The sequence below is a fragment of the Shewanella sp. Koi 1 genome (assembly GCF_052907445.1).
Window position 1 is genome coordinate 3,282,287 of record NZ_JBREJM010000001.1, and the last position, 57,671, is coordinate 3,339,957.

Genomic DNA, 57,671 nt, shown 5'->3' on the forward strand with positions numbered 1-57,671 from the left:
CCGCATAATGCTCAGGGTTCACCACAATCACATCCGCATTGGGAACTTCGGCCATCATGCGTCGCTGCGCTAACTCACGCTGCATTTGGCGTACTCGCCCTTTGACCTCAGGTTTACCTTCGGTGTCTTTATACTCGTCTTTCACTTCCTGCTTAGTCATTTTCAGCTGTTTGTTGTGGTTCCAGATCTGAAACGGCACATCGATCACCACGATGACTAAGACGGAGGAGCAAAGCAGAATAAACATCCACACTAACAAATCCAGCGCATGATGGACGTTACCGGGGAGATGATCGGCTGACAGGAGTAGAATGTCGTTAAAATAATGACTGAGTAGTAAATAAGCCGCGATGGCTACCACAGAAAACTTAGCAATCCCTTTGGTTAATTCAACCAAGGCCTGCACACCAAACATCCGCTTAAAGCCCGCAATCGGGCTCATTTTACTGGCTTTAGGCATCATGGCTTGGGTCGAGAAATTCATCCCGCCAAGGGATACGTTACCGATAAATGCTACCACGACAATCAGTAACATAATCTTGAGTAACGGCCAGCCAATCTCGCTTCCCACGACGCCCCATACATTAAACATCTGGTTCGTATCGAAAATCGCAGCGCGATCCATGGTAAAGACGCGTTCAAACACATTGGACAGCGCCTTCGCAATCCCAGGCCCGAGCATATACAAACCTGTCGCAGCCGAGAGCAACACGGTCGCAGTACCTAACTCTTTTGAGCGGGCTACCTGCCCTTTTTCTCGCGCCTGTTCGAGGCGCCTCCCGGTGGGTTCCTCGCTGCGTTCGCCGCTACTTTCTTCAGCCATTACGCGTTCCTATCCGGTTAAAGTATGCCGTCGGCTTGACACTGAAGCCCTAAAATATCACAAAGCAAAAGCTGTGCCGACGCCCAAACCTCTTCGAAATGGGCCATTACGGGGGTCAAGGTTAACCACAAAATGAGCAGTCCACCAATCATAGTTATGGGGAAACCTATCGAGAAAATGTTCAGCTGCGGCGCGGCGCGAGTCATAACCCCAAAGGATAAGTTAACCAGCAGCAAGGCAATAATCGCCGAGAGCGACATGGTCAATGCTGCGCCAAACATATAGGAACCCCATTCCGCTAGCGCGCGATAACTCGTCAAACTTAACCCTTGATTCGAAATCGGTAAGGTCTCAAAACTGGCGACTAACATTCGGATCATCAACAGATGTCCATCGACGGCGAGAAAAATCAACGTCGCCAGTAACAAAAAGAAGTTGCCTATCACAGGCGTTTGTTGGCCTGAGCCCGGATCGACCATAGAGGCAAAACCTAAGCTGGTTTGCATACCGATGATTTGGCCCGTTAACACAAAGGTTTGCATCACCATTTGGGTTACAAAGCCCATGGCGACACCAATAATAATTTGCTGAGCGGTAATAAAAACAGCGCTTAAGGAAAAGAGCTCCGCATCCTTAACGGGCGGTAATACTGGCGCTATGGCCAGAGTGATAGCCACCGCTAAGAGTAAACGGACTCGAGTCGGGGTTGTCGTAGCACCAAACACCACCATGACCATCAACATGCTGGTCACGCGAAACAATGGCCACATGTAAGAGGCGATAGTTTGCATTAAGGTGTCGAGCAGCAGCTCCATGGGCTTAGCCCACCACTTGAGGAATGCGGTTAACCATTTCGATAAAGAAATCCATGAGGGTTTGTACTAACCAGTGTCCCATAACCATCAAGGCTAGTAAGGTCACGATCAGTCGAGGCAAAAAGCTTAAAGTCTGTTCGTTAATTGAGGTCGCGGCTTGGAACACCGCCACAATGAGGCCAATACCCAAGCCCGGCAGCACGATGGCCGAAACCATCATAACAATCACGGCTAAGGCCTCACGGAAAATATCGATTAGGGCTTCTGGCGTCATCGCGAATCTCCGCTCGTCTAACCAAAGCTATTGGCTAGAGTACCCATCACCAAGCCCCAGCCATCGACAAGCACAAACAACATGATCTTGAAGGGTAAAGAAACAATCATCGGCGAGAGCATCATCATACCCATGGCCATCAAGATACTGGCTACCACAAGGTCGAGTACTAAGAATGGCACAAACAACATAAACCCAATTTGAAAGGCGGTTTTAAGTTCACTGGTGATAAACGCTGGCACCAACACGCTCATTGGCGCTTCTTCAGGGGAATTAATATTTTGATACCCCGAGATATCGATAAAGGTTTTCAGATCTGTGGTACGCACCTGCCCCAACATAAATGCCCGTAATGGCTCTTTGCCCTTATCGAAAGCCTGTTGCAGCGTGAGCTGCTCATCAATATAAGGCTTGACCCCTTGGTCATAAATTTTGTCGAACACTGGCGCCATAATGAAAAAGGTCATAAACAGGCTCATACCAATCAAGACTTGGTTAGAAGGTGTCTGTTGTAAACCAATGGCTTGGCGCAAAATCGAGAGCACCACTATGATGCGGGTAAAGGAGGTCAACATAATGACCATCGCAGGAATAAAGCTCAGCGAGGTCATGAGTAATAGGATCTGCATGGTCACCGAATATTCGGTCGAACCATCGGCAGCGGTTTTTACGGTTACCGCCGGCAATACACCATCGGCCGCGCCCACCGATGCGGCAAACAACAGGGTACTAACCCCAATCAAGCTGAGTATGTACTTCATCATTGTTTTAATTTCGCCTGCCGTAGCTTGTCCGCAAAGGAAACGGACTCAATTTGAATTGGTTCAGCTAATTTATCAATTAAATTAACTTGTTGCCCGCTAACACCCAACAAATACTGCTGTTCACCGACCTGAACTAATACCAAACGCTCTTTCTGCCCAAGCGATGTGACCGCGAGGGTTTTCAGCACGCTGTGATTCGTCGGAACTAAATTAAATCGCCGCAGCAGGTACGCTAAGGCGAAGATAAGCAATAACACTAAAATAAGACCGCCTAGCATGCTCGCTGCGGCGGCCATTTGCGAAGGTTCTGCCACTTTCGTTGCTGTCGCGGCACTTTCGTTAGCAACGCCAGCAACACTCGCCTGAGTCGCTGACACTAGACTGAGTATGACCAATGTGCTCATCTCGCTCCTTCAGGCTTTGTCTTAATAGATGAATTACTTAAGCTTTTTAATCCGCTCAGTTTGACTGATCACATCCGTTAAGCGAATACCAAACTTATCGTTAACCACAACCACTTCGCCATGAGCGATAAGCGTGCCATTGACCATCACATCGAGCGGCTCACCCGCCACCCTATCTAACTCCACCACAGAACCTTGGTTCAGCTGCAGCAGGTTACGAATGCTGATATAGCTGCGGCCAACTTCCATCGAAATCGTCACAGGGATATCTAAAATGGTGTCTAGTTTGGCGGCTTCGGCCTTACTGATTGGCTGCGAGTCGTCTACCAGCTCGTCAAGGTCAATGGCATTAGCCTCTTCCAATGCCTGTTCGGCCATGGCTGCTGCCCAATCATCATCTGTACTCATCTCACTTCACCTTTATAATTCGGATATGTCTCTGGCTTTGCCTTTACGTGTCACTAATTGCAGTTCGGATTTGACCGTTTCAGGACGTGGGATTTTTTCGTAAATTTTAAGTGCTAGATTATCGCGTGAACGCCCCATTTTACAGCGATACGTCGGTAAGTCTTCGATTTTCATCATAATGTATTCAGGCAGCTCGATCGGAATAATATCCCCAGCCTTGAAGTTCATGACATCTTTGAGTGTGAGTTCATGTTCAACCACACTGGCATCAAATCCGACTTTCACATCCATAATTTCGTCATGCAGCGCCTGTGACCAACGCATGTCGGTGTCTTGTTTATCACTCTGCACACCCGCGTCGAGCAGTTCACGGATAGGTTCAATCATCGAATAAGGCATAGTGATATGGAAGTCACCGCCGCCGCCATCCACTTCGATGTGGAAGGAGTTAATCACCACCACTTCAGTGGGGCTGACGATGTTGGCCATCGCGGGGTTTACTTCGGAGTCTAAATAATCAAACTCGACATCCATCACTGGCGCCCAAGCATCTTTATAATCTTCAAAGATAATCTTAAGCAATAACTGCACGATGCGACGTTCAGTTGGGGTAAATTCCCGCCCTTCAATCTTGGCATGGAAACGGCCATCGCCGCCAAAAAAGTTGTCCACCAGAATAAACACTAAACGCGCTTCCATGGTGATCAGTGCTGTGCCTTTTAAGGGATGGAAGCGCACCATATTCAAGCTAGTTGGAACGAATAAGGTGTGTACGTACTCACCAAATTTCAGCATTTGCACGCCGTTAATCGACACTTCGGCCGCACGACGCATCATGTTGAACATGCTGATCCGCAGGTGACGGGCAAAACGCTCATTCACAATCTCGAGCGTGGGCATACGGCCACGCACAATACGGTCTTGGGAGGAAAAGTCGTAGGAGCGAGCTTCCAGCCCCGCGGCATCAAGCTCATTATCCTCTTCGACGTCATCGACTCCGTGTAAGAGCGCATCAATTTCGTCTTGGCTTAATAAATCACTCACAGTATTGTCTTCGCCTCTTTAAGGTGCTGAAGATAAAAGGTTATTGCATTACAAAACCGGTGAAGAGTACTTTTTCAACCACTTTACGTCCGGTCACAGATTGCAAGGTATTTTGTACGCTCAGCAGTGCTAATTGTCGCAATTCATCTTTACCCGCCTGTGTACTTAACTTTTGCACATCGGCGCCACTAAAGGTGGTTAACAGCGCATCTTCAATCAACGGAATATGCTTTTGGGTCAACACATCATCGTCTTGGCCTCTGACCATCAGTTGTACTTTAATTTCAACGAGACGAGCACGGTCTGGCCCAGGGAGGTTAAATAAAAAGGGCCGTGGCATTGGCACATAGGCCGCCATTGCCGCATCGGCGGCAGGAGTGGTAGCCTCCGTTGCTGTAGCACCTTCGGCGGCGACTTCGGGAGCCTCATCACTGCTACCGAGGAAAAACCACAGGGCGCCCCCAATCAACAGGGCTGCAAACACGCCCGCACCGATAAAAATAAACTTCTTCTTACTTTTAGGCGCTTCGGTGCTTTCAAGTTCTAATGATTCTTCCTTGGCCATTTTATATACTCTTTAATTGGCTAAATTCGGGAATGGGATCAGGGCTTGGCGCATAATCCGCTTTATTACTATAGGTTACCTTCTTAAGCGTAATAATCTATACCTGAATTTAAACTAGTTGCTTGATTTAAACCTAAATCTAGCTCTTCTGCCGAGAAATCATCCACATTTCCACCGCTCGAACCGCCGGCTTCACCAAATCCCCCCTCGCGGCGTTGACCTTGGTCCCCTTGTGAAACATGACTGTCGGCCAATTGCATGCCCTGCTCCTGTAATAATTCACGTAGGCGAGGAATAGCTTGCTCTACAACATCGCGGGTTTGTGATTGTGTGACATGGAACTGCACTTGTGTCTGGTCGCCATGAACTTGTACTTTAACCAACATATGTCCAAGTTCTGGCGGATCTAAACGGATTTCCGCCTGTTGGATCCCTTGACTCACCATAGTCACTAATTGCAGCTTCATCACAGGCGAGAAGCGCTGGATCATCTCCTGCATTTGGTTTTGAGTTTCTACACCTTGGCGCAAGGAAAGCTGTACTTGAGGAATATCTTGACGCTGGGTTGCTGGCGTTGCCAAAGAATGCAGTGAAGATACAGCTTTAAATTCCACAGGCTTAAACTCGCTCCCCGTCTCTTCACTGCCAGAACTTAAAGCTGCAACTTGGCTATCTTGCTGCGCATCGAGAGTAACCGCTAACTTAGCGTCTTTTAGCAAAAAGCCTGCTGAAATCTCGGCGCGGGATGGGCTGTCAGCTGTAAGACTCGGATCGATGGCGGTGGCAGCAGAGACATTAGTCGCTACATTAGTGCCTAAGGTACTAAGATCGTTAGTATTCGCGGCTGTTGCCGCATTCGTCGTTAATACATCACTCGCAGAGGCATTGGCCGCTTTGATTGGTGTTTGATTATCAATGACTTGGGATCCCATACCTTGGGGTGCAAGAGCTTTATCTGCTGGCTGCGTCGACACATTTATCGCCTTAGCGCCAATTTCTGCGGTACCAAGCTCTTTTCCCCCTAATACGGGCTCACCCTCAATGGGTAAAATATGATTTTCGGGCGGTTTAACGAACTTTTCGCTGCGCAGACCTGTAAGTAACGCGGCATCATCAATCAAATGCGGCTCATCAACAGAGGTGCCTTGACTATCCGCTTCCGCAACAGTTACGGCCGCAACCAAAGCATCGACATCAGCAGCTGGAATCTGTGGCTCTACACTCTCAGTATCAGTGACATCAGCAGCTGGAATCGGTTGTTCTACACTTTCAGCATCAACGGCGTTTTGTTGTGAGGCTTGCTGTTGTAATAGCTGTGCGGTGACTTGCGCAGTATTTTGTCCGGCCGCCTTTGAGGCTAAAACCCCAGAGTCTTCTGATTCAGTACTAACGTTCAGTTTGTTATCGCCAAGGCCAGTGTTAGTGGACTGAGCGAACTTAGCCATTTCATCGGAAAAAGTGCCGTCAACAATAGAGTTGTCGGTCTGAGATGGAGCATCGACCAATAACGAGGATGAGTCGGCATCGGCATCATCCGTTGCCGTGATATCAGCCTCAAGCGGCAAAGACTCGCCCTGTGCTGCCGCTTTTTTCATCTCATTTGCCATACCAATCTGGGCGAAAATCAAGTTGATATCGGCTTCATCATCAGTTTTGGTATCGTCAGTGCTGGCTTCCGCTTTGGCAGATTTGACGGCCACATCCTGAGACACAGAGGTTTTAGTCGAGGGGGAAGATACGGATGTGACTGAAGCCAACACTGCAGAAAAGTCTTCACTATTAGTATCTTGAGTCAATGCTTTACTTGAGCTAGCGCTATTTTTCGCGCTTGACGCTAATAGGATATTGTTCATTTGTTGCATATCAGCTCCTAAACATTCACCCGAAGACATAAAAAAGTAGGGCAAACGTCAATTTATGCGGCTTTGGCCATCTCTGGCATAAAGCAAGCAAATAAAGTGCCAATAAGTGAGAATTACATGTCGAAGAAACAACTTACACACGCAATGGCGAGCTTTGGTTAGGGTTTATTGCGGCGAAAAAACTGCTGAGAGGCAAATTCATCGGTCATCTTTTGTTCTTTTTTCAACTCAAGAGCTTGGCGTTTTTTCTCTTTATTATCTAAGAGCAGTTCAACCGCCTTGCGTTTCTTTTGCTTGTCGAGCCAATGCTGCTGACGATAGTTTTTCTGCTTCTCACCATCGGCGACCACACGATTTTGCTGGGCAATGGCCTCATCGATTTGCCGAATAAAACGATGGAATTGGTGATAATGGCTGGCGCTTATGGCTTGGCCCTGCTGGGACTGCATCTGCTTCATATAGTCCAAGCGATAATTGTTGAGTGCATCCAACTGATTTTGGCGCTTTTGACACTCTAGTTGCGCCGACTTTAGCAGCAGTGCGGCCTGCTCCTCTGCATCGAGGGCTAATTTCAACACAAGTAAGAGGGGATCGGCATTCGCCATAACAGTCTCGATTATTTACATTGCGCCGCGAGTTGCCCAAGCATGACTTGGCTATCGGCAAAACTAAAGGCATCACGCATGGTCTGCCGTAAAAAGGCATTCATCGCAGGTTGCAGGCGTATAGCGTTATCGATTCGCGGATCGCTGCCTTGGGCATAGGCACCAATCGAAATCAGATCCTTATTCTGTTGATAGAGGGAATAAGTCTGCTTGACGCGGCGCATGGCTTCTAAGTGCTCGTTCGAAATCACCATTGGGGCCACACGGCTGATCGAAGCCTCAATATCGATTGCAGGATAATGCCCAGAGTCCGCCAGTGAGCGAGATAGCACAATATGGCCATCGAGGATCGCCCGAGATGCATCGGCAATCGGATCCTGTTGATCGTCGCCCTCTGTCAGCACAGTATAAAATGCGGTGATAGAACCTTGTCCAGGCCCACCATTACCCGCCCGCTCAACCAAGCGTGGCAATTTAGCAAATACCGAAGGCGGATAACCTTTAGTTGCCGGCGGTTCACCTACGGCCAGAGCAATCTCACGCTGCGCTTGGGCGTAACGAGTCAGACTATCCATTAATAACAATACGTTATAGCCTAAATCACGAAAATACTCAGCGATACGAGTGGAGGTTTCACAGGCACGAAGGCGCATCAAGGGTGAAGTATCGGCGGGCGCCGCCACCACAACAGAGCGTGCTCTGCCCTTTTCACCGAGGATTTCTTCAATAAATTCTTTAACTTCGCGGCCACGCTCCCCGACGAGCCCCACCACAATGATGTCAGCTGTCGTGCCCCGAGTCATCATCCCTAACAGCACACTCTTACCCACACCCGAGCCTGCAAATAGGCCCATACGTTGGCCCTTACCAACGGTGAGCATGGCATTGATGGCGCGTACACCCACATCGAGTGGTTCGGTGATCGCTCGGCGAGAAAGTGGGTTGATGGCGTTACTGTGCCTTGGCGCCTGCTGTTCGGTCGATAATGCGCCAAGACCGTCTAACGGCACACCATTGCCGTCGAGCACGCGTCCCAATAGGGATAAACCCACACTCAGCCCCGCCTGCTCACCGAGGGGGACGACACGGGCGCCGGGTAACACGCCGCGTAATTCCTCAATAGGCATAAGGTACAGCAGTTCATCGTCAAACCCGACGACTTCGGCAATCAACTCTCCTGCCATGGTTTCGATAGAGCACAGGCTACCCACGGGCGCACGGCAACCACTCGCCTCTAAGGTTAAACCTACCACGCGCACCAGTTGACCACTGGCGACGGCTCGAAATGGCGGGACTTTGTCGATGCAATGATTCAGTTTATTCAGCAGTTGATGGCGGCGATTTTGCATCTTTCTCTCCATCAGCTTGCGACTCTGTACTTAGGGACTCGGTGCTCTGCGCCTCGTCACCTAGCTCAGCACCCGATAGCACTTTTGCGGCGTTTTCCTCATCGAGAACCGCTTGGCGTTGTTGCTGCTGATGGCTCAAATGGGACTGTTGATTACGTAAGGACTCAAACACCGCATCGATGCGCGAGGACAGGGTTAAATCCACCAGCGAGCGTTGGCTACTGATAATGCAATCCCCAGAATTTAAGCTGGGATCGGCCTCTAACTGCCACTGATTACGGTTTAATTGGGTACTGGTATATAGCTGCTCCACCAAGGCGACATCATCGGGATGCATGCGAATACTGACGCTTTGCTCCTTGATTGGCAAAGATTCGACCCCTAAACGCAGTGCCGACAGGATTTGTTCTGGATGAGTTTTAAGTTCATGACCAATCACAGATTTGGCCAGCGCCATAGTGAGTGTCATTAAGGAATGTTCAATATCGCCATCGAGTAATTGCAATGGCTTTTCAAATTGGCTTAACAGCCCTTCGAAGCGGCTGACTAATGCCTTGGCTTCAGCAAGCCCGGCCTCAAGCCCTTGCTCATGACCTTGGGCAAGGCCCTCGGTATGGCCTTGCTCTAAACCTTCGAGTCTGCCCTGCTCCAGTCCTTCGGCATAACCTTGCGTCTTACCTTCGTTAAAGCCTTCTTCTTCGGCTTGAGCGCGAATATCTTCAATTTCCGCCATGGTGGGTGGCGCAATGGTTTCGGCGGCCACCGCCTTCGGTGCTTGCTGCGGCGAATAACCAAAGAGGTTTGAAATACTCACCTCTTCGGTTTGGGTCACATCGGGTAATTGCCAATGGCTGAACTCGATCTCCGAGTCGCTCACTACCCGATGGGACAATTTATTGTCGCTATTGTCACTCCGATTAGAGGAACTCATCGCCGCCACCGCCGCCTAACATGATTTCACCGCTGTCACTTAATCGACGCGCAATTGACAGAATTTCTTTTTGGGCGATTTCCACTTCACTGATCCGAATTGGGCCCATGGCCTCTAAATCGTCACGCAGCAATTCGGCGGCCCGTTTCGACATATTGCCCAAAATTTTGTCTTTGAGCTGATCGTCTGCACCTTTCAGCGCCTTCATCAATACATCCTGCTGCACTTCACGCAGCAAGGTTTGGATACCACGGTCGTCCACATCGATTAGGTTTTCGAATACGAACATTAAGTCTTGGATTTGCTGCGCCATTTCCTCGTCGGTTTCGCGCATGGTTTCCATCAACTGACTTTCGACACCCGTATCGAGGTAGTTCATAATGTTGGCCGCCGCCTTTAGGCCGCCCATCTTCGCTGCTTGCGCGCCGCCTTGACCGGCGAATTGCTTCTCCATGATGTCGTTTAATTCCTGCAATGCCGCAGGTTGCACTTCTTCAAGGTTAGCAATACGCATCATTAAGTCTAAGCGGGTATTCTCAGGGAACTGGCCGAAAATTTCCGCCGCTTGATCTGGCTCTAAATACGATAAAACAATGGTTTGGATCTGTGGATGTTCGTTTTGGATGATAGTCGCGACTTGGCGCGCATCCATCCATTTAAGGGAATCCAAACCTTTGGCGCCGCTGCCCATGATAATTTGTTCAATCAAATTACCGGCTTTGTCTTCACCTAGAGCCGCCGTTAACGCCTTACGGACGAACTCTTCGCTGTTAAAGCCAATAGAAGAATACTTTTGAATATCATCGAGAAAAAGCTTATGCACCCCGATGACTTTCTCCTGCCCAAAGTCTTCCATAGCCGCCATCGCCATACCGACCTTTTGCACTTGTTTAGGTTCTAAGTGCTTTAAAATAGAGGCGGCATCGGCTTCACTCAAACTTAACAGTAAAATCGCCGTTTTTTCGATGCCACTGAGATCCTTAATATTGAAACTTGAGGTTTCAGCGGCGTCTTTTGATTTATTCTCAGCCATTGTCTTGTAACCAGTTTTTCACGACTTGGGTTGAAAGCTCGGGCTCATTGGCCACAAGCGCACGGATAGCTTTAATCATATCATCATCTTTATGCAGATTAGGGATAAGAATTGAGCCATCATCGGCATAACTATACTCTGCTTCTTTGGTATTGAGCATCCCTAAGGTGTCGGCAGCATATTGATCCTCAATCTCGGCCAGCTCATTACCCAATCTTGAATCCTCAGGCATGTTCACACTGTCTGGATAGATTAAGCGTTTCAGCATTGGGCGCACCACAGCAAGGATCAGCACTAAGATAACTAAGGCACCGATACCTAACTTAACGGCACGCCAGAACCAAGGTTGTTCCCAAAGCTCAGGCGCAGGAACATCTTCAACCAATTGATCCATAAAGGGAACAGTGACCACCTCTAAAACATCACCCCGCTGGGCGCTAAAACCTACCGCGCCCTCCAGTAAACGGCGGATATTGGTGAGTTCTTGCTCGGTACGAGCAACGCGCGCCACTTGGCCATTTTCACCGGCGGCGCCGGGTTTAAAGTCCACGGCAACCGATACACTGACGCGGCGCACAACGCCAATTTGCTGACGGGTATGGCTGATAGTGGTGTCTAATTCAAAATTACGGGTTGCTTCGCGGTGCGAGTTACCTGCAGTCACGCTCTCCGTCGCCTTAGTCGCTTCCTGTGGAATATTGGATTCCATCGGTGGTTGGTTCGATAACGCGCCTGGAATACCACCAGTCGAACCGCCAGTCGAATTATTCTCAACTGTCATTTCGCTGCGCAGCGACGGTAAATCGGGGTTAAAACGTTTTGCCGTTTGCTCGACCGCGGTGAAATCCATGCTCACATCCACTTGGGAAGTGAAGTTATCGGGACCAAGGATAGGCGTCAGAATGGAGTCAATTTTAGTGCGGTATTCAGCTTCTTTCTGTTGAACTAACTCAAGCTCACGGCGCGCTCTTGCAGACACGCCATCTTGACTGCCTGAATTGAGTAAACGGCCGTTAGAATCTGTAACTGTGACGCGAGATGGCTCTAAGCCCTGAACCGCAGAAGCGACGATATCCACAATGGCATCGACCTCACCTTGGCCTAAACCGCCACGGCGAGTGTTAATCACAACGGTCGCACTGGGTTGTGAGGTATTGCGAGCAAACACGTTTTCTTTCGGGAGCGCTAAAATCACCTTGGCGCGGCTAACACTTTGTAATTGTTCGATTGCGCGGGCGAGGTTCTCTTCTTGGCTATGCTTGAGACGAGCCTGCTCCATGCGTTGGCTCACGCCAAAACCACTGTCTTGGGTGAGGAAGTCTTTGCTTGAGGCTGCGGCACTATCGATACCCGCACGGCTCAGCATCATTTTAACTTCTTGATATTTGTCTTCGGGCACCTTAACAACATCGACATCGATTTGATATTTGATCTTATTTTTATCAAGCACGTCTAGCACTTGCACCATTTCCTGAGTTTCCATTTTGCCCAATGGACGGTACTCAGGTTCCTGTGCCCAGATCATGACGAACACCGCTAATGCCAAACAAATGGCAAGGGCTAAAATCATGGTGATTTGACGCATCATATCGACGCCACCGAGACTCCCCAGCACGCCGGATTTATTTTCCTGTTGGACCCCTTGGTCCACTGCACCGGCGTTTGATCCGACAATCATTTCTGTGCTCACGATTCGTACCTGCTAATTGCGTTATTCACTGGCCTAAACAGGCATGCTCATTATTTCTTTATAAGCTTCAACGAGCTTATTGCGCACTTGGACTGTGGCTTCAAAGGCAACACTGGCCTTTTCGCGGGCGATAACTGTATCAGAAAGGCTCACAGTGGTGTCACCCATTTCGAGTCGGGTCGCAAGATTCGATGAGGTTGATTGCAAACCACTAACATTGCCAATGGCTTGGGAGAGGAGTTGTCCAAAGTCAGCACCGCTGGTGTTATTCACTTGCTGCACAATGTTATTGGGTGAAATCCCAAAAGAAGGTTTGATCTCACCTTGAAGTGACTGCATTTCTTGCAGTAATGAATTCGCGCCAATTTGCATGTCGTGCTCCCCATCGTCGAGTTATTGACGATTAAACTCTCTAGATAAACAGGATATGCAAAAGCACGGCCAAGTTTTCACTTAGCCGTGCTAAAAAGAATTGGGGGAATCGTCAGATATGAAATTGCCACAGGGTAATCCAATGGCAAAGGTGCAAGTTAGGTTGAAAAAACCAACTTAGTTGGGCAATTGAATCCCCATATCGCGCATTCTGGCCATCTTGTATCTTAAGGTACGCGCACTGATCCCGAGTTTCTCGGCAACCAACTTACGGCTACCTTGGCATTGCGCTAGGGTTTCGAGAATGATCACATGCTCCTGCGCCTTCAACTCTTCACCTAAACCTTCAGGCTCATTAGCGAATTCGGCTTCATCGGATAACAGAGGCACATCTTGGGCATCGATAATAATATCGTTGGCGCTAATCACAGCTCCAGCACGTAAAATTAACGCGCGTTGGACAACGTTATCCAACTCGCGCACATTACCTGGCCAGCGATGACTGAGTAAACGACGACAAGCTGCCTCATCAAACTCAGGCAAATCAAGCACATTGAGCGCCTTCGCGTGCTTGGCTAGCAAATGCCGAGCGAGGGGCAAAATATCCGCAGGGCGTTGATTCAAAGCTGGCCAGGTCAGTGGAAACACGTTGATGCGATAATAGAGATCCTCCCGGAATTGACCCGCGGCAACGACGGCCTTTAAATCCCGATTCGAGGTGGCAAGCACCCGAACATCTAACTTAATGGTTTTGCGACCGCCTAAACGCTCCACTTCACGCTCTTGCAACACACGCAGCAGTTTAGCCTGAAGTCCCAAATCCATCTCTGAAATTTCATCGAGTAATAAGGTGCCGCCCTGCGCCTGCTCAAATTTACCAGGACACGCCTGATAAGCACCGGTAAAGGCGCCCTTTTCATAACCAAATAAGGTCGCCTCGAGCATATTCTCGGGGATAGCCGCACAGTTAATGGCCACAAATGCTTGATCAGCACGGCTGCTATGTTGATGAATATAACGGGCTAACACTTCTTTACCCGAGCCGCTTGGCCCAAGGATCATCACAGAGGCATCGGATGCCGCTACCCGCTGCGCCAGAGACAAGAGCGCGAGACTCTTTTCGTCGGCAACCACTGGCTTATCACTATTTTGTTTGAGCGGTAAATAGCGGGAAACTTGGTTAAGCAACACCTCTGGAGCAAAAGGCTTAGCCAAATAATCGACGGCGCCCAATTTAATTGCACTGACCGCACTGCCAATGGTGGCATACGCCGTCATCAATAACACTGGCAGCTTGGGGTGATGCTGCTGTAAGTAATTTAATAAGCCTAAGCCGCCAATACCTTGCATCTGCACATCGCTGATCACTAAATCAAACTGATGTTGCTTCAAGGCGATAATGGCTTCCTCGCCGGAGGCCACATCGATACAGTCGTATTGCGCCAACATCAAGGTATCGAGCAAAGCCTCACGCAGGGACGCATCGTCTTCGACTAAGAGTAATTTGGCTTCAGACATAGGGTTTCTCCAGCAGCAATACTGCAGCCGATTTCGCCTGCGGGAAGGTTAGCGACACAGTACAACCTTTATTAGGCATACAACTCAATTGGATTTGTCCGCCATGATTGCGAACCACTGACTGCACAACGGCTAAGCCTAAACCTGTCCCCTGAGCTTTAGTGGTAAAGAAAGGTTCCAGCACTTTTTGCTGCATTTTGGCATCCAATCCTTTGCCATTATCGATGACATTGAGATGTAACTGTTCATTGCTATCATTAGCAACGATTTGGATCTGCGTTGCCCCTGCTTCAAGACTGTTCATCACCAGATTATTCACGGCTGAACTGAGCGCGTTCACATTCGCCAGCATTAAACCGTTGGACGCATTGGTGACAGTCAATGCTGCGCCGCGCTGAGCCACAATCGGCTCACAGTTCGCAATGACAGTATTGATCACCTCATCAAGGTTAACTAACTCACCCAATTCATCCTGCCGCCCTTTGGCCATCAGCAGCATATCGTTAACTTGGCGTTCAAGCTCATTGAGTCTATCCACTAACTTCTGCTGAAATTTTGCCTTAGCAGATTCCGATAGTTTAGGACTGGCCAGATTCGCAGCATAGAGCAGTGCCGCCGACAGTGGCGTACGCACTTGATGCGCCAGCGTCGCGACCATTTTGCCGAGGGCTGACAGACGCTGCAGATGGGAAAGATTCTTTTGCAGTAGACGAGTTTCGGTTAGATCCGTCAGCACAATTAATTGGCCTGGTTCGGGCGTTAATGGGGTAATCGCAAATTTGACTCGGCGGCCATTGCGTAATGAGACTTCATGACCATCATCATCCTGTGGCGCAAACGCCGTATGGATCACATCAATCCAGCGGGCGCCACATAACGGCTGCTCCAGCAATTCCACGGCAACAGGGTTTGCATCAGTAACAATACCGTCACCGTTCAAAATCACCACGCCAGAGGGCATAGCCTGTAAAATATGCTCCATCCGATTGGACATATTGGCGGCCTCACGCAGTTGGTTCCATTGTTTGCTAGTGTGCTTGAATGTTTCAAGTTGCGCTAGTGGATGGGCTGACATAGTCACTCCGTCAAAAAATTGCTTCTGACGGAGTGTTTGCAGATTCTATGCCAAATTAAGAAATGAATTTAGATAGGTAAAACAATAAGATAAACAACGTGAATATGACTATTCTTTCGTCATTCCGTACTTACGCATTTTTTCAACCAAAGTAGTACGACGAATACCGAGCATTTCTGCAGCACGCGCAACCACGTTATCCTGCTGCTCTAACGCCTGACGAATCATATCGATTTCAAGCTCTGCCAGCAGATCCTTGAGGTTAACGCCTTCAGGTGGTAACTCACTGGGGAAACGCGTTTCAGGAATTTCTACTGGCTCTTCGCTGGTGAAAATCGAAGCGAGCGCATCACGTTCTTGCTGCTCTTCACTGAGTTCGACACTATACTCAGGCACATCAATATGACGATACTTTATCGGTAAGTCGTTCACATCGACCAAACCGCCCGGATATAAAATCGTTAGGCGTTCAACAAGGTTAGATAATTCCCGGACGTTACCCGACCAAGCGTGTTCTTTTAACGATTCAATCGCACGTTGGGTAAAGCGAACTTTGCCACGTCCTTCGTTATAGACTCGGCTTACCAACTCTTGCAACAGCAGAGGAACGTCATCCTTGCGGTCGCTTAGCGCAGGCATCTCAATCGGGAAAACGTTGAGGCGGTAATAAAGATCTTCACGGAACTCGTTGCTGGTGATCATGCTTTCGAGATCTCTGTGGGTTGCAGCGACAACACGCACATCAGCATTGATCGTCTTAGTGCCACCGACACGCTCGAATACGCGCTCCTGCAGCACACGCAGCAATTTTACCTGCATCTGCAAAGGCATATCACCGATTTCATCGAGAAACAGTGTGCCACCTTCTGCGAGCTCAAAACGGCCCTTACGCGAGCTAATAGCCCCCGTAAAAGAGCCCTTCTCATGACCGAATAATTCGCTTTCGAGTAGTTCTGGCGGGATCGCACCACAGTTCACCGGAATAAAAGGACCATCACGGCGTTCAGACAAGTAATGAATGTTACGAGCGACGACTTCCTTACCTGTCCCCGACTGCCCTAGCACTAATACCGTCGCATCTGAAGTTGCCACCTGGCTAATCAAATGACGGACATTGGCAATACCTTCACTGCGGCCCACTAAACTACGGAATAGTTTGGTTTGATTCGCACTGGTTGGGACTTGTGGACGTTTAACCTGGCCATACACTTGGCAAAAATGCAGCAGCTCGGTGAGTTGCGGATAGTTTAATGGCTCTTCGATTTGACCTAGGATATTTGCAGCCTGTAACTCGCCCACATTGCCAAAGGACAAGATAGGTTGCCAAGGATACTGATTCGCGATCGACTTTAATTCGTCAACGGACACAGTCTCTGTGCTGATCACCAAAGCGCGATAACGGGTATCTTGGAGGCTAGTGCTTAATTTTTCGATGGCGACAATCTCGATTTGCTCGCCCAAAAATTCAAAAATGCAACACAGGCGATTTAATCGCTCTGATGAGGTTCCGACAAGTAAAATTCGTTGATCTGTTTGCATCATTCAGTAGGCCGTAAAGCGCTAATTAGGTATCAATTCGCATTAATTATTTATGATTAGTTGCTGTAAAAGCTTAACAAATTCAATGTAACAATCTGTGCCACCATCACTACTGTGATGAATATTGTATTATCAGCAGTCGAGAAGCAAGCTTCGAATGCGGATTATGCCAAACTGAATTGATTTTAGTTCATTTATCCCATGATTCTAGTCAATTATGTCAATAAATTGACTAGAGCCAAAAAAAAAGACGCACTTTGTGCGTCCTTTTTCCTGTTGATCTATAACACAATTAACGAGCTTATGTATGAGAAGTGATATTGTGTTTATCCGCAGGAATAGCATCCCACGCTTCTTTAATTTCGCGCAGTAATCCTGCAACATCATCTAATGCAACAGGGTCATTCTGCACATTCGCATCAGTCAAACGTTGCACCATAAAATCGTAAAGATTGGCTAAATTAGTGGCAATATCGCCACCCGCATCCATCACTAGTGTGTTTTTCAGCCCGAGAATAATACCGATAGCCTTACCAATCAATAAGCCTTTGCTAGCGATATCACATTGCTCCATTGCAATTTTTGATTGAGCAATCCTCTCTAATGCCCCATTAAACAACATCTGAGTAATTCTGTGTGGAGAAGCATCTGCGATCTGACTCTTGAGGGAAACTTTACGATAAGACTGGAGTGAGCCTCTCATAACTACCTACCTGTTTGCATCCAAAGTTTTATACAAATTTACTTTTGAAGTGTTACTTTTTCTGAGTGCTAACTCATTGGCATACTGCTGCCTAACATTAGCAACACATTGCTCGAATGTCAGACTTAGCTTTTGCTGTTCAGTGAGTAACGTAACATCATCTTGAGTTGTGTCAGGCAGCCATTGTAGTAACAATTCTTGACGCCTGTTTATCAGTTCTTGCAGGATACTTGCCAATTCTTCTGACTCATCAAGATTACCTGCAACTGTATCCAAATGTGATAATGATTCATGCACTAACTTGTTTACTAACTGCAGCTCAGCATAAGCATTTATTGCTTCAGACATGTTGTGGGTCACTCAATATTATTTCTTATTTGAGACTAATCCAGGTAACGAATCGATACGAGCCTGAATAGTGCTACCTTGCGAATTAAGCTGGCCAACCATCAAATCCATAGCATTAAACTGCTTGGTAAGCCGAGCTTCATAGGCTTTCATTTTCAACGCAAAAGCTGCTCTTTCATCCCCTAGACGGGAAAGTCGGTTATCCAATGTTTCATCACGGCTATCAAGCAATCCCCCTGATTGAGTATATGCTTCGCCCACACTAGTCATTTTGGCAGCAAATCCGGTTCCCTCTGTGGTAAAGAAGTCGGCCACTGCACTTATATCATTCTCAAGAGCTTTTTTTAAGGTATCCTCATCCAGCTCCAAGGTTCCATCACGTGTGGTTTTAATGCCTAGGTTTGCTAGCGCCATACCATCGCCATAAGAGGAAGAGATCACCCCTCGAAACTGGCTTTGTAAGCTACGAATAAGAGAGTCACCTTGGAATATTCCCACCTGTTTAGTTTTAGGATCATAACCCGACATCCCCTTCACTGTGCTTGTCATGGTGTTATAAGACTCAACAAACTCCTTTATGGCTTTGGTTGCAGACGCCTTATCTTGCTCAATTGTCAATGTGGTAGATTTATCGACATCGGCATCTTTAAGAGTCAAAGTAACGCCCTGTATTGCATCCTTAACCTCATTAGAATTTGATGTCACCTTGAGGCCATCCACATACAGTATTGCATCCTTAGCCCCCTGCACCTCAGTCATGGTGAAGGTATCGGCAAGGGCAGTACCTGTATCATCGTTTGCTGTCACTTGGATTTGATTTGCAGTGCCCGTTTTATTAGATGTCAGAACCATCTGTGGCCCAGCATCGCTATTGATTATGGTGGCCGTTACCCCAACATTATCGTCGGCCTTATTGATTTTTTTTACAATATCCTGAAGCGAATCACCGCTCGCAACATCGATGGAGAAGCTTTTTCCAGCGACATCAATTGCCAGAGAGCCACTACCAATTGGCGCAGTCACATCAGTAACATTTGCTGAGCCGACTTTCTGACTTTGAGCGAGCTGCTCAACCACTAAGTTATAACTGCCTGCAACTGCATCGGAATCAGTCTTGGCCGACAAATAGTCGCTTTTAGATAACTTAGAAGTAAACCCTGTAAAAGTTTTAGCTTCAGACAATGGCTTAAATTTATCCAAAAACTCAGAAATACTACTTTTTAATGCGCCTAGAGCGGAGATTTGAGTATTAACAAGGCCTTCGGTTTTATTGAATTGCGCCTCTTTGGGAGCCTTTTCAGCGTTTACCAAAGCCGAGACTATGCCACCAATATCAAGCCCTGAACCAATGCCGCTTGCAGTTAAACCCGCCATGTTAACCTCCCCTGCCTCTGAGTCTTTATTGACTTAGGCCTCTGTTTTCATCAATACGCCAGCAATTTCCGACATTTTTTCAGCCAATGCCAAAGCCTCTTCTGAAGGAATTTGGCGGATCAGTTCACCAGAGTTCACATCCACGACACTCACGACTGGTAAACCTTCAAGCTCATCTACTTTAAACTCTAGCCCTTTTTTCATCATTGACATGGTTTCAGTCAATGAACTTGCAACTTGAGTCAGAGATGTTTGTTCTTCTTGTTGATCTACATTAGCTGTATCTGCCAACACATTGACAACATCTGAATTTAAAGCAAAATTTACACCATTTTTAACGTTTGTAGCCGCATCAACAACTATCTGTTGTGGAGGGATTGCCGATTTGGTTGCCGCATTCACTACCGATTGCAGCCCAAGGCCTGCATTTAATGTTACGTCACTCATATCGTGTTTCCTATATTTTGCATCGGCCATACAACAGATGCGGTAACACTAAAACAATAAAGGGAGAGCAAAACTGCCCTCCCTCTGCCCAATCAAACGAAAACCTTTACTTCGCTTACAGCAGTGACAAGGCCACTTGAGGAAGTTGGTTCGCCTGTGCCAGCATCGCAGATGAGGTTTGCGACAGAATCTGCTGTTTAGTCATGGTGGCAGTTTCTTTGGCAAAGTCTACATCTTGCACCCGGCTACGTGCATCGGACACGTTAGTCGAAATGTTGCTCAAGTTGTTGATGGTAAAGTTCATACGGTTTTGCACCGCACCAAGGTCAGCACGTTGGCCGTCAATACCAGCAATCGCCGCATCAATTACTGCAATTGCATCTTGTGCGCCTTGCGCGGTATTGATATCAATCTTGCTTACTTTATTCAGTTCTGATGTGCCACCACTCAGCATTTCGCCAAGATCTGCCGTACCATCATCAGTCACAGTAAACTTATCTGGTGAAGATAGTGTCAAACTGGAAGCTACACTCACATCTGTATTAGTGTCATTTGCAACATTACCACCTAAACTTACAGTTCCACCTGCTACACCACCAGAAATTTCAATACCCTGTACACCCGTTGCTGAGAAGCCAATCTTTCCAGTATCAGCATCGTAGCTAACATCATATCCCGCTTTCCCTAAGTCCGAAGCAAGCGTTTTTGCATCACCGTTGTAGGTTGATAGATCATAGCTGTCAGCATTACCCTCCGCATCATAAACAGTAAGGGTACCAGTATCTGCTGAACTCAAACCTTCAATCGTTGTGGAAAGCTTGGCTTCCGCTTTAACGCCCGAACCTGTGGCGTTGATCTTGTCAGCAAGAGAAGTAGCAGTATCCGCAGCAACAACCGCTACAGTCTTACCATTTACTTTGATGTCACCTGGAGTAAAAGCAACACTATTTGCAAGCGTATCAGTGGCCGCAACCCCTAAAACCGAACCTTTACCTGAAATAGTGTTATTGCCAAGTTTGTCAGAAGATACATCGCCCAGAGAAATTGAAATGGTTTCATTGGCGTTTGAACCCACTTGGAATTTTTGCGTACCATAAGTACCATCAAGTAATTTTTGACCACCGAAGGAGGTTGTATCAGCGATACGAGTCAACTCTGTCTGCAGAGATGAAATTTCTTTCTGCATTGCGGCACGGTCATCTGCTGAGTTTGAACCGTTAGCTGACTGCAACGATAGATCACGCATACGTTGCAGAATGTCGGTAGATGTTTGCATCGCGCCTTCAGCGGTTTGTGCAATCGAGATACCATCGTTGGCATTACGTTGTGCGACATCAAGACCATTGATCTGGCTGGTTAAACGGTTAGAAATTTGCAAACCTGCGGCATCGTCTTTGGCACTGTTAATACGCAGGCCAGATGACAGACGCTCCATGGAGGTTTTTAATGCGCTGTTCGCGCTGTTCAAGTTCTTTTGTGAGCTCAGCGAGGTCACGTTGGTATTAACAGTAATTGCCATGATATAGGTTCCTCATAGTACCTGGTAGACAACTGCCTGAGCTGTTCAGCCAGGCGAAGCTTAACTTGTTACATTTACTGTAACGGCAAAGGAGGAACGAACTTTAGCCACTTTTTTAAAATTTCTTCAAAATAGAGAAATTCATTTAAAAATCATAAAGCTAAAAATGCCGATAAGCATCGGCATTTTTAGCTTTATATAATACTCAAGTCGTAACGAGTATATCGCTATAGTACGAACGATTAACCACCGAGTAGCGACAATGCCACTTGAGGAAGTTGGTTCGCCTGTGCCAACATCGCAGATGAGGTTTGTGATAGAATCTGCTGTTTAGTCATAGTGGCAGTTTCTTTGGCAAAGTCTACATCTTGCACCCGGCTACGTGCATCAGATACGTTAGTTGCAATGTTGCTCAAGTTGTTGATGGTAAAACTCATACGGTTTTGCACCGCACCTAAATCAGAACGACTGCTATCAATACCAGCAATCGCCGCATCAATTACTGCAATTGCATCTTGTGCGCCTTGCGCGGTATTGATATCAATCTTGCTTACTTTATTCAGTTCTGATGTGCCACCACTCAGCATTTCGCCAAGATCTGCCGTACCATCATCAGTCACAGTAAACTTATCTGGTGAAGATAGTGTCAAACTGGAAGCTACACTCACATCTGTATTAGTGTCATTTGCAACATTACCACCTAAACTTACAGTTCCACCTGCTACACCACCAGAAATTTCAATACCCTGTACACCCGTTGCTGAGAAGCCAATCTTTCCAGTATCAGCATCGTAGCTAACATCATATCCCGCTTTCCCTAAGTCCGAAGCAAGCGTTTTTGCATCACCGTTGTAGGTTGATAGATCATAGCTGTCAGCATTACCCTCCGCATCATAAACAGTAAGGGTACCAGTATCTGCTGAACTCAAACCTTCAATCGTTGTGGAAAGCTTGGCTTCCGCTTTAACGCCCGAACCTGTGGCGTTGATCTTGTCAGCAAGAGAAGTAGCAGTATCCGCAGCAACAACCGCTACAGTCTTACCATTTACTTTGATGTCACCTGGAGTAAAAGCAACACTATTTGCAAGCGTATCAGTGGCCGCAACCCCTAAAACCGAACCTTTACCTGAAATAGTGTTATTGCCAAGTTTGTCAGAAGATACATCCATCAACGTCACTGAAATGGTCTCATTTGCATTGGCACCAACTTGGAATTTTTGCGTACCGTAAGTACCATCCAGTAATTTTTGACCACCAAAAGAGGTAGTGTCAGCAATACGCGTCAATTCGGTCTGCAGTGCTGACAGCTCTTTTTGCATCGCAGCACGATCTTCTGTCGAGTTTGAGCCGTTAGCTGACTGCAACGATAGATCACGCATACGTTGCAGAATGTCGGTAGATGTTTGCATCGCGCCTTCAGCGGTTTGTGCAATCGAGATACCATCGTTAGCATTACGTTGTGCGACATCAAGACCATTGATTTGACTGGTCAAACGGTTAGAAATTTGCAGACCAGCGGCATCGTCTTTGGCACTGTTAATACGCAGGCCAGATGACAGACGCTCCATGGAGGTTTGCAGCGCGCTGTTAGCGCCGTTTAGGTTTTTTTGTGACTTCAATGAGGTCACATTGGTATTAACAGTAATAGCCATGTTACATTCCTCTTCTAAGTTGGGTGCCAAGACGTGGAAGCCTGGCTAAATCTTGTTACTTTCCAAGAATATTGGTTTGCTTAGTACACTTTAACGTTGCTTAAAATGCTTAAGCGTTGGTTTAATTAACTTGCTATATCCAACTACTTATATCTAAAACCTGCCCGATTAAACCCAGAGACGCCTTTGTAAACATACGTACTCTATTGTTATGGGCGAGGCGGGCTCTAGATATAGTCAAACAACGATACTGAGCCCACTTTACTAAACACACTGGATACCGCATTGAGCGCAAGTTGTTGCTTTTCAAATTCAGTAATCGCAGTGGCATAGTCGACATCCTCCAACTTGGATAACGCCGAGGTGTTGATCAACTTTTCATCAGTATGCTTATCAGTATATTTTTCCAGTACTTTTAAACTGTTGCCTGCTAAGCCTTGTTGCTGACTGATTTGTTTGACACCACTCTGAACATTATTCAATAACTGTGCCAACTCTGATTGACCTGAAGGAGTTTGTACTTCAACGCCATTCTCAAATAGATCGATAGCCTTACTAAAGGTGTCGAAAATACTCACTTCAGCTTCTTGGTGAAGGGTGAAGCTGTCACCAATCTTTGGCTCACCTTCAATGCTTAGCTTAACGCCGTCAAAATTGATTGATGCGGAGGGGTCAAAAGGTGCTGCGGCTGAAATCACATTCGCAGGGGTAGCAGTATCAGTGACTTCCACATTAATACCGCCCGCACCATCATCTAAAAAATTAATCTGATAGTCGGAAAGTGAAGGCGTTACACCGTCAAGCTTTGCACTGGTAACACTGAACTCCCCTTGCTGGGATGACGAATAATTGACACTATAATCGCCAATTGCATTGGGGGATTTGATGAATGCGGTATCACCGGCAACATTGGTATTAAGCTGTATACCTGATGCGATTATCGCACTGTGGACACCAGAATCACCTTGATAGACAATTTTGCCATTGGCATCAAATTGGAATGGCAAAGTATCAGTCTTGTTACCCGCAAATAAATAATTGCCCGATTCATCTTTGGTATTGGCAATTGTCAATAACTGGTCAAGGCTCTTGCGCAAATCATCGGCAATAGTTTGCCGCTCCTCAGATGTTAGGCTGCCGTTTGAACCCTGTAATATCAAATCCTTCATACTGGATATTAAGGCATCGGCTTGACCTAACTGACTCTCTGTTTGTTGAAGATGATTGGTTGCATAGTCGATATTCTTCATAAATTGATCGACTAAGGCATTGCGTTGATTCAGGTTATCAATACCTAAAGCCGCAACCGGGTCATCCCCAGAGGTATTGACCTTTTTGCCGCTGCTGAGCTGATCCAGAATCTTGCTCGTGGCCGTTTGTTTTTGCAGCACACTACTAATGCTTTGATTAAAGAGCTGCGCACTTGATAGTCTCATCGTCACTTCTCCTAACGCACTGAGGTCAGTAGGGTGTCAAAAATTTGCTGGGCGGTTGACATGATCCGCGCAGACGCTTGGTAGGCCTGTTGGAAACGCATCAGGTTGGCCGCTTCTTCATCTAAGTTCACCCCTGATTCGCTCTCTACTCTGGCGTAAGCCTGTTGATAAATCGCATCAGCCGCCCCAACTCGGACTTCGGCCGCTTTGGTTTGACTGCCGATATCTTGCTTGGTCTGTTCAAACACATCGGCAAGCGTTGATTTACCGCCATTCATCACTTTGGCTTCACTGAGTTTGGCCATTGCCAAGGCGTTAGTGTTATCCCCTTCGGCAAAGGATAAATCGAAGGTAAACTTGTCACCCGCGGCCGCCGCACTGCTATCGACTTCAAAGGTAAAGCCAAACGCACTGATGCTGGGTGGCGTATATGCCGCTGGTGCGCCAAGGGATGCGCCATTGGCATCGAAGGCTTCATAGGTTGGCGGCACGGCCGTGGTATCCAATTGAATGGTGAGCTCGCTACCCGTTGTCGGGAAGTTTGCCGCACTGCGGTTGGTAATTTGCGTTACCTTCACTTGAGTATTGCCTGAGTTCGCTGCATCTGGGGTGATTTTGGGCGCAGCGGCGGCAATGCCTTTAGGATCTGTCATCACCACTTCAATACCATTCGCCGCTCCCGCGGTGGGACGAATAGCGAATCTATCCCCAGAAGCCATGGCGCCAGCTTTAATATCAATAGAGAATCCCGCGCCACCTTCGAGCTTAGTGCCATTTAAGGTGAGCGGTGTGATAGTGCCGGTTTGCGTATCTCTGAGTTCATAGGTGGCAGGCGCCGTAAAAGACAGCTCGTAGGAGCCACCCGATAAAGCGCTCGTATCGTCAATATTGACACCTAAGGTCGCATTACCTGTGTTACCGGAAAATCCAGCCACACGGCCGATAGACATTAGAGGATCGTTGATATCCTTAAAGATATCGGCGCCCACTTGGCCATTAAGATCGAATCCTTGCGCCTGTAACTTGTTAAAGTTATCAGCAACCCCAAGGGCCAGTTGATCGAGTTCCAACCCTGCTGGCACTAGAGTTTGTTCACGATACTCAAACAAGGCACCCAGCTGACCGCCTAACTTGCTAGGGTCGACACGTACACTTTGAGAGCCGATGCTCGACATCAACTGCAGTTCATTCGGGAAAGGGTCGCCCGTCGCAGTACTGACCGACATGGGGACTTCACCCGAAACCAGCATTATTGCGCCGCCGAGCATGATGCTTTTGGCCCCGTTTTCTAAGGGGATCACATTCACCTGCGCGTACTGACTCAGCTCCTGTACCAATGCATCTTGCTTGTCCAGTAACATGGCGTCTTGGTTCGGCGACTTCATCAACTCGAGGTTAAGATTGGCAAGTTCAGTGCTGATCTCATTGATGCGCTTCGTCATACCCGTGATTTGATCATTGGTTTGAGTCAGCTGTCCATTCAGCGTCGACTGCATCTGGTTCAAGCTGTTCGCCAATTGTTTGGCATCGTTTAAGGTCGAGCTGCGAATGCCGAGGTCTGCAGGCAAGTCCGCCAAACTATTTAGCCCTGAAAACAAATCGTTCAAGCTCTGTGGCACTATTTTGCCGATTTGCGAGAAGACTTGATCAAGCTCGCTCAACTTGCCGTAGCTCGCTTCGGCCGCACTCAGCGTGGTTTGGCCAATCCGCAATTCGCGTGCAGCATAGTCGTTGTATATACGCTTAACATCAGAGACATAAGTACCTGTGCCATAGAAGCTATTACCAAGACGTTGTGAATCTAACGTGGTTTGCGTCGCCACTTGTCTGTGATAACCCGCGGTGTTGGCATTGGCGATGTTATTACTGGTCACTCCCAGTTGTGACTGGGATGCGAGCACGCCTGTACGGGCAATATTTAATAGATCGATAGCCATCAGCCGATACTCCCCAACACTAACATCCTATGAAGAATGATCATTTGTCTTCTCCTGGCAGTATCGATTTCAGCTCTTCGCTGATGGACTGCATGACTTTAATGACTTTTTCAGCATATTTAGGATCGGTGGCATAACCAGCATCCTGTAATGCTCGAATAAACTGAGTCGGTGACGCCGCGACTTTCTTCGCCGCCTGATAACGCTCACCCTCAGCAATAAAGGAAACAAAATCGTTAAAACTGTGCTCGAAATCGGCATACACCCTAAAATCGGCTTTTTGTCTAACGGCAATACCCTGCTCAAATTCCAAGGTACTCACGTTAGCCTTATCACCTTGCCAGCGACGATCGGCTTTAATGTTGAACAGGTTATGGCTTGGCGCGCCATTATTGCCACGGACAATTTTTTGACCCCAGCCCGTCTCAAGGGCTGATTGGGCCAAGAGCACTTCGGGTTGAGTGCCAAGGGCTTTGGCGGCTTTTTCTGCATGTGGATAAAGCGTCGCCAAAAACTCTTCCCGACTACCAAACTTGAGGGTCTTTTGTGTTTCCCTAAATGCTGCCGTCGGCAAGATTTGGCCGCTGATCACAGGTTCGATTGGCGATAAGGGTTGCTCTGACCAAGTAGGCTTTGGCGTATCTATGGCCAGCAAACGCTCAGGCCTATCGATATCTAAGGAAGACGTCACACCATCGCCGTTATCCAAGTCAATACTTGGGCGCGCAATCGATGCTGGCACGCCTTGCGCGGCAACGACTGGCGCAGCCGCAGTTTGAATTTCAGCTGCCGAGTTTGCTTGAGCTGGAATATTGAAGGCTTTCGCATCATGTTGCAGCTTCATACCACCGTCATTACGCAGCACGGATGCGGGGGTAAACTGGCTCGACTCGGGGGATAATTGCTGCACCATCATGTCTGCAAGGCCCAGCACACCTTTATCCGATAAATCGACGGATAACTGCTGGTCCCGCATTTGCTCATAAAATTTAGTGTATTGGCTGTTGAGTGGGCTGCCGGATTCAAACACTGCGTTGGCGTCACGCATGCTCTTCATCAGCATTTGCACGAAAACGCCTTCAAATTGTTGGGCGACTTTTTTCAAGGCGCCCTTCTCATCTTTCTGAGCCTGGGCGCGCAGGGAGTCGAGCCCGCCCAGATCAAGAAAATGTGATGAACTTGAAAGCTTTTCCATGATTTTCCCGACAGAAATTAGATGATGATAAGTTCACCATGCAAAGCACCTGCCACTTTTAACGCTTCGAGGATAGCAAGTACATCTGAAGGGGCCGCGCCCACCAAGTTTACGGCTCGCACTAACTCATCTAAGGTCGTGCCAGGATTGAACATAAACATCCGGCGATTACTTTCGCTCGCATTGATTGTGCTATTGCTGGTCACCGTCGTTTGACCATTCGCTAACGCATTAGGTTGAGACACCTGAGTCGCTTCGGCAATTGTCACAGTCAAACCACCATGTGTCACCGCGGCTGGCAATAACTTGACGTTCTGTCCAACCACAATAGTGCCTGTACGGGAGTTCACGATCACTTTGGCTGACTCATCAGCAGGCTCCACTTCGATATTCTCGAGTGTGGCTAAAAAGGACACCCGTTGTGACACATCCCTTGGAGCACTAACCTGCACAGAGGTCGCATCCAATGGCCGCGCCATATCTGGACCAAGCAAGTCATTGATTGCATCGGCCATACGCTGCGCGGTCGAAAAGTCCGAGCGGCGTAGGTTAAACGTCAAATAATCGCCAGTCGAAAATGGCGTTGCTACGCTGCGTTCAACGATCGCGCCGTTAGGAATACGACCCACGGTTGGCGTATTTTGAATGACTTTAGAACCATCCAAACCATCGGCGCTAAAGCCGCTGACCACTAAACTGCCCTGCGCAATCGCATACACATTCCCATCAACCCCTTTAAGGAAAGTTTGTAGTAAGGTACCGCCACGTAAGCTTTTCGCTTCACCTAGGCTTGATACTGTGACATCCAATTCTTGACCAGGTTTGATAAAGGCCGGCATGTCCGCATGTACTGCCACCACGGCCACGTTCTTAATTTTGGGTCTGAAATTATCGGGCAAGTTAATCCCAAAGTTTTTCAGCATGGTGGTAAAGGTCTGTTCGGTATAACGGGTCTTCTCACCCGTGCCAGGTAAACCGACGACTAAGCCGTAACCAATCAATTGGTTGCTACGAACCCCTTGAACATTGGCAATATCTTTAATGCGCTCTGCTTGGCTAGGAAGTGAAAATGCCAGCATGGCAACCGCTAAAATCAGTTTCAATTTCATGATACGACTCCTTAGAAGGGCCACCAATCGCTCATAAAGAACTGGCTTAACCAGCCCACCTTTTGCGCATCGGCGAAGGTACCAGTACCGCTGTATTGAATACGCGCATTGGCCATACGGGTTGAATCGATAGTGTTGTCAGGCTTGATATCCTGTGAACGCACTATGCCGGTCACTCGGATAAACTCATCGCCGTTATTGATGGAGATCCATTTCTCGCCGCGCACCACTAAGTTGCCGTTATTAAGCACTTGCATTACGTTGGCGGAGATACTGCCATCTAAGCTATTGCTTTGATCAGCATCGGATTCCCGCTTAGTGTTCATGCTGTCTTTGTAACGCAGATCGAGGGGAACCCCGCCAATCGACACATTGCTACCACCGGCATAAATTGGGTCGAGCGACATATCAGAGCCTTTTTTGATCTGATTACCCGCACTCTTTTTCGCCTGAGTCGCTTCCTTCAACACGATAGTGATGATGTCACCCACTTTATGGGCGCGAATATCCGAATAGAGACTGGCCGCTTGGCTATCTTGGTAAATGGATCCCGTAGCGGCAATTTTGGTTGGCGGCGCTTCGGGGTATACCGGTGCATAAAAAGGATCATCTGCAATCGGCTTCTTGGAGGTGGAGCTACATGCCGTAAGCAAGAGCGCTGCGGCCAATATAAAATATCTAGCCATGATAATGTGCCTCTATAAATTCTGATTCACATACGCCAGCATCTGATCCACCGCCGAAATCACTTTGGAGTTCATTTCGTAGATCCGCTGACTTTCAATAAGATTCACCAGCTCTTCGGTCACGTTTACGTTAGAGGTTTCTAACGCGCCTTGACGAATCGCTCCCATACCATCGAGTGATGCCGTGCCTTGGATAGGCGTACCACTGGCACCGGTTTCGGTGTACAGGTTTTGTCCCATAGGGTCTAAACCCGATGGGTTAATAAAATCGGACATGCTGAGCTGCCCCACGACTTGGTTTTCCGCCGTGCCCGGTGTTTTCACCGAGACTTCCCCCTCGGCAGACACGGTAATGCTGGTCGCATCATCGGGAATCGTGATTGCAGGTTGCAGAACGTAACCCGAACCTGGCGTTACAATTTGCCCAGTATCATCTAAGGTAAATTGACCATTACGGGTATAGGCTGTGGTGCCATCGGGTAGCTGTACTTCGAAAAAGCCAGGGCCTTCAATCATCAGATCGAGTGAGTTATCCGTGGTCAACATATTGCCTTGGGTAAACATTTTTTGAGTGGCCACCACTTTGGTACCCGCACCAATATTTAACCCATTGGGTAACTTAGTGTTCGAGGCACTAATGCCCCCCGCTTGGTTAACGGTTTGATAGAGTAAGTCTTCAAAGACTGCGCGGCTCTTTTTGTAGCCGACGGTGCTGGCGTTCGCGACGTTGTTTGAAATCACCGCAATATCGGTTTGCTGTGCGTCTAAGCCAGTTTTACTAATCCATAACGCTGGATGCATAATTTATCTCCTAACTAATCCGCATTAATGAAGATGAAGCGCGGTCATTTTCTTCCGCGGTTTTCATCATCTTCACTTGCAATTCAAATTGTCGCTGTAGGTCGATTAAGGACACCATCTCATCCACTGGATTGACGTTACTGCCCTCTACAGCCCCACTCTCAACAAACACATTTGGATCGGTTGGCGCCGGATTACCCGATACCAAACGGAACAGTCCATCCTCACCGCGCATCATTTGTGCGTTGCCAGGATTAACCAGCTTTAATCGCCCTACCTCTTCGACCACTTCCGTTGTCGCGCCCTGAGGACGTACCGAGATAATACCATCCTGTGAGATAGTGACTTTTTCAATCGGCAGCGGTAACACAATCGGTCCCGCATCACCCATCACTGGATTACCGCGGTCGTTATGCAATAGCCCTGTCGAGTCAAAACTGAGACTCCCTGAACGGGTATAGGCCTCACTGCCATCCTTTGCCTGAACAGCGAACCAACCATCACCTTTAATGGCAACGTCAAGATCCCGCCCAGTGGTTTTGATTGGGCCTGCTCGAAAATTGGCGGAGGGTGTTTCGACCATGGCAAAAACCCTCGATGGCATTCCTTCACCAAAGGCTTGCATCGATCTGGCTTGCGCCATGTCCGACTTAAATCCATCGGTATTGGCATTAGCTAAGTTGTTGGCACGCAATGCCAACTCATTCATGTTTTGCTTAGCTCCGCTCATGGATATGTAGAGGAATTTGTCCACAGACTGCTCCGTCAAATTTTCAACCTGACAATAGCAAAGCAAGCATCATGCCAATAAAAATTGTGGCTAATTTACTGATAAATTGGGAGAAGATTATGAGGAAATGGCTACAAGGCCAAAAGAGGCTAAGTGTTGCCGCCAGCGGCAACACTTAGAGAAGGAGTAAATCAGCTTAACGAATTTGCAGTACAGTTTGTTGCAGAGTGTTGTTCACTTCGAGGGTACGCGAGTTAGCCTGGAAGTTACGTTGCGCCGAAATCAAATCCACCAGCTCAGTCGTTAAGTCGATGTTGGACTGCTCTAACGCCGAAGAACTGATGCTACCGAAGGTACCACTGTTGGGTTCCCCCGCAAGTGCTGGACCCGACTCAAGGCTGGCCTTCCATGAGGTGTTACCCACTTGAGTTAAACCTTGCTCGTTGGCAAAACGCACTAAGGCAACGCGGGATAATGGCACAGTTGAACCGTTAGAGTAGCTGGCGGTGATCAAACCATCTTCACCGATTTCAACGTTGGTTAAACGGCCCACTGTCGTACCATCCTGCGTTAATTCGGTGGCCGCAAACGGAGCCGAATACTGAGTCGGTGCATTGAACTTAATGGTCACATCTTGAGTACCATCGGCACCTGGGCCTAACACACCAGCACCACCCACGCCTAATGCTTCAGTCGTCACGACCGCAGGATCGCTCCCGGTATACACACCGACAGAGTTAAACTTCAATACCGAACCTTTCCAACCTCCAGTGGTTTGGGCTGTCCCTGTACCATCAGCCATACCATCACCATCAGTATCCGTCTGGTAAGTCCCCGCTGGACCAGACACATCAACTTGCTTACCATCAATTGCGTAGTAGGCAACCCAGTTGTTTTCACCGTTGTAAGAGCCGTTGTTTGGCTTCACAAAATAGGTGGTCATGATATGCGGCTCACCGAGTGAGTCGTAAATCGTCATGGAGGTCACGCTGTTGTAGGTTTTAGAGTCCAGCGGGTCAAAGGCAGCAGGATCGAGTGAACCTTCTTTCGCATTTAAGTTCATCTGCAGAGTCACGTTTTCAGTCTGAACTGGACTGCCAGCAGTATCAGGAATTTGCACAGGTTTAGCCGTCGTTAAACTGACCGATGTCGAATTACCATCTTTATCAACTGGGAAGGTTTGCAGGTAATTACCTGCAGAATCAACCATATAATTATTTTTATCGACTTTGAATGCACCTGCACGGGTAAACTGATGATCTAGGGTGCCAATCTCAGAAGCCGTCACAAAAAAGCCGCCCCCTTTGATCGCTAAATCTAAGGAGTTATTAGTCAGCTGCAAACTACCTTGGTGGAATTGCTGTGCCACTTGGCTCGTTGCCACACCACCACCGACGGCGGTTTTAGAGTTAGAGAAAATTGAATTAGCGTAAACATCCGCAAATTCAGCACGCGATTCTTTAAAGCCAATGGTGTTAGCATTCGCGATGTTGTTCGCGGTAGTGTTTAAGTCTTTCTGTGCAGCAGAAATGCCACTCAATGCAATGTTAAACGACATAATTCACCTCTACATTTCACTCAATTCAATTAAGGACCCAGGTCCAACTCAATACTGACAAATTAGGTTTCTGATACCGCGAGCACATCAGAGAGCTTAATACCTGCACCACCGCGAAGATTCAGAATCGCCCCAGTGCTTGCTGTGCCCAGAGAAACACTGGTCACGTGGGCATAGGTCGAAACGGCAAGCTCTTGAGATTCGCCATCAACAAGACCGCTGGCCTTAATGGTGTAATTGCCGGCAGTAACAGGCTCACCATTTTCATTCAGACCATCCCATGTCACTGGGATGTTGCCGCCATCACTGCCATCGATGTTAAAGGTGCTAACCACTTGGCCTTTATCATCCAGTACACGCACGTTAATCACAGGAATTTTGTCTGGCGTACTCACCACGCCACTTAGGGTGGGGCTTTCGACTGACACATTGCCGGTATCGGTTGGGATCAAGACCTTACGTCCAACTAATCCCGATGCTTGCAGCGCCTGACTCGATGTCATCACGCTGTTTAAATTAACAATCTCATCATTGAGCTTTGAAATACCATCCACGGTCGAAAAGGACGCCATTTGCGCAATCATCTGGTCGTTGTCGACGGGCTTAAACGGATCCTGCATCGACAACTGCTGACTGAGTAATGAAAAAAAGTCTTCCTGCGTCAGCTGTTGACTCTTGGCTTCTGGCACAACCGATTGGCTAGGCAAGCGGATCCCATCTAAAAATGGATTGCCGGTTGATGTACTCGTTGTGCTCGTGGTATTAGTCGCCACCGTATTCGATTGGCTCTTAGTTTGAGTCGTCTGAGCCGTATTCTGGCTAAGTTGGTTAATGAGGCTCACAGCTTACCTCCTAAATCGCGCATGTTATTTACCCATCCCAAGTGTTTGTTGCAGCATAGATTTTGCGGTTTCAGCGACTTGAACATTCATCTGATATGAGCGAGAGGCAGAAATCATATCCGCCATTTCTTCCATGACATTCACATTCGGCTTATAAATAAAACCATCCGCATCCGCCATCGGATGATCGGGCGAATACTCTTTTAATAGGGGTTTATCGCTCTCAACAATGCCTTTTACTGCAACACCTTGAGAAGCTTGCTGTTGGCTCTGCGCTTTCGCCATTTCAGCTTCAAAAATGGGATGACGTGAGCGGTAAGTTTTATCAATACTGCTAGAAACAGAATCGGCGTTAGCGATGTTACTCGCCGTGGTATTGAGTCGGACGGACTGGGCTGACATACCGGAGCCTGCCACATCAAAAATGCTAAATAAACTCATGATTAATCCCCTCTCAGCGCTTTTTTCATGCCGCTAAACTTACTGTCCAAAAATCCCAGAGACATTTGATATTCGAGGGCATTTTGCATAAATGCCGACTGTTCCTGTTGAATATCCACTGTATTGCCATCTCCAGTATCTGGCTGATTTGGCACACGGAACTTCACGTATTGTCCCGTTAACTGTGCGAGGCCAAAATGCTGCTCATCGCCTGTCATCTCAAGGCTATTGCGTTGCTGTTGCTGGGTTTTCGCAATATTTAAGGCCGCAGAAAAATCGACGTCACGGGCTTTATAATGTGGCGTATCGGCGTTTGCGATGTTGCTTGAAATTACTTCGGCACGTTCTGCACGTATCCCCAAAGTGAATTGGTGCACACCTAGTGCCTTATCAAAATTGATCGCCATAAAATTGCCTCCATCGTGACTCTCACGGGAATAAGCAATTCATGTGCCAAAAAACAGAAACTATCAGAAATGTGTAGAAATGGGGTTTGGTGGGGTAAAAAATTACCGACTAATGTCGGTAATTTTTATTTAATATCATAACATTAAGTCTTTTTCTGGTAATAGATACCAGGGTTGCAACGAACCATATCAAATTCATCCGTCAGACCCGCAATCGACTCTGACGCGCCGAGAAAGAGTATGCCCTTCGGATTTAAAGCGGCAGCGAATTGCCGCAAAATTTTTGCTTTTGCCTCTGGGGCAAAATAGATCAGCACATTTCGACAGAAGATAATGTCGAACTTGCCGAGTAAGGTGTAACTCTCAAGTAAGTTATGGGCGCGAAAATTGACTAAACGCTTAACGTTATCCTTAACTCGCATGTTGCCAGAGGGCAAAGCATCAAAAAACTGGCGCTTACGTTCCTCGGATAAACCACGCGCTAGCGCCAAACTATCGTATTCGGCATTTTTGCAACGTTCCAACATCGAAGGCGAAAGATCGGTTGCTTGGATCGAGGCGCCGCCCGGCAAAGCTCCCGGCTTCTTCTGTTGATATTCTAAGATAGTCATTGCCAACGAATAAGGCTCTTGGCCAGACGAGCAGGCAGCGGACCATATTTTTAATGGACGCCCCAACTTACTGTATTCAGGTAACAACACATTATTGAGCAACTCAAACGGATAACGGTCACGAAACCATAAGGTTTCATTGGTAGTCATGGCGTCGATCACTTCTGCCCGTAAGGCTCGCTCCGTGGGCTTCATCGAATGTTTTACCACATCGGATAACGAAGGCAGATTATATTTGCCCATCAAAGGAGCAAGACGGCTACGTACTAGGTATTGTTTATTTTCCCCCAGTACGATGCCGCTGTGTTGTTCTAGGAACAACCTAAATTGATTATATTCGGCTTCAGCGAGTGATTTGTCAGGCACATTCACGTCCTAGATCCTATAGCAAGCACCCAAATAAGTGCCAACAATCATGTAATAAGGGCTAGATTATAGCGTAAAGCGCTACTAGGCACTAACCCACACTTTCACTACAAACTTAAATGCTTGTTCACTGCTGCCGCTAATTCATCAGGATTGAATTTCGCGATAAAGTCGTTGGCGCCTACTTTTTGCACCATGGCCTGGTTGAACACGCCGCTGAGTGAGGTATGTAAAACGACCTTAATATGCTTGAGCTTTGGATCGTCGCGGATTTCTGCCGTTAAGGTATAACCATCCATTTCAGGCATTTCGATATCGGAAATAATTAATGGGATCTCTTCCGCGACATTGTTCATTTCACTAGCAATCGCCTTTAACTTGTCCAATGCTTCGCGGCCATCTTTTGCCGTATCAATTTGTAAGTTTAATGATTCCAACGCGCGAATAATCTGTTTACGAGCCACAGCCGAATCATCAATCACCATGATGTGATAATGCTGACTTCTATCGATAGTGAGCTGCTCATTGACTTCTTCACTGATCGCGGTTTTTACTGGGGAGATTTCATCAAGAATCTTTTCAACATCGAGAATTTCGACTAACTCGCCTTCAATTTCAGTTACCGCCGTCAAATAGGAATAACGGCCAGCACCTTGAGGTGGCGGCATAATGGCTTCCCAGTTCATGTTGATGATACGTTCAACTGAACTAACCAAGAAACCTTGTACGCTACGGTTATATTCAGAAATGATAATAAAGCAATTTTCGGTACTCGCGAGCGGACGCCCACCAGTTGCGGCACTTAAATCGATGACTGAAATGGTCGTTCCGCGAATATGTGCCACCCCTTTAACGTAGGGATTAAGTTTAGGCAAGGCCGTTAATGGTGGACACTGCAGAACCTCTTTTACTTTGAATACGTTAATCCCAAAACGTTGACGACCATTCAACTTAAATAGCAATAGTTCTAGTCGGTTTTGACCTACGAGTTGGGTGCGTTTGTTGACTGAATCAAGAATACTCGACATAACTCTGCCTTGTTGTTCTGTTTATGTACGGCCCTAAAACTCGTTTGAGTATAGGCATATTAATTGCTTGCGTCTTGTTATCCATAACCATAGTTGAAACTGAGTCAAACTTCTGACACGAAATTTTGGCCTTAACGACACAGGACAGTTTCACGTTTGATAAAAGTATAGGTGCATTCTGGCGTTACAAGCTAGTCTCTTCATTATGAAAGTAAATTTAGTATATTTTTTATGTGTTATCGCATTATTTCTCACCTCGGCGGCCAATGCAGCTCCCGAGGTACCTAGCGTATCGGCGATATCAGAGTTAGCTAAAGCCCTTATTAATGAAAAGATTTCAGTACCGGCGAATGCCAAAGTGGAAATCGCTCCCCAGTCTATTGATAACCGACTATTACCAGCACAATGCGCGTCCCCAATAAAAGTTGAACTAGCATCGGATAGGGAAATCAGCCGCAACAACACAGTAAAAGTCAGCTGTGACACACCGGATTTGGCCTACCCTTGGCAGATTTTTATGTCGGTACGTGTTGATATCCTGTTCCCTGTGGTGGTAGCCAGCGAAACACTGGCGCCAGGCGAGTTAATCAGTCCGACTCAGATTGAAATCCGTTATATTGATCAAAATAGCTTACGCGGAATGCAATTTAGCGATACCAGCCAACTTTCAGGCGTACGGGTTAAACGCCGTGTCGCCAAAAATTTTCCCATTTTTGCAAACAACCTTTGCTTTGTTTGTAAGAATGATTCAGTGTCGATTTATGTCCGTTCCAGTAATTTTGTACTAAAAACCGTGGGGGAAGCACTGCAAGATGGTAATATTGGTGACCAAATTAGGGTCAAAAATAGCAGCTCAAACAAGGAACTAGATGCTATAGTCACAGCCATTGGCGAAGTCGAAGTTAGAATGTAAAATAAGCTAAAGCTTTTCGATGGGCTGCCGATACCCCAGTTAAGAAATCCCGTATACACGACGCTGGAGCCTAACATGGCAATTGATATTAGCAAATTTAACGCCGGAGCGGCCGCGCAAGTCCGTTCAAACAGTACAAAAAAGAACAGCGAAAGCGAGCAATCGACTCAGGTTGCGGCTAAATCGACTCAACAAAAAGGTGACTCAGTTGTCATTACGGCTCAAGCTCAACAGCTTCAAGGAGCTCAAACCAAAATGGCCAGCCTACCTGAAGTCGACCAAAAGAAAGTCGCTGAAATTAAGCAAGCGATTGCCGAAGGTCGCTATAAAATTGATCCCGAAAAGTTGGCGGCCAACATTGCCAGCTTCGAAGCTGAATTGAATGACCTCAATAAAGAGTAACTATGACAGAAATAGCTAAACTGGTAGATCAACAACACGCCCATTTGGCTGTTCTTAAACAGATTATTCTCAAGGAAAAAGGCGCTTTGGTTGACCAAAACGCCGATTTGCTATTATCGCTTGCGGAGCAAAAATCAACATGCCTGCAAGAACTCAAGGCCAACGATGACTTACTGGCCAATCACAGCGATAAATCCTTACTCACCTCGCAAGTAGAACTATCCCATAAAATGGCCGCCGTAAAAGAGGCCCTTGCCGAATGTAAGGATCTTAACGCTCAAAATGCCAGTCTCATCGAAATGAATTTGGCGAGTCTAAACCGTTTTGCCCAAGCCTTACAGGCGAGCCGAAACGCGACTACCCTGACTTATAACGATAAAGGCAGAACCTCGACCCTTTCTAGCTTAGGCAATGATTTAAAAGCATAAGTCGAGCAATAAATAGTAAACGGGATATAAACAAAAGCCGCGCTAAAACTGAGTGCGGCTTTTGTTTATTGGTAAAGCGACGACAAAGTCACCCAGCGCTAGCGCTAAAAATAGGTAACGTCTTTAATTCTTTGTGGGCGGCTCTGCTGTTGGTAAATTTGCCATACCTTGGCAAAATCAAGCTCCAACTCAGTGACATAGTGATCCCCTGCCGGATAGCTTTTTACCACTCTCGCGCCACGGATCACCCCAGTCACAGAAGCTTTAACATTGTCATCTGTCAGCATCCAATCACTGACACTGCTATTGGCGGTGATCTTTTGTCCATACACTTGTTCAGCCAGTTCACGATAAGCCACAATTTTTGAGGCCTGCATCGCCATCAATACTCGTTGGGACTGCTCTTTAGCCGGTTGAGTCGCAAGCGGGGCATAACCTATGGCCGTCAGCTTAGGAAAACTGCTTGGCGGTACATCTTCCCACTGAACATATTTATCTTTGGCAGCACACCCTGTTAGTAGGAGCGCCGCAACAATGAATAGGTAGCGTTTCATTTTCCATCTCCTAGCACTCGCACTTCATTCATGCCAGGGCTCGACTGGCGGTATAAAATCCCATCCTGCGAGATAACTTGCTCTGAAGGCTGCATGTAATTGCTCAACTCATTTTGGGTCACATAGGTTTGAGAGGCTGACACCACGCGGTTATTACTCAAGGTAACAATCCGAGTGTTGATTGCCATGCCATTGGTCGTGGGGCTCATCGTCGATACCACAATATGGTCAACGGGTAAGTTGGTCGAAAGCTTTTGCCAATCGCGCGTCAAAATAAAATCGCCATCAGCCGTCACACTCAGCCCATCACCTAAATTCAAATCCACCACATTAAACATAAAGCTATGCAAAGACGTCATCAGCCCTTGCTGGAGCTGCTGCGCCAGCGCATTGGTGCTACTCAAGTCCCCCACTAACACAGGCGTGGCAACAACGATAGGTTGGTCGGGACGCAAGGCATCATTCTGCTTGACTAACTCAGTCACAATGCGCTGCGCTAGATGATTAATTGTCGCCGTAGGCGGCAAACCATTGCCGTCAGCTAAGCTAGGTTTGGGCGGTGCCACGGGTTTAGTCGCACACCCAACCAGCACTAACAGTGCCAGAGGAATGAATGCACGGTTAAGCATAGGAGTAACCTCGTCATCAGTATCAATGTGGCCCAGTGGGAGCCGCAATCTTTGCCATAAAGCAAGCAAGTATTAGACCAAGTCAAAATATTGCGCTTAATGAACTATTCAGATTATCGACAAATCTATTAATAACTTTATCCCTAGACCACGATAAATCAGGCATACAATTTGCTTAGAGCCATAAAGCACTGCCAGTAAACTGACTCATTCCAGCAATTTTAGTTAAGGGCTTATTGATGAACATACTAAGAAAGAACTTGCTCATAATCAGCAGCCTACTGCTATTTGCTGCACAGGCAAACGCCGAATGGGTCGAGGCCAGTGGAGAAGCGGTGATCACCAATGGCAACATTGCCCAAGCTCGTGAAGAAGCCATCAATCAAGCAGTGAGTTATGCCACGCTCAGTACCGGTATCCAGATCACCAGCGAACAGCAAACGACTAATGGCAACTTAACGCAAAACAGCTTTGCGATTAATCGTTATGCCCAGGCGATTAGCATTCAATTGGTGAGCGAGCGTATTCAAGGCAATAAAATCTATGTATCCCTCAGGCTCGATCTCAATGATGACCCAACCCAGCAATGCCCGGCAGGCCAATTAAAGGCCGCCATCTTAATTCCCCAAGCGCAAATAAAAGACCGAGCACAGTTACGCTACGGACAACTATCGGGATTTGAAGAAGTTATCTCCGAGAAACTGGGTAATAGTATTGATGGCTACTCATCTACTGGTTTTAGTCATATCCATGCCAAAGAACGGCTTGATATCGCACAAGAATTGGTCGATATCCGTGGCTATCGACTCCCAAGCTGGTTGAGTGAAATCACCGATAGCCAATATATTTTATTGCCACAAATCATCGATATATCGACTGAGCCTGTGCAATCAACCTTTATGGGATGGTGGGATGAAGCGCCACTCAGACAATTCCAATTTAAACTCAGCCTCTATCACGGCATTAGCGGCGAGGAAGTGTGGAGCAAAACCTACAGTACCTCTGCCCCGTGGGAGTTTGAAGAACAGGCCATCATAGCCCCTAATAGTGACCGATTTTGGCGTTCATCCTATGGCAGAAATATCAGCCAAATCATGCAAGAAGCGACCCGAGATATAGACAACACGCTCAATTGCAGACCACTGTTAGGGCAAGTTGTCAGCCGTCAAGGCGATAGAATTATCCTCAACTTAGGTCGCAAACACGGCATTCGAGTTGGCGATAAATTCCAGGTCGTGTTACAACAAAACTTGCCCGATAGACTCAACGAAATGCGTGCCGTCGCCACCAAGAGCCGAGCAACGGTAAAAATCGAACAAGTCAGCGAAGAAAGTGCAACTGCGGTCCTCGTTGACCAAAATGCGGCTTACAATGTACAGATAAACGACATCGCGCTTAAGATTTAACCAACTAAATCATAAGCCTTTTAATCAAAGATAAAACCAGTATAATCACTGGCGTCTCTTCATAGCTCAACAGGATAGAGCAGCCGCCTCCTAAGCGGCCGATCGGGGTTCGAGTCCCTGTGGAGAGACCAGATAGTGTAAAACTAGATTTAGATTTAACGGCTTCATTTCCTAATTTTTCTCAAAAAAGTATACTTACCTCGCGTAACCCACTCATCCTTAATAATCCGTAATATACCGAGGACAGCTTTTTTGGCTCATACCTATATACCTTTAGATACCTATCGCCGTAAGTGGATTTTTAACCACAAGGACTTGCCTGTAAGCGATGATGACAAGACTGGCATTCTGCCGCTGACGGACAAAAGCGCCATGCTGGTTTGGAATCAGTGGATTAGCAATAAAAGTAGCCGCGCTGAACAGTTTACTAAGGGGGATTGGGCCGCTAAAGCCAACGCATGGGTCAAAACGGATCATTGGCAGAGTGCGTGGGACAGTGAAGATAATAGCCTACCCGAGATGTTGGCCGAGTTTATCCAGTGGCCAGATGATACTCAGGTCTATTTTTGCTACGAAAAATATCAAGTGATTGAGACTCGTTGGGATGTCTTTGTCCGCAACTGGAAGTGCTTTCTGTTTTTCGATGATGGCCCAATCCTGATCTCCCCTAGGCAAAAACAAGCGGTGATGTTTGAGCAAAATGGCCAATATAAATTAGGTGTTCGTGGCTAACCAGGTTTGCCAATAAGTCGAATGGCTCAAACCAATAATTCCGACTTTTTGCTTTCTTAAGGTGTCCCTCAAAAGAAAGCTGCCCAACTTGATTTACCTCCTAAGCGATAGCTTGTATAGATTAGGCTATCACTCCTCTTTGGTTTCGATTAGTATCGCTTGGCAATCAACTGATTAATCTTCGTTTGAGCCGTTAATCCCATGGATACGCTCAACGACCATAACTAAAAAATATGAGGTGTATGATGAAGTTACTCTCAACCCTGACACTAACTACCGCTTTGCTTTTTCCACTATTCGCCCAAGCTAAAGAAGTCTCTGGTGTCCAAGTCGCCGATACCATCACGCTCGACGCTCAGGCGCTGCAATTGAATGGCGTTGGTGTTCGCAGCAAATTCTTTATGGATTTGTATGTGGGTAGTCTGTATGTCCCAATCCAGAGCAAAACCATGACAGAGGTCATCAATGCCCCGGTTGCGGCGATTCGCCTCAATATTACGTCTGGAATGATTACTTCCGAGAAAATGCGTGATGCGATAACCGAAGGTTTTGAGCACGCGACCGCCGATAATACGACCGACATTCAGCCACAAATTGACGCCTTTATGGCGTTATTTAAGGATGAAATCAAAGAAGGCGACCAATTCACTTTGGTCGCCAACAAAAGCCGTGGCGTTACCGCCTATAAAAATGGCCAAGAACAAGCCACGATTGAAGGGGAAATGTTCCGCCAAGCCTTACTCAAAATTTGGCTAGGGGAAAAACCAGCCCAGAAGAGCCTCAAAGAGGCCATGCTGGGCCAGTAATTAAAATCGGAACTCGAGATCCAAGGCGGCTGCGCCTTGGTTATCCATATCGAGCGCCGCTTGATGGGTGACTTCCAATTCACCATTGAAGTAGTAACCCGCGTAAAGATTCAGCGCAATGGCCGGCGTAGCTTGCCAACCGGCACGCAGATAACTCACCCACTCGTTAGTCTCCACCACGGTATCCTTATCGGCGACTAAAAATCGCTCGGTGCGACGTGAATTACCAAAGCCGACATTCCATGCAGGGCTCACTTGATAACTCAGCTCCAAACCCGCAGGGCCACTAAATCCCGCTTGGAAGGGGTTAGCTAACTGCCAACGATCATTAATCTGCCAGCTCACCGCCAGATAAGGCATAGTGCGCACTTCATCGATATCGTTTAAATACGCAACGCCAAAACCGAGCAGATTGCCCGACTCGAAGGCATACATGGCCGACGCAACCACACCATAACTTTGCGCATGGCTCGCCGATGCGGTATCGGCATAGGCATATTGAAGTTGTGGCGACAACATAAAGGACCAATGCTTATCCATCCGATAGCTAAGGGATAGGCCCGCACGGTAACGGTCGATATTTTCCCAGGTTTCACCCGCATCACTAAACAGGCCTGCGGCGTTATTCGCCCCCGTTAAACGGATATTGCGCCAATCGTAATCAAGCCTATCGTAACCGACACGCATTCCAATAGACCACTGTTTATCTAGGGGAATATTGACACTCGCGTTGAGTAATAAGCTGTCCCGCTGCAACTCTGTATCGCCATTGGCAACCGATGCACTCTGGGTACTAATCTGCGATACACTCAACTTAAATGGCTTGTATTGCGCTGGTGGGCGCGCCTCAGCCGCGGATACGGCATAACTTAAAAAAGGCATTAATCCCAATCCTATATACATTAGGCTGGGCTTTATGCTGACTCGAGAATCAAGTGATTTAGTCACGCCTGCTCCTTGCGTTACTGTGAGTAATTTGTCGCGAATAATACGCTCGATTTGAAACAAAAGTTCACTCTTTTCGAAGAAGATACAAACTGATACCAACAGCTTAGCGCCGTTACACTCGGTAGGCTTTTAAAAACATCTCGGCACAACCCCGGATATACTGCTCACGCTCTCCCAATAAAGGCTCGGTTTCAAGCCCCAACTCTAACCTGAGTTTCAATTCGCCAAACAACATCAAACATAAACGTACCGCACAATGATGCGGTTGTGGAAAGCGATATAACCCAAGCGCCTCTACGGCGATTAAATACTTTGTCAGCAGCGCAAGCATATGCTGTGGCCCCGCCTCAAAAAACAATCGCGACACTTCAGGGTGGCTCTCCGATTGCGCCACACAGGCTTTAAATACGGTAATCGCCTCAGGGCTAACAATCATCTCACCAAATTGCAGCGCAAATTCGGTGAGGGTGGCTTCAGGTTGACTTGGATCGCTGAGTAAGTCGGCATTTAAGTTGTGGCCAACGCATTTGGATTCAATCGCCGCCACAAACAAATCATCTTTACTGCCGTAGTGGGAGTACACCGTTTGTTTGGACACGCCCGCCTGCTTCGCCACTTCATCCATACTGGTATGGGGAAATCCCTGGCGGCAGAACAAGTCAATGGCCGCAACAAGCACTTGCTGTTTCTTTTGTTCACTGCGGCTCATCGGGATATCGGAGGACTGAGTCATATCTTCACTCAAGGTAGCAACATAATTAATTCGTATTAGTTAAGCACAAAATAGACTAGACAGTCTAGTTCCGCACAACTAGACTAGCAAGTCTAGTTACATAAACTTAACCTTAAGCTTACAACGGAAGGATTCAAATGGATCGAGCTGCCCGATGTTCTTGGCGTGCATTTTACCTTTGCGTGATTGCCGTCACCACCTTAACGGCCTGTCAAAAGGAAGTGACAGAGCATGCCAACGCCACCCAATTGCAAACCGTGACGACGGCGCCACTGCGCTTGTCCTCTAGCTATCAGAGTGAGCAAGTATTCACTGGCACGATCCGCGCTGGCAATACCACGGGTGTCGGCTTCGAATTATCGGGTAAGCTCAGTGAGTTAACTGTCGATAGCGGTGCTAAGGTGACGCAAGGGCAAGTATTGGCCAAGCTCGATACTCGCTTGCTCGATGCCGAGCATCAGGAGATCCAAGCTAGCCTTGCGCAAACCCAAGCCGATGTTGACCTTGCCACCAGCACCCTCAACCGAAATCTTGAGCTAAAAAAATCGGGCTATGTCTCAGAGCAGTTACTCGACGAGAACCGCACACAACTGGCGAGTCTCGAAGCTGCCAAAAACCGATTATTGGCCTCGCAGCGGGCAAACCAACTAAAACGCGATAAATCACAGCTACTTGCGCCCTTCGACGGCATAATCAGCCAACGACAACACAATCTAGGGGAAGTGGTCGCCGCAGGCAGCCCAGTGTTTACCTTAGTCGGCAGTGTGAATACCGAAGCCTATATCGGTGTTCCGGTTGCGGTCGCTCAGCAATTCGTCAATGGGCAGAATGTGACTGTGAGCGTGCATAATCAGCAATTTACCGCCAAGATCGCCGGGATCAGCGCCGAGGTAAACCCCATTAGTCGCACTCTTCAGCTGCGGATCAGCCTGCCGGAACATGCCAATGTGATCAACGGTGAAATCGCCTATTTGCATCAACAACAAACCGTCGAGCAAGCGGGCTATTGGGTGCCAGTATCGGCACTTATCGATGGGATCCGCGGCCGCTGGAATATCTATGTAACCACGCCGCCTTCACATTCAACAACCGATAGCATTTCAACTCAGATAGAGCGTCGCGATGTCGATATCCTCTACACCACTCAAGATATGGCCTACATTCAAGGCGCGATTAAGACCGACGAACAGTATGTGACTCAAGGCTTACATAAGTTAGTGGTGGGCCAAGCCGTTTCTTCCATCGCATCGACGAGGTAATCATGATTAAAGCCTTCGTCGAAAATGGTCGCTTAGTCAGCCTAGTGATCGCCCTACTGCTGGTCGCGGGATTTGGCGCAATGTCCAGTTTGCCACGCACCGAAGATCCACACATCACCAACCGATTTGCGTCTGTCATCACCCCTTATCCCGGCGCCTCAGCCGAGCGGGTCGAGGCGCTTGTCACCGAAGTATTAGAAAATCAATTACGTCGCCTTGAGGAAATTAAGCTTATTCAATCCACCTCAAGACCCGGTATTTCGGTGATCCAGTTGGAGCTTAAAGATACCGTCACTGACACAGATCCTGTCTGGTCTAGGGCGCGGGATCTATTAGCCGATGCCAGAAACACCCTCCCCGATGGCATACAGACACCGACCTTAGACGATCAAGTCGGCTACGCCTACACCGCTATTTTAAGCCTAGTGTGGAACGATAGCAGTCAACCGCGGGTGGATATGCTCAACCGTTACGCCAAGGAATTACAGAGCAGGCTCAGACTCTTATCCGGTACCGACTTCGTTAAACTCTACGGTGCGCCCGAGGAGGAAATCCTGGTCCAGCTCGATGGCTATAAGATGAGCCAATTGCAATTAACGCCGGGAACCATAGCGAAAATCTTAAGCAGCGCCGACAGTAAAATTGCCGCGGGCGAGATCAATAACAATCACTTTCGCGCCCTCGTTGAAGTCTCGGGTGAGCTCGATTCCCAAAGCCGTATTCGCCAAGTGCCACTCAAAGTGGATGCGCAGGGACAAATTATTCGTTTGGGAGACATCGCCCAGATCAGCCGCCAACCTAAAACCCCCGCTGACAGCATCGCCCTAGTCGATGGTGAGCAGGGCGTGTTTGTTGCTGCGCGCATGCTCAACAATACCCGCGTCGATATCTGGCAAGGACAAGTCAAACACTTGGTCGATGAGTTCAATCAGGAGCTGCCGGCCAATATCAAAGTGCAATGGCTGTTTGAGCAAAACAGCTACACCAGCGAACGTCTCGGCGGATTAATCGTCAACCTATTACAAGGGTTTGTGATTATTCTGGCGGTCTTACTGCTGACCTTAGGCTTAAGAAACGCGATTATCGTTGCCCTATCACTCCCCCTGACCGCCCTTTTTACCTTGGCCTGTATGAAATATATCGGCCTACCCATTCATCAAATGTCGGTCACAGGCCTAGTCGTCGCCCTTGGGATCATGGTGGACAATGCCATTGTGATCGTCGATGCCATCGCCCAGCGTCGCCAGCAGGGGATGAGTCGCTTAAGCGCGGTAAGTGAGACCTTACATCACCTCTGGCTACCTTTGGCTGGGTCAACCATCACCACCATTTTAGCCTTCGCCCCTATCGTGCTGATGCCGGGTGCGGCGGGGGAATTTGTCGGTGGCATAGCCATGTCGGTGATGTTTGCCCTGCTGGGTTCCTATGTGATTTCCCATACATTGATCGCAGGCCTTGCGGGACGCTTTAGCCTCGAAGGTAAACATCCTGTCTGGTATCAACATGGCATCAACGTGCCTTTAGTAAGTGGTTACTTTCAAGCAAGCCTAAGATTTGCGTTAAATCGCCCACTACTGAGCGCGACCTTTATAGGGATAATTCCCCTGCTAGGGTTTTATGCTTCCGGCAAAATGACTGAGCAGTTTTTCCCGCCTTCGGATCGGGATATGTTCCAAATTGAGCTGTATCTCGCGCCCCATGTCAGCCTCGAAAACACCTTAAACCAAGTGCAGTTGATGGATAAGCAATTGCATCAAATCGAGGGCATCACCCAAGTCGATTGGGTTGTGGGGGGCAATACCCCTTCATTTTATTACAACTTAACTCAGCGCCAACAGGGAGCCACCAACTACGCTCAGGCCATGGTGAAAGCCAGTGACTTTGAGCGGGCTAACGCCCTCATCCCTGAGTTACAGCAAACCTTAGATAAGGCCTTTCCCGAAGCGCAGGTGTTAGTGCGTAAACTTGAGCAAGGCCCGCCTTTTAATGCGCCAGTCGAGTTAATGATATTTGGCCCTAACCTTGAGACCTTACGCTCACTCGGCGATGAAGTGCGCAATATCTTAGCCGCCACGCCCGATGTGCTTCATACCCGCGCAACGTTGAGCGCCGGCGCTCCTAAGGTGTGGCTACAAGTGAACGAAGATGCGAGTTTGATCAGTGGCTTAACCCTGACGGATATCGCCAGACAAGTTCAAATGGCGACGACGGGCGTTATCGGCGGCAGTGTGCTCGAACAGACCGAGTCTTTGCCGATTCGAGTGCGTTTGGGAGACACCAGCCGCGAGCAAGCCAGTCGCCTCTCAGAAATTCAGCTTGTGACCCCCTCAGGCACAGCCGTGCCTTTGTCTGCGCTGTCCCACAATGAGGTGCAAGTCAGTCGCGGGGCGATCCCTAGGCGTAATGGTCAACGCGTCAACACGATTGAAGCCTATATCGTCAGCGGCGTATTGCCCGCTCAAGTATTAAACGATGTGAAAGCTAAAGTCGCGGCGATTTTGCTCCCTGCGGGTTATCGAATTGAAATCGGCGGCGAAAGCGCTAAACGCAATGAGGCGGTCGGCAATCTGCTCTCCAATCTGATTTTGGTCGTCACCCTGCTGCTGGCCACGGTCGTCTTGTCCTTTAACTCCTTTAGGCTTACAGCGATTATTTTACTGAGCGCATTACAGTCGGCGGGGCTTGGATTGCTTGCGGTGTATGTGTTTGGTTATCCCTTTGGCTTTCCAGTCATCATCGCCCTACTCGGCCTAATGGGGCTTGCGATAAATGCGGCGATTGTGATTTTGGCCGAGCTGGAAGATACCGACAATGCCCGAGCGGGTGATAAAGAGGTGATCATCACCACGGTCAGCAGTTGCGGTCGTCATATCAGCTCGACCACTATCACCACGGTCGGCGGGTTTATTCCGCTTATTATTGCAGGCGGTGGCTTCTGGCCTCCCTTTGCCATCGCAATTGCCGGCGGGACGTTACTCACGACGTTGCTGTCGCTCGTCTGGGTGCCAACCATGTATCTGTTACTGATGAAAACGCACCATACGGCTCCAACACCAGCGTTATCGTCTCAAATCGCATCATGAACAAGGTATTGATATAACTTATCTTTAAGATGGAGTCGTTCTAATTTTAAGGCAACAAAGTGCTCATCATCGGTGGGCACTTTGGTTAATTCAAGGGCGCGGATTTTATGGTCTAGTTCATGGTAGCGCTCTGCCATAGTGGCAAAAACGGCATTACTCGTTTTAAGCTTTTGAATATGTTCGACAAAATCTGGGAACTCATAAACCAATGCGTGATTTTCGCCTAGCATAGTGTCACTCCTTGTTTCTGGTATCGACTCAATCGCAGTAAACCATAGGGATACTTCCGTTTAGTCCCTCAACGCTCGCCTTACGCCACTCTTCCTACCACTCAAATGTATATTCCTATCGACTAAAATAGAGACTGGTCTACACTGGTATCTGTGAGCGAACTATTTATAAATAATAGAAAATCTTAGACCCATATCAAGACCACGACGTAAAAGTTCGGTTACATTAGCGTTAACCTTTACCCTATAGGATCGTACAATGAACTATAAAAATTGGCCTATTGCAAAACAGATTGGTGCCCTCGCTTTTATCCTTACCCTGATCATTTTCTGCATACTGAGTACCCTCTCCTACAAATCCGCGTCAAACGTGCTCGAAGATAAAGGCATCAGTGCCATGAAAGCCGAGATGCACGCCGTCTCCGACATGCTTGAGCTGCAATACGATAGCTTGCTGCAACTAGCAAGACGCAATGCCGATGTTTTTAAGGAAATGTACCCCGGCCAATTTAGTCGCCCAGATAAAACCGTGAATGTGCTCGGCGTCAGCACACCTGCGTTACTACATGAAAAAGAACAAATTAACTCGTCAAAGAGTAAAGTTGACCGCTTTGCCAACCTCACAGGCGGAACCGCCACTGTGTTTGTGCGCGATGGGGATGACTTTGTCCGGATTGCGACCTCGTTAAAAAAGGCCGATGGTAGCCGTGCCCTCGGTACCTTCCTCGGTAAAACCCATCCCGGTTATCCAACACTTATCAAAGGTGAAGTTTACGAAGGCTACGCCAAACTCTTCGGTAAAGACTACATGACAGTCTATCGCCCAATTAAGGATGCCCAAGGGCAAGTGATTGGGATCTTATATATCGGCTTTGAAATCACTCAATCCCTCACACAGTTACAAGCCGCGGTGAATAAAATCACCCTAGAAGAAACCGGTAGCTTCCTGCTGATGCGCAAAGCCGACAATGTGTTGGTCGCCAATCCCAAATTTAATGCGGGCGAGCCAGTAACTGAGTCCATGCTCGATGGATTAACCCTTAGCCAAGCCACACAGGATCAATCGGAGTTTCGCTACACTAACAGTAAAAACCAACCTATGTTTGCCTACACCCAAACGGTGAATGGGTGGAATTGGATGTTGATTGGTCAAGTGAATGCAAACGAATTAAATGAAGAGAGCCTACTGCTACTCACCATCAACGCCATAGTGGCGGTCACGGGTATTGTGCTTATTACCGTACTGCTATCCTTTGTACTAATCCGCTCACTCAAGCCTTTACATGCGCTGCAGCGCCATATGGAAATCCTCGGTACGGGGGACTTTAGTCATCCACTTCCACCATCGGCCTACGATAGTCAAAACGAGGTCGACAAGATCACCACCAGCGTGTCGACCATGTCATCGGAATTACGACAATTAATCAGTGCACTGCAAACCTCGGTCCAAAGCATTGAACAACAAGCCTCTAAAGCACAGCGGATTGCTAAGCAAAACGGTGAAGAAGCCCAGGCATTGATGCAACAAACGGATCAAATCGCCACCGCGATTGAAGAAATGTCCACCTCCATCCGCGATGTCGCCAACCACGCTCAAGATGGCGCGAACCAGAGCCAGCAAGTTGATCTCGCTGCCAAAGAAGGCCAACAGCAACAAACCCAAGTGGTGCAGGATCTGTTGAAACTGAGCCAACAGCTCAGTAGTAGTCATCAGGCCGTCGAAAAAGTCAGCCAAGAGAGTGAGGCCATCAGTAAAGTCACCGAGGTGATTAACAGCATTGCCGAACAAACCAACCTGCTCGCACTCAACGCGGCCATTGAAGCGGCCCGCGCAGGAGAACAGGGCCGAGGTTTTGCCGTGGTCGCCGATGAGGTGCGAACCTTAGCCCAGCGGACACAATCCTCCATTTTGGAAATTTCGCAAACCATTGATAAGCTGCAATCTCAAGTGAAAACGACCACCAGCCAAATGGCGCAGAGCCACCAGCTGGGTATCGCCTCGGCGAATCAAGGGGAAGAAACCGGCAAGCAGCTGGAGGAAATCACCCGCAGAATTGGCGAACTGGCGATTAGTTCACGCAATATTGCCTCGGCGACTGAGCAGCAAAGCAGTGTTGCCCAAGAGATCACCCATAATCTGCACCAGATAAGCGAACTGGCTAATGAAGGTGAGCACAGAGCCGCCGAAACAGTAAACTCGGCGAATGACCTATCCTCCCTCGCCGTCGCGCTTAAACAACAAATCAGCCAATTTAAGGCCTAAGTCAAATCATAGCTTTGTTAAGATACCGCCCACTTGGGCGGTATTTTTTTGACTTTCAACTTAAGTTACATCTATTCAGTTAAGTCGACATTGCTAAATCCATTCAGCAAAACAGCAAGGTAAACCACGCGAAACGCCTATCACGTTAGTGCAGCTTCATGCTCGAGCAACCTGCTGGCTTTGGCTTTGGCTTTGGCTTTGGCTTTGGCTTTGGCTTTGGCAATTGAGCATAAGCTTTCAGATAGGCTTGAACTAACACTTTAGTAAGCTGTTAGGCATATCGATGCAGCGCAGCAAAATCAAATTGAGCCGTGTTTCTTATGGAAACCTGTAGCTAACTTCTTGCTTGTTGCTTGTTGCTTGTTGCTTGTTGCTTGTTGCTTGTTGCTTGTTGTGGCACAACATATTTCAGCAAATCAAGCCACCTTAGCGAATCCCTTAAGCTTAAATAACGTGGTAATAAAAAACCCCGCAGTTGCGGGGTTTTAAAGGGTTCAGCTATAGGAGGTTAGCGATTACTCAGCGTCATCGCTTGAGCGGTCCATATTCTCAGTGTTTTCAAGCCACAGGGCGTTGATCACACCAAAAGAACAGGCTAACAAAACCCCTAATATCCACGTGAAATACCACATAGTAGATGCTCCTTAATTCTAATAGAGTGAGGCTTTGTTATCTTCAATATGTTTGCGGTTTAAACGACCAAACATCTTGAAGTAAGTCCATACAGTGTAACTTAACACGATTGGAACGAAGATAATCGCCGCCCAAGTCATCACAGTTAATGTCATTTCACTCGCAGTCGCATCCCACATGGTTAAGCTCACGTTAGGATCTAATGAAGATGGCATAACGAATGGGAACATTGCTGCACCACAAGTTAAGATCACCATCGCCACAGTCAGCGAGCTAAATAAGAATGCGAAACCTGAACGATTTAAGCGACTCACCACAATCACTAACAGTGGTAATGCCACACCTAATACTGGGAACAGCATAGTAATAGGATACTTATCGTAGTTAGCTAACCAAGCACCAGACTCAACGGCTACGGTTTTCAGCGTTGGGTTTGACAATGCATGGTGGTCAAGGGTTGAAGTGATAACATAACCATCAATACCATTGGCTAACCACACACCCGCAGCGGCAAATAATACTGCCACTAACAGTGCACATAGCTGAGTCGCATTCGCGGCACGTACACGCAGCTCACCGTCGGTTTTCATTTGCAGCCAAGCAGCGCCTTGCATCATAAACATGCTCACGCTCACTAAGCCCGCCAGTAAACCGAATGGGTTCAACAGGCCAAATAAACCACCGTGATAAGTCGCACGCAGGAACTCATCGAAATTGAATGGTACACCTTGGAGTAAGTTACCGAAGGCCACACCGATGATCAGCGGTGGAATAAAGCCACCACAGAACAACGCCCAGTCCCACGATTTACGCCATTTTGGATTTTCAATCTTAGAGCGATAGTCAAATCCAACTGGACGGGTATACAAGGCAAACAGCACTAACATCATGGCCACATAGAAGCCAGAGAAAGATACTGCATATACCATAGGCCATGCCGCAAATAAGGCACCACCTGCGGTGATTAACCATACTTGGTTACCATCCCAATGGGGGGCAATAGTGTTGACCATAATACGGCGCTCAGTATCGTCTTTACCGATAATCGGTAATAGTGCACCCACGCCCATGTCAAAACCGTCAGTGACCGCAAATCCGATGAACAGTACGCCGATCAGAGCCCACCAGATAACTCTCAATATTTCATAATCAAACATAATGAAATCCTCTGCTTAGGCTTCTAGTTTCTCGAAGTGATAACGACCAGTCTTTAAACTGCTAGGGCCAAGACGGGCAAACTTAAGCATCAAGAATATCTCGATCACCAGCAGCACAGTGTAGAACAGTGAAATCGAAATAATACTGAACCACAGATCCCCAGTCGTTAGACTCGAAGCAGACATAAAGGTCGGCAGAACCTCAGAGATGGTCCAAGGTTGACGGCCATATTCCGCCACAAACCAACCACACTCGATCGCAATCCAAGGTAATGGCAAGCTAAAGAGTGCCGCTTTAAGAACCCATTTCTTCTCTTCGATTTGATGACGTGTGCTTTGCCAGAAGGCCGCCGCGAACACAATCAACATCACAAAGCCTAAGCCAACCATCACACGGAAGCTCCAGAAAATCGGTGCCACGTTCGGGATAGAATCCTTCGCAGCCGCTTTGATTTGCTCTTCTGTCGCATCTACAACATTGTCGGTATAACGCTTCAGCAATAAGCCGTAACCTAAGTCAACTTTCGCCGCTTCGAACGCTTCACGTAGCTCTGGAGACTTGTCACCAGCGCGCAGTTTCACCAGCATCTCATAGGCTTTCATACCATTGCGAATACGCACTTCGTGTTCAGCCACTAAGTCACGCAGACCAGTCACTTCTTCATCTAAAGAACGTGTTGCCACGATACCCATAGCGTAAGGGATCTTCACCGCGAAATCGGTGTGCATGGTTTCTTGATTTGGGAAACCAACCGCAGTAAAGGCCGCTGGAGCAGGCTCTGTATGCCACTCAGCTTCAATTGCCGCTAACTTAACGCGCTGCGCTTCACCCACTTTATAACCTGATTCGTCACCCAGAACGATAACAGACAGGATAGATGCCATACCAAAGCTGGCGGCAATCGCAAATGAACGACGGGCAAAAGGTAAGTCACGTTTCTTCAGAATGTAGTAAGAGCTGATCGCTAATACGAACATTGCACCTGTTACATAGCCAGAAGCCACAGTGTGGACAAACTTCACCTGTGCAACAGGGTTGAAGATAACATCAGCAAAGCTGGTCATTTCCATACGCATGGTTTCGTAATTGAACACGCTACCCACAGGGTTTTGCATCCAACCGTTTGCTACCAGAATCCACAGTGCGGAGAAGTTGGAACCAAAAGCCACCAACCAAGTTGTCGCTAAATGTTGACGTTTTGAGAAACGATCCCAACCGAAGAAGAACATACCTACGAAGGTCGATTCTAAGAAGAATGCCATTAAACCTTCGATAGCCAGTGGTGCACCAAAGATGTCACCTACATAGTGTGAATAGTAAGACCAGTTAGTACCAAACTGGAATTCCATCGCTAAACCCGTTGATACACCCAAGGCAAAGTTGATACCAAACAACTTACCCCAGAACTTAGTCATATCTTTATAAATTTGTTTATCAGTCATCACATAGAGTGATTCCATGATAGCCAGCAAAAATGCCAACCCCAAGGTTAAGGGAACAAACAGGAAGTGATACATGGCTGTCAGCGCAAACTGTAGCCGCGATAGCTCAACAACCTCTTCAACAATCATCGGTGACTCCTTACGTGGTGCGTCCAATTGCTACGACAACATGAGCCATTCATAGCAAGTGCCTTTGTAGGATAGTGAGTTTTCATTTTGTGTTTATAGCTGAAGCCAGTATAAACCGTTAAATATCATCTTTTTCATTACATCGAGGCAGCAAGGCCTAAAAATCCCCTTTTTCCTTGCATACTGAGACCCTAGTCACACTATCGCTCGGCTTTGAGACTTCCACCTCACCACCCAATCCTACAAATGATCCCATCGATATAAATATCAGATAGTTAAGATATTTAATCGCTTTCATTTGTGAGTATTTTATACCACCCGCCTTTGATTCAAATCAATCAAACTCAGGGGTTTAGATGGGTTTTGCGGCAGGGCACACACTTCACTTTGACACCCTATTGACAGGAAAAAAAATATGAAGTAGAGAACAAAATTGAAAGAATTAAAAAATAAACTTTTAAGCACTTTAGTACAAATTACTACCATAACCAGCAAAAACAACAAAAAACAAATAAAAAACAACATTAACACTAATAAAACAATAATCATAAAAAAATGCAAACACACAAAATAAACTATTATAAACAATAAGTTAAAAAGGCATAAAGGATTAGCAAAAAAACAAATCAACTAATATTAATTAGTTTTTTTAATGATTAATTGTATTTTTTCTCGTTTGAGAGTGACTGTGAGATTGGTTAATATATCTCCTGTGTTAAGGAGACGGTTTGGTACGACTGGTGAAGTGTCCCAGACAAGCCCAACTCCGCGCACATAGGTCTAACTTTGGTGTGGAGAAAGAGATATGACAAACTTATTCGAACGTCTGGTTAACAGCTATAAGCGTGTTTTTGTTGAACTTTATACAGCGCATGAGCTGTAATCGTTCACCGCTTACTCTGAAATAATACTGATTTGATTTGAAGTTTTGTTAGCGCAAAACGAGCCCCCTTCTCGATGAGTTGGGGGCTTTTTATTTTTATTGTCCGTAGATGGCAGGCATTAAAGCGACTAAATAATGGCAATAAGGTTTTGTTTCACTTGTGTGAACTACTTATTAAGAGGTATTTAGCTGATTAAGCCGGTATTTTTCAAATTGATTGCATTAGAAAAAACGCAGATAAAGCTAACATATTAAAATATATTATTTTTTTAAAAGATGCGTTTTATATATAAAAAAGGAGCGAAAATTTTCGCTCCTTTTTAGTCACTTAAGTGATGGTTTTATCAATAAAAACCTTAGCCTAAGTTGACTCGCGCATTGCGGAACATCCGCATCCATGGGCTGTCTTCCCCCCAGTTATCTGGGTGCCAAGAGTTCGCAACCGTTCTAAATACACGCTCAGGGTGTGGCATCATCAAGGTCACACGGCCATCAGTAGTACAGATACCGGTTAACCCGTTTGGCGAACCGTTCGGGTTTTGTGGGTATTGGGTGGCGATCTCACCTTTACCATTCACAAAACGCAGCGCAATGGTGCCAGAAGCCTCTGCTAAGGCCAGCGCCTGTGCACTAGCAAACTCAGCATGTCCTTCACCGTGGGATACAGCGATTGGCATACGTGAACCCGCCATACCTTGGAAGAACAATGACGGACTTTGTTGCACTTCAACCAAGCTGAAACGTGCTTCAAAACGCTCTGAACGGTTACGTACAAAACGTGGCCAATGCTCGCTACCAGGAATAATTTCCTTCAGATTTGATAACATTTGACAGCCGTTACACACGCCGAGCGCAAAGCTTGAGTCACGTTCAAAGAAACGTGAAAACTCATCGCGAGCACGCTCGTTAAACAGAATCGACTTAGCCCAACCTTCACCGGCACCTAATACGTCACCGTAGGAGAAGCCACCACAGGCCACTAGACCTTGGAACTCTTCAAGGCTAATGCGGCCTGACAGAATGTCAGACATATGCACGTCGCGGCTTTCAAACCCTGCGCGATCAAACGCAGCAGCCATTTCGACATGGGAGTTTACGCCCTGCTCACGCAGGATTGCCATTTTAGGTGCAGCACCTTTAAGGATATAAGGCGCAGCCACATCTTCACTTGGGTCAAAGCTTAACTTAACCGTTAAACCTAAGTCAGTTTCATCCTGCTTAAGCTTAAATTCTTCTAATGCACAGGCTGGGTTATCACGCAGCGCTTGCATACGGTAAGTGGTTTCTGACCACACAGTGCGCAGTGCAACACGGGTTTCACTGAACACTTCACGCTCACCCTCTTTAATGGTGATGCGTTGATCATCGGCTAGCGTTCCGATCACATGGCAAGGTACGCCAGCGATGGCAAACTGAGCGGCGATTTTGGCAGCGTTATCGCGGCTCACTTGCAGCACAGCGCCAAGCTCTTCATTAAAGAGTATTTCTAAATCAGTGCCCTGTAGATCTTCTATATCAATGTCTAAGCCAGTGTTACCCGCAAAGGCCATTTCCACCAAGGTCGTGAATAAACCACCATCGCTACGATCGTGGTAAGCAATCACTAACTTATTAGCCACCAGCTTTTGCATGGTTTCGAAGAAACCACGTAACAGTGCAGCATCGTCTAAGTCTGGTGCGACATCGCCTAACTCACCGTAAACCTGCGCTAAACAAGAACCGCCTAAGCGGTTTTGGCCCGCGCCCAAATCAACTAGCAATAAAGAGGTTTCACCTTTATCGCTGCGCAGCTCTGGCGTCACGGTATTACGAATATCCTGCACCACACCAAAGGCCGTGATAACCAATGACATTGGTGATGTCACGGTTTTATTCACACCATCTTGCTGCCATGCGGTTTTCATCGACATGGAGTCTTTACCGACAGGAATGGTCAGGCTAAGTTCTGGACACAGCTCTTCACCGACGGCCTTAACCGCTTCATAAAGACCCGCATCTTCGCCAGGGTGACCTGCGGCCGACATCCAGTTAGCCGACAGTTTGATACGTTTGAACGAACCAATATCCGCACCCGCGATGTTCATAATCGATTCGGCCACCGCCATACGGGCAGAGGCGCCAAAATCGAGCAGTGCCAGCGGCGTACGTTCACCCAGTGACATGGCTTCACCGGCGTAGGTGTCAAAGCTTGCCGCCGTTACCGCGCAGTCAGCCACTGGCACCTGCCATGGGCCAACCATTTGGTCACGGTTCACTAGACCCGTTACCGTGCGGTCACCAATAGTGATCAGGAAGGTTTTGTCCGCCACTGTTGGCAAGCTAAGAATGCGTTTAACCGCATCTTTAATATCGATATTGCTTTGCTCAAGTGCAGGTGAAACCGCCTTTTTAGACACCACATTACGGCTCATCTTAGGTGCTTTACCTAATAACACCTCGAGTGGTAAATCGATGGGATTGTTATCGAAATGGCTGTCGGCTAGGGTTAAATGCTGCTCTTGCGTCGCCTCGCCCACTACCGCAAACGGTGCGCGCTCACGCTCACAAATTGCAGTAAATAAAGGCAAGTCTTCGGCAGCAACCGAAAGTACATAACGTTCCTGCGATTCGTTACACCAGATCTCCAGCGGGCTCATGCCCGGCTCGTCCGATGGCACATTGCGCAGATTGAAGATACCACCACGGCCGCCATCATTCACTAACTCAGGGAATGCGTTAGATAAACCACCCGCGCCCACATCATGGATAAATTGGATTGGGTTTTTATCGCCTAACTGCC

Annotated in this window: 55 protein-coding genes and 1 tRNA gene (2 of these 56 running past the window's edge); 10 read left to right on the plus strand and 46 right to left on the minus strand. The window is 47.5% G+C overall.

Annotated features, from left to right (window positions below; genetic code table 11):
* From flhB to ACUZ8J_RS14610, 37 genes are all read right to left on the minus strand, one after another.
* Positions 1 to 823: the 5' portion of a flagellar biosynthesis protein FlhB gene (gene flhB, locus ACUZ8J_RS14430; RefSeq protein ID WP_011622082.1), read on the minus strand. Its footprint begins 308 nt before the window's first position; only the first 823 of its 1,131 coding nucleotides appear in the window; the start codon lies at positions 821 to 823; its stop codon lies beyond the left edge, outside the window.
* A gap of 17 nt (positions 824 to 840) precedes the next feature.
* On the minus strand, positions 841 to 1,638 hold the full coding sequence (fliR, locus tag ACUZ8J_RS14435) for a flagellar biosynthetic protein FliR (RefSeq protein ID WP_089068185.1): 798 nt from the start codon (positions 1,636 to 1,638) through the stop codon (positions 841 to 843).
* A gap of 4 nt (positions 1,639 to 1,642) precedes the next feature.
* Complete coding sequence (gene fliQ, locus ACUZ8J_RS14440) at positions 1,643 to 1,912, minus strand: flagellar biosynthesis protein FliQ (protein WP_011622080.1); 270 nt, start codon at positions 1,910 to 1,912, stop codon at positions 1,643 to 1,645.
* A gap of 17 nt (positions 1,913 to 1,929) precedes the next feature.
* The gene (fliP, locus tag ACUZ8J_RS14445) at positions 1,930 to 2,676 is read right to left on the minus strand and encodes a flagellar type III secretion system pore protein FliP (RefSeq protein WP_089068186.1); all 747 of its coding nucleotides are present in this window, start codon (positions 2,674 to 2,676) and stop codon (positions 1,930 to 1,932) included.
* A complete protein-coding gene (gene fliO, locus ACUZ8J_RS14450) occupies positions 2,673 to 3,080 on the minus strand; it encodes a flagellar biosynthetic protein FliO (RefSeq protein WP_446694216.1) in 408 nt (135 codons plus the stop codon). Before fliO ends, fliP begins: the two co-directional genes overlap by 4 nt.
* Positions 3,081 to 3,113: 33 nt before the next feature.
* Positions 3,114 to 3,488 carry a flagellar motor switch protein FliN gene (fliN, locus tag ACUZ8J_RS14455; RefSeq protein WP_011622077.1) on the minus strand — a complete coding sequence of 125 codons (375 nt, stop codon included), beginning with the start codon at positions 3,486 to 3,488 and terminating at the stop codon, positions 3,114 to 3,116.
* A 12-nt stretch (positions 3,489 to 3,500) separates the two neighbouring features.
* Positions 3,501 to 4,532, minus strand: coding sequence for a flagellar motor switch protein FliM (gene fliM, locus ACUZ8J_RS14460; protein WP_011716423.1), 1,032 nt, complete (start codon positions 4,530 to 4,532; stop codon positions 3,501 to 3,503).
* A 40-nt stretch (positions 4,533 to 4,572) separates the two neighbouring features.
* Complete coding sequence (gene fliL, locus ACUZ8J_RS14465) at positions 4,573 to 5,097, minus strand: flagellar basal body-associated protein FliL (protein WP_374915953.1); 525 nt, start codon at positions 5,095 to 5,097, stop codon at positions 4,573 to 4,575.
* 83 nt (positions 5,098 to 5,180) lie between these two features.
* Positions 5,181 to 6,959 carry a flagellar hook-length control protein FliK gene (locus ACUZ8J_RS14470; RefSeq protein WP_446694217.1) on the minus strand — a complete coding sequence of 593 codons (1,779 nt, stop codon included), beginning with the start codon at positions 6,957 to 6,959 and terminating at the stop codon, positions 5,181 to 5,183.
* 158 nt (positions 6,960 to 7,117) lie between these two features.
* Positions 7,118 to 7,564, minus strand: coding sequence for a flagellar export protein FliJ (gene fliJ / locus ACUZ8J_RS14475; RefSeq protein ID WP_055647463.1), 447 nt, complete (start codon positions 7,562 to 7,564; stop codon positions 7,118 to 7,120).
* An 11-nt stretch (positions 7,565 to 7,575) separates the two neighbouring features.
* Positions 7,576 to 8,913 carry a flagellar protein export ATPase FliI gene (fliI, locus tag ACUZ8J_RS14480; protein WP_011716419.1) on the minus strand — a complete coding sequence of 446 codons (1,338 nt, stop codon included), beginning with the start codon at positions 8,911 to 8,913 and terminating at the stop codon, positions 7,576 to 7,578.
* Positions 8,882 to 9,844, minus strand: coding sequence for a flagellar assembly protein FliH (fliH, locus tag ACUZ8J_RS14485; RefSeq protein ID WP_208662100.1), 963 nt, complete (start codon positions 9,842 to 9,844; stop codon positions 8,882 to 8,884). The genes fliI and fliH overlap by 32 nt, the downstream gene beginning before the upstream one ends.
* A complete protein-coding gene (gene fliG / locus ACUZ8J_RS14490) occupies positions 9,831 to 10,877 on the minus strand; it encodes a flagellar motor switch protein FliG (protein WP_011716417.1) in 1,047 nt (348 codons plus the stop codon). The genes fliH and fliG overlap by 14 nt, the downstream gene beginning before the upstream one ends.
* Positions 10,870 to 12,555 (minus strand): flagellar basal-body MS-ring/collar protein FliF, encoded by a 1,686-nt coding sequence (gene fliF / locus ACUZ8J_RS14495; RefSeq protein WP_446694942.1) that lies wholly within the window; start codon positions 12,553 to 12,555, stop codon positions 10,870 to 10,872. The genes fliG and fliF overlap by 8 nt, the downstream gene beginning before the upstream one ends.
* Before the next feature lie 45 nt (positions 12,556 to 12,600).
* Positions 12,601 to 12,939: a flagellar hook-basal body complex protein FliE gene (gene fliE, locus ACUZ8J_RS14500; RefSeq protein WP_011625692.1), complete on the minus strand. Its 339-nt coding sequence runs from the start codon at positions 12,937 to 12,939 to the stop codon at positions 12,601 to 12,603.
* A gap of 177 nt (positions 12,940 to 13,116) precedes the next feature.
* Complete coding sequence (locus ACUZ8J_RS14505; RefSeq protein ID WP_220057680.1) at positions 13,117 to 14,457, minus strand: sigma-54-dependent transcriptional regulator; 1,341 nt, start codon at positions 14,455 to 14,457, stop codon at positions 13,117 to 13,119.
* Complete coding sequence (locus ACUZ8J_RS14510) at positions 14,450 to 15,532, minus strand: sensor histidine kinase (RefSeq protein WP_140907827.1); 1,083 nt, start codon at positions 15,530 to 15,532, stop codon at positions 14,450 to 14,452. Before ACUZ8J_RS14510 ends, ACUZ8J_RS14505 begins: the two co-directional genes overlap by 8 nt.
* A 108-nt stretch (positions 15,533 to 15,640) precedes the next feature.
* The gene (locus tag ACUZ8J_RS14515) at positions 15,641 to 17,074 is read right to left on the minus strand and encodes a sigma-54 dependent transcriptional regulator (RefSeq protein ID WP_446694218.1); all 1,434 of its coding nucleotides are present in this window, start codon (positions 17,072 to 17,074) and stop codon (positions 15,641 to 15,643) included.
* 298 nt (positions 17,075 to 17,372) lie between these two features.
* Entirely contained in the window at positions 17,373 to 17,774 is a 402-nt protein-coding gene (gene fliS, locus ACUZ8J_RS14520) for a flagellar export chaperone FliS (protein WP_446694219.1), read from the minus strand.
* A 6-nt stretch (positions 17,775 to 17,780) separates the two neighbouring features.
* Complete coding sequence (locus tag ACUZ8J_RS14525; RefSeq protein ID WP_374895439.1) at positions 17,781 to 18,122, minus strand: hypothetical protein; 342 nt, start codon at positions 18,120 to 18,122, stop codon at positions 17,781 to 17,783.
* Between the two features lie 18 nt (positions 18,123 to 18,140).
* Entirely contained in the window at positions 18,141 to 19,496 is a 1,356-nt protein-coding gene (gene fliD / locus ACUZ8J_RS14530) for a flagellar filament capping protein FliD (protein ID WP_374915946.1), read from the minus strand.
* 33 nt (positions 19,497 to 19,529) lie between these two features.
* Complete coding sequence (locus ACUZ8J_RS14535) at positions 19,530 to 19,943, minus strand: flagellar protein FlaG (RefSeq protein ID WP_446694220.1); 414 nt, start codon at positions 19,941 to 19,943, stop codon at positions 19,530 to 19,532.
* A gap of 115 nt (positions 19,944 to 20,058) precedes the next feature.
* Positions 20,059 to 21,462, minus strand: a complete 1,404-nt coding sequence (locus tag ACUZ8J_RS14540) for a flagellin (RefSeq protein WP_446694221.1) — start codon at positions 21,460 to 21,462, stop codon at positions 20,059 to 20,061.
* Between the two features lie 242 nt (positions 21,463 to 21,704).
* Positions 21,705 to 23,114, minus strand: coding sequence for a flagellin (locus ACUZ8J_RS14545; protein WP_446694222.1), 1,410 nt, complete (start codon positions 23,112 to 23,114; stop codon positions 21,705 to 21,707).
* A gap of 227 nt (positions 23,115 to 23,341) precedes the next feature.
* Positions 23,342 to 24,550, minus strand: a complete 1,209-nt coding sequence (gene flgL, locus ACUZ8J_RS14550; protein WP_446694223.1) for a flagellar hook-associated protein FlgL — start codon at positions 24,548 to 24,550, stop codon at positions 23,342 to 23,344.
* A gap of 11 nt (positions 24,551 to 24,561) precedes the next feature.
* Positions 24,562 to 26,487 (minus strand): flagellar hook-associated protein FlgK, encoded by a 1,926-nt coding sequence (flgK, locus tag ACUZ8J_RS14555; RefSeq protein WP_446694224.1) that lies wholly within the window; start codon positions 26,485 to 26,487, stop codon positions 24,562 to 24,564.
* A gap of 40 nt (positions 26,488 to 26,527) precedes the next feature.
* Complete coding sequence (gene flgJ, locus ACUZ8J_RS14560) at positions 26,528 to 27,682, minus strand: flagellar assembly peptidoglycan hydrolase FlgJ (protein ID WP_446694225.1); 1,155 nt, start codon at positions 27,680 to 27,682, stop codon at positions 26,528 to 26,530.
* 17 nt (positions 27,683 to 27,699) lie between these two features.
* Positions 27,700 to 28,791, minus strand: a complete 1,092-nt coding sequence (locus tag ACUZ8J_RS14565) for a flagellar basal body P-ring protein FlgI (protein ID WP_011622054.1) — start codon at positions 28,789 to 28,791, stop codon at positions 27,700 to 27,702.
* An 11-nt stretch (positions 28,792 to 28,802) separates the two neighbouring features.
* Positions 28,803 to 29,477, minus strand: a complete 675-nt coding sequence (flgH, locus tag ACUZ8J_RS14570; RefSeq protein ID WP_109286362.1) for a flagellar basal body L-ring protein FlgH — start codon at positions 29,475 to 29,477, stop codon at positions 28,803 to 28,805.
* A 12-nt stretch (positions 29,478 to 29,489) separates the two neighbouring features.
* Complete coding sequence (gene flgG / locus ACUZ8J_RS14575) at positions 29,490 to 30,278, minus strand: flagellar basal-body rod protein FlgG (RefSeq protein ID WP_011622052.1); 789 nt, start codon at positions 30,276 to 30,278, stop codon at positions 29,490 to 29,492.
* 10 nt (positions 30,279 to 30,288) lie between these two features.
* Positions 30,289 to 31,032, minus strand: coding sequence for a flagellar basal-body rod protein FlgF (flgF, locus tag ACUZ8J_RS14580; protein WP_446694226.1), 744 nt, complete (start codon positions 31,030 to 31,032; stop codon positions 30,289 to 30,291).
* Between the two features lie 172 nt (positions 31,033 to 31,204).
* Positions 31,205 to 32,566 carry a flagellar hook protein FlgE gene (gene flgE, locus ACUZ8J_RS14585; protein ID WP_011625677.1) on the minus strand — a complete coding sequence of 454 codons (1,362 nt, stop codon included), beginning with the start codon at positions 32,564 to 32,566 and terminating at the stop codon, positions 31,205 to 31,207.
* Between the two features lie 62 nt (positions 32,567 to 32,628).
* A complete protein-coding gene (gene flgD / locus ACUZ8J_RS14590; RefSeq protein WP_446694227.1) occupies positions 32,629 to 33,408 on the minus strand; it encodes a flagellar hook assembly protein FlgD in 780 nt (259 codons plus the stop codon).
* Positions 33,409 to 33,432: 24 nt separating this feature from the next.
* On the minus strand, positions 33,433 to 33,849 hold the full coding sequence (gene flgC / locus ACUZ8J_RS14595) for a flagellar basal body rod protein FlgC (RefSeq protein ID WP_446694228.1): 417 nt from the start codon (positions 33,847 to 33,849) through the stop codon (positions 33,433 to 33,435).
* A 2-nt stretch (positions 33,850 to 33,851) separates the two neighbouring features.
* Complete coding sequence (gene flgB, locus ACUZ8J_RS14600; RefSeq protein ID WP_011716395.1) at positions 33,852 to 34,256, minus strand: flagellar basal body rod protein FlgB; 405 nt, start codon at positions 34,254 to 34,256, stop codon at positions 33,852 to 33,854.
* 143 nt (positions 34,257 to 34,399) lie between these two features.
* Entirely contained in the window at positions 34,400 to 35,239 is an 840-nt protein-coding gene (locus tag ACUZ8J_RS14605; RefSeq protein WP_011716394.1) for a CheR family methyltransferase, read from the minus strand.
* Positions 35,240 to 35,340: 101 nt separating this feature from the next.
* Complete coding sequence (locus ACUZ8J_RS14610) at positions 35,341 to 36,261, minus strand: chemotaxis protein CheV (protein WP_086903738.1); 921 nt, start codon at positions 36,259 to 36,261, stop codon at positions 35,341 to 35,343.
* Positions 36,262 to 36,466: 205 nt separating this feature from the next.
* Here ACUZ8J_RS14610 and flgA point away from each other — a divergent pair, with 205 nt between their 5' ends.
* The 3 genes from flgA (at position 36,467) to ACUZ8J_RS14625 (ending at position 38,004) form a co-directional block, all read left to right on the plus strand.
* On the plus strand, positions 36,467 to 37,174 hold the full coding sequence (flgA, locus tag ACUZ8J_RS14615) for a flagellar basal body P-ring formation chaperone FlgA (RefSeq protein WP_446694229.1): 708 nt from the start codon (positions 36,467 to 36,469) through the stop codon (positions 37,172 to 37,174).
* 75 nt (positions 37,175 to 37,249) lie between these two features.
* Positions 37,250 to 37,576, plus strand: a complete 327-nt coding sequence (gene flgM, locus ACUZ8J_RS14620; protein ID WP_086903740.1) for a flagellar biosynthesis anti-sigma factor FlgM — start codon at positions 37,250 to 37,252, stop codon at positions 37,574 to 37,576.
* Between the two features lie 2 nt (positions 37,577 to 37,578).
* On the plus strand, positions 37,579 to 38,004 hold the full coding sequence (locus tag ACUZ8J_RS14625; protein WP_011622042.1) for a flagella synthesis protein FlgN: 426 nt from the start codon (positions 37,579 to 37,581) through the stop codon (positions 38,002 to 38,004).
* A gap of 104 nt (positions 38,005 to 38,108) precedes the next feature.
* Here ACUZ8J_RS14625 and ACUZ8J_RS14630 read toward each other — a convergent pair whose 3' ends face one another.
* Together ACUZ8J_RS14630 and ACUZ8J_RS14635 are read right to left on the minus strand one after the other, a co-directional pair.
* The gene (locus tag ACUZ8J_RS14630; protein WP_011625672.1) at positions 38,109 to 38,558 is read right to left on the minus strand and encodes an LPP20 family lipoprotein; all 450 of its coding nucleotides are present in this window, start codon (positions 38,556 to 38,558) and stop codon (positions 38,109 to 38,111) included.
* The gene (locus ACUZ8J_RS14635) at positions 38,555 to 39,187 is read right to left on the minus strand and encodes a FlgO family outer membrane protein (RefSeq protein ID WP_446694230.1); all 633 of its coding nucleotides are present in this window, start codon (positions 39,185 to 39,187) and stop codon (positions 38,555 to 38,557) included. Before ACUZ8J_RS14635 ends, ACUZ8J_RS14630 begins: the two co-directional genes overlap by 4 nt.
* A gap of 239 nt (positions 39,188 to 39,426) precedes the next feature.
* Between ACUZ8J_RS14635 and ACUZ8J_RS14640 the strand changes: the two genes are divergently transcribed.
* From ACUZ8J_RS14640 to ACUZ8J_RS14655, 4 genes are all read left to right on the plus strand, one after another.
* The gene (locus ACUZ8J_RS14640) at positions 39,427 to 40,593 is read left to right on the plus strand and encodes a flagellar assembly protein FlgT (RefSeq protein WP_126512807.1); all 1,167 of its coding nucleotides are present in this window, start codon (positions 39,427 to 39,429) and stop codon (positions 40,591 to 40,593) included.
* A 55-nt stretch (positions 40,594 to 40,648) separates the two neighbouring features.
* Positions 40,649 to 40,724: transfer RNA gene (locus ACUZ8J_RS14645), tRNA-Arg, on the plus strand.
* Positions 40,725 to 40,845: 121 nt separating this feature from the next.
* Positions 40,846 to 41,325, plus strand: a complete 480-nt coding sequence (locus tag ACUZ8J_RS14650) for a DUF2947 domain-containing protein (protein WP_374915934.1) — start codon at positions 40,846 to 40,848, stop codon at positions 41,323 to 41,325.
* A 245-nt stretch (positions 41,326 to 41,570) separates the two neighbouring features.
* Complete coding sequence (locus ACUZ8J_RS14655) at positions 41,571 to 42,131, plus strand: chalcone isomerase family protein (protein ID WP_446694943.1); 561 nt, start codon at positions 41,571 to 41,573, stop codon at positions 42,129 to 42,131.
* Here ACUZ8J_RS14655 and ACUZ8J_RS14660 read toward each other — a convergent pair whose 3' ends face one another.
* Both ACUZ8J_RS14660 and ACUZ8J_RS14665 read right to left on the minus strand, forming a co-directional pair.
* Positions 42,132 to 43,013: a DUF6268 family outer membrane beta-barrel protein gene (locus ACUZ8J_RS14660; RefSeq protein WP_446694231.1), complete on the minus strand. Its 882-nt coding sequence runs from the start codon at positions 43,011 to 43,013 to the stop codon at positions 42,132 to 42,134.
* 178 nt (positions 43,014 to 43,191) lie between these two features.
* Positions 43,192 to 43,812 (minus strand): TetR/AcrR family transcriptional regulator, encoded by a 621-nt coding sequence (locus tag ACUZ8J_RS14665; RefSeq protein ID WP_446694232.1) that lies wholly within the window; start codon positions 43,810 to 43,812, stop codon positions 43,192 to 43,194.
* Positions 43,813 to 43,949: 137 nt separating this feature from the next.
* On the opposite strand from ACUZ8J_RS14665, the gene ACUZ8J_RS14670 reads away from it, so the two are divergent.
* Positions 43,950 to 45,071, plus strand: a complete 1,122-nt coding sequence (locus tag ACUZ8J_RS14670; RefSeq protein WP_446694233.1) for an efflux RND transporter periplasmic adaptor subunit — start codon at positions 43,950 to 43,952, stop codon at positions 45,069 to 45,071.
* A 2-nt stretch (positions 45,072 to 45,073) separates the two neighbouring features.
* On the plus strand, positions 45,074 to 48,154 hold the full coding sequence (locus ACUZ8J_RS14675; protein ID WP_446694234.1) for an efflux RND transporter permease subunit: 3,081 nt from the start codon (positions 45,074 to 45,076) through the stop codon (positions 48,152 to 48,154).
* On the opposite strand, the gene ACUZ8J_RS14680 is transcribed toward ACUZ8J_RS14675, so the two are convergent.
* Positions 48,139 to 48,384 carry a YdcH family protein gene (locus ACUZ8J_RS14680; protein WP_208662060.1) on the minus strand — a complete coding sequence of 82 codons (246 nt, stop codon included), beginning with the start codon at positions 48,382 to 48,384 and terminating at the stop codon, positions 48,139 to 48,141. The two genes, ACUZ8J_RS14675 and ACUZ8J_RS14680, sit on opposite strands and share 16 nt — an antisense overlap.
* A 259-nt stretch (positions 48,385 to 48,643) precedes the next feature.
* Here ACUZ8J_RS14680 and ACUZ8J_RS14685 point away from each other — a divergent pair, with 259 nt between their 5' ends.
* Positions 48,644 to 50,647: a methyl-accepting chemotaxis protein gene (locus ACUZ8J_RS14685; RefSeq protein WP_446694235.1), complete on the plus strand. Its 2,004-nt coding sequence runs from the start codon at positions 48,644 to 48,646 to the stop codon at positions 50,645 to 50,647.
* Between the two features lie 515 nt (positions 50,648 to 51,162).
* On the opposite strand, the gene cydX is transcribed toward ACUZ8J_RS14685, so the two are convergent.
* The 4 genes from cydX to purL form a co-directional block, all read right to left on the minus strand.
* Positions 51,163 to 51,279, minus strand: coding sequence for a cytochrome bd-I oxidase subunit CydX (cydX, locus tag ACUZ8J_RS14690; RefSeq protein WP_011622029.1), 117 nt, complete (start codon positions 51,277 to 51,279; stop codon positions 51,163 to 51,165).
* 18 nt (positions 51,280 to 51,297) lie between these two features.
* Complete coding sequence (gene cydB, locus ACUZ8J_RS14695; protein ID WP_037420654.1) at positions 51,298 to 52,437, minus strand: cytochrome d ubiquinol oxidase subunit II; 1,140 nt, start codon at positions 52,435 to 52,437, stop codon at positions 51,298 to 51,300.
* 15 nt (positions 52,438 to 52,452) lie between these two features.
* Complete coding sequence (locus tag ACUZ8J_RS14700; RefSeq protein ID WP_037420657.1) at positions 52,453 to 54,009, minus strand: cytochrome ubiquinol oxidase subunit I; 1,557 nt, start codon at positions 54,007 to 54,009, stop codon at positions 52,453 to 52,455.
* A gap of 1,239 nt (positions 54,010 to 55,248) precedes the next feature.
* Positions 55,249 to 57,671 carry the 3' portion of a phosphoribosylformylglycinamidine synthase gene (gene purL / locus ACUZ8J_RS14705; RefSeq protein ID WP_446694944.1) on the minus strand. The gene runs 1,459 nt beyond the window's last position, so only the last 2,423 of its 3,882 coding nucleotides appear in the window; its start codon lies beyond the right edge, outside the window; it ends in the stop codon at positions 55,249 to 55,251.

Coding starts and splice junctions, on each gene's coding strand:
- fliR (WP_089068185.1), bottom strand. CDS start 1,638: ATGGAGCTGCTGCTCGACACCTTAATGCAAACTATCGCCTCTTACATG.
- fliQ (WP_011622080.1), bottom strand. CDS start 1,912: ATGACGCCAGAAGCCCTAATCGATATTTTCCGTGAGGCCTTAGCCGTG.
- fliP (WP_089068186.1), bottom strand. CDS start 2,676: ATGATGAAGTACATACTCAGCTTGATTGGGGTTAGTACCCTGTTGTTT.
- fliO (WP_446694216.1), bottom strand. CDS start 3,080: ATGAGCACATTGGTCATACTCAGTCTAGTGTCAGCGACTCAGGCGAGT.
- fliN (WP_011622077.1), bottom strand. CDS start 3,488: ATGAGTACAGATGATGATTGGGCAGCAGCCATGGCCGAACAGGCATTG.
- fliL (WP_374915953.1), bottom strand. CDS start 5,097: ATGGCCAAGGAAGAATCATTAGAACTTGAAAGCACCGAAGCGCCTAAA.
- ACUZ8J_RS14470 (WP_446694217.1), bottom strand. CDS start 6,959: ATGCAACAAATGAACAATATCCTATTAGCGTCAAGCGCGAAAAATAGC.
- fliJ (WP_055647463.1), bottom strand. CDS start 7,564: ATGGCGAATGCCGATCCCCTCTTACTTGTGTTGAAATTAGCCCTCGAT.
- fliI (WP_011716419.1), bottom strand. CDS start 8,913: ATGCAAAATCGCCGCCATCAACTGCTGAATAAACTGAATCATTGCATC.
- fliH (WP_208662100.1), bottom strand. CDS start 9,844: ATGAGTTCCTCTAATCGGAGTGACAATAGCGACAATAAATTGTCCCAT.
- fliG (WP_011716417.1), bottom strand. CDS start 10,877: ATGGCTGAGAATAAATCAAAAGACGCCGCTGAAACCTCAAGTTTCAAT.
- fliF (WP_446694942.1), bottom strand. CDS start 12,555: ATGATTGTCGGATCAAACGCCGGTGCAGTGGACCAAGGGGTCCAACAG.
- fliE (WP_011625692.1), bottom strand. CDS start 12,939: ATGCAAATTGGCGCGAATTCATTACTGCAAGAAATGCAGTCACTTCAA.
- ACUZ8J_RS14505 (WP_220057680.1), bottom strand. CDS start 14,457: ATGTCTGAAGCCAAATTACTCTTAGTCGAAGACGATGCGTCCCTGCGT.
- ACUZ8J_RS14510 (WP_140907827.1), bottom strand. CDS start 15,532: ATGTCAGCCCATCCACTAGCGCAACTTGAAACATTCAAGCACACTAGC.
- ACUZ8J_RS14515 (WP_446694218.1), bottom strand. CDS start 17,074: ATGATGCAAACAGATCAACGAATTTTACTTGTCGGAACCTCATCAGAG.
- fliS (WP_446694219.1), bottom strand. CDS start 17,774: ATGAGAGGCTCACTCCAGTCTTATCGTAAAGTTTCCCTCAAGAGTCAG.
- ACUZ8J_RS14525 (WP_374895439.1), bottom strand. CDS start 18,122: ATGTCTGAAGCAATAAATGCTTATGCTGAGCTGCAGTTAGTAAACAAG.
- fliD (WP_374915946.1), bottom strand. CDS start 19,496: ATGGCGGGTTTAACTGCAAGCGGCATTGGTTCAGGGCTTGATATTGGT.
- ACUZ8J_RS14535 (WP_446694220.1), bottom strand. CDS start 19,943: ATGAGTGACGTAACATTAAATGCAGGCCTTGGGCTGCAATCGGTAGTG.
- ACUZ8J_RS14540 (WP_446694221.1), bottom strand. CDS start 21,462: ATGGCAATTACTGTTAATACCAACGTGACCTCGCTGAGCTCACAAAAG.
- ACUZ8J_RS14545 (WP_446694222.1), bottom strand. CDS start 23,114: ATGGCTATTACTGTTAATACCAATGTGACCTCATTGAAGTCACAAAAA.
- flgL (WP_446694223.1), bottom strand. CDS start 24,550: ATGAGACTATCAAGTGCGCAGCTCTTTAATCAAAGCATTAGTAGTGTG.
- flgK (WP_446694224.1), bottom strand. CDS start 26,487: ATGGCTATCGATCTATTAAATATTGCCCGTACAGGCGTGCTCGCATCC.
- flgJ (WP_446694225.1), bottom strand. CDS start 27,682: ATGGAAAAGCTTTCAAGTTCATCACATTTTCTTGATCTGGGCGGGCTC.
- ACUZ8J_RS14565 (WP_011622054.1), bottom strand. CDS start 28,791: ATGAAATTGAAACTGATTTTAGCGGTTGCCATGCTGGCATTTTCACTT.
- flgH (WP_109286362.1), bottom strand. CDS start 29,477: ATGGCTAGATATTTTATATTGGCCGCAGCGCTCTTGCTTACGGCATGT.
- flgG (WP_011622052.1), bottom strand. CDS start 30,278: ATGCATCCAGCGTTATGGATTAGTAAAACTGGCTTAGACGCACAGCAA.
- flgE (WP_011625677.1), bottom strand. CDS start 32,566: ATGTCGTTTAACATTGCATTGAGTGGCATTTCTGCTGCACAGAAAGAC.
- flgC (WP_446694228.1), bottom strand. CDS start 33,849: ATGAGTTTATTTAGCATTTTTGATGTGGCAGGCTCCGGTATGTCAGCC.
- flgB (WP_011716395.1), bottom strand. CDS start 34,256: ATGGCGATCAATTTTGATAAGGCACTAGGTGTGCACCAATTCACTTTG.
- ACUZ8J_RS14610 (WP_086903738.1), bottom strand. CDS start 36,261: ATGTCGAGTATTCTTGATTCAGTCAACAAACGCACCCAACTCGTAGGT.
- flgA (WP_446694229.1), top strand. CDS start 36,467: ATGAAAGTAAATTTAGTATATTTTTTATGTGTTATCGCATTATTTCTC.
- flgM (WP_086903740.1), top strand. CDS start 37,250: ATGGCAATTGATATTAGCAAATTTAACGCCGGAGCGGCCGCGCAAGTC.
- ACUZ8J_RS14625 (WP_011622042.1), top strand. CDS start 37,579: ATGACAGAAATAGCTAAACTGGTAGATCAACAACACGCCCATTTGGCT.
- ACUZ8J_RS14630 (WP_011625672.1), bottom strand. CDS start 38,558: ATGAAACGCTACCTATTCATTGTTGCGGCGCTCCTACTAACAGGGTGT.
- ACUZ8J_RS14635 (WP_446694230.1), bottom strand. CDS start 39,187: ATGCTTAACCGTGCATTCATTCCTCTGGCACTGTTAGTGCTGGTTGGG.
- ACUZ8J_RS14640 (WP_126512807.1), top strand. CDS start 39,427: ATGAACATACTAAGAAAGAACTTGCTCATAATCAGCAGCCTACTGCTA.
- ACUZ8J_RS14655 (WP_446694943.1), top strand. CDS start 41,571: ATGAAGTTACTCTCAACCCTGACACTAACTACCGCTTTGCTTTTTCCA.
- ACUZ8J_RS14660 (WP_446694231.1), bottom strand. CDS start 43,013: ATGCCTTTTTTAAGTTATGCCGTATCCGCGGCTGAGGCGCGCCCACCA.
- ACUZ8J_RS14665 (WP_446694232.1), bottom strand. CDS start 43,812: ATGACTCAGTCCTCCGATATCCCGATGAGCCGCAGTGAACAAAAGAAA.
- ACUZ8J_RS14670 (WP_446694233.1), top strand. CDS start 43,950: ATGGATCGAGCTGCCCGATGTTCTTGGCGTGCATTTTACCTTTGCGTG.
- ACUZ8J_RS14675 (WP_446694234.1), top strand. CDS start 45,074: ATGATTAAAGCCTTCGTCGAAAATGGTCGCTTAGTCAGCCTAGTGATC.
- ACUZ8J_RS14680 (WP_208662060.1), bottom strand. CDS start 48,384: ATGCTAGGCGAAAATCACGCATTGGTTTATGAGTTCCCAGATTTTGTC.
- ACUZ8J_RS14685 (WP_446694235.1), top strand. CDS start 48,644: ATGAACTATAAAAATTGGCCTATTGCAAAACAGATTGGTGCCCTCGCT.
- cydX (WP_011622029.1), bottom strand. CDS start 51,279: ATGTGGTATTTCACGTGGATATTAGGGGTTTTGTTAGCCTGTTCTTTT.
- cydB (WP_037420654.1), bottom strand. CDS start 52,437: ATGTTTGATTATGAAATATTGAGAGTTATCTGGTGGGCTCTGATCGGC.
- ACUZ8J_RS14700 (WP_037420657.1), bottom strand. CDS start 54,009: ATGATTGTTGAAGAGGTTGTTGAGCTATCGCGGCTACAGTTTGCGCTG.